This window comes from Natrinema sp. HArc-T2, from assembly GCF_041821085.1.
Classification (GTDB): Archaea; Halobacteriota; Halobacteria; order Halobacteriales; family Natrialbaceae; genus Natrinema.
In genome coordinates, this window is record NZ_JBGUAZ010000005.1 from 1 (window position 1) to 56,599 (window position 56,599).

A 56,599-nucleotide genomic window follows, 5' to 3' on the forward strand; every position below is an offset into this window, starting at 1 on the left:
TTACTTCCCGGACAGCAACTGCTACAGGTAGTCCCTATATCCTACAAGACTTAACGGATAGTAACAGGTCTTGGAACGGATCCAGATCAGACTATTCGAGAAATAGTTTAAAATATTTTAGATGAAACAACCAGATAGCAATCCTTAATCATGGTCGGCAGAGATGGAGAGATAGCGGGATGGGATAGCCAGGAGATTCCGGCGGGCTCATAACCCGCAGATCAGTAGTTCAAATCTACTTCCCGCTATTTCCTGACGTTGAGCAAACTTTTACTGCAACTTGGTCGTTGACGTCCTCCCCACGCTGAAGCGCGAGGATTTCTCTCGCTGGAGTCTCAATCAGCCAGAGTCTTCACGGTGGCAACTTCATCCATATTATGAATTTTAGTTATTGCATATCAAATGTAATGCGACTGCAGGCTTCGACGATCGAACGAATCGGCCTCACAGTCGATTCATACTTGTCGCCGTTTTGCGCGCCCAGTGTCGGTCGGTGAAATCACCGAGGATTCGACCGACGGTTATTGGGGACGCCCCTGTCGCTCATTCGGGTGTGCGACGGTCTGCCGGCCTGTCGGTGAGGATACGTAGAATGGCGAGGATGGAGCGATTGCCCGAGAAAAGTCACGTCGTCGACTGCTGAGTCGATGTAGCCCCATTCGAAGCACCAACTGAATCCCCAGGGTATCTGCCTTTGTACCCGTGTGATACGGACTCCAGTCTCTGTGGGTACCGGCAGGTCCGCGACCCGCCATGCGGGCGCCCGTTGGGACCCAGTGACAGCAGACTGTATGCATCCAGCCAGTGACGGATCTGCGGAGGTTACGTGAATGGCATGGAGAACAGCCGCCCAATGGCAGCAAGTAATTGCAGTCACTCCAGCACCACCTCGACCTCGCAGACAACCGTGGTCTTACCGGATACGCCTGCCCTAGTCGAAATCGAGCGCCTCGACGAACGAGACTTCCTCGAGCAGACCGCAAAAGCCGCCCGGATGGGCGTAGGATGGTGGCCGCCGGGCGAGCTGAGAAAACGTAGGTTCGAGGCTGATTGGATCGGTCTCTGTCGCGCGGGGTAACGCGACAGAAAAGATGCTCGGGAGAATCAGTATCAATTTCGTCCCGATTCTCAGTTGTTCAGAATCGTCTCCGGGACACTCGTTGGAAGTAGATCGTGGTCGGGTAGAGCTGCGCTTAGTAACAACTGAAACGATTCACACATCGATCGCACCGTCCGCAGCTCTCGCTCACGTCGTAGCTCCGACCCGCGCGCCCCTCGTGCGAACGGGTGTGCAGTGACGTCAGTGGGTGCTATAGACGCGTAGCGAGCACGGCTGGCGCGTTCGTGGGACTCGAGATGAGCCATGTGAAGCGCTGAACACCAGTCGATCGAGGCCACCTATGATGCTATTATATGTGTATATATTACATTAATTCCTAATATTTATGCGGCTATCGAACGACCAGTAGTATGTATGTACGACATCAGGGGTAATTCTGATACCACATCAACATACGAGTGTCTGAGCTGTGGCGAGATTGTCACCACCGATACCCGGGACGGGAAATGTGCTCGTTGTGGGCGGACGAACACCTTCCAAAATCGAGCTCTCTCACTCGAATAACTAATCTCTCCTCTAAACAAGAGATGTCCTCTCATACATCGTCAACAACGATCGAACGGACGGTTTCTCAGCCAGACGACGCGGATGTCACGTCAGCAGTTGCAACGGCTCGACGCCAACTCGAGCACGCTGCAACGCACCTCGATATCGATCCGAACATCGTCGAACGGCTCAAACATCCGGCAGCTGTCCACGAGGTAACAGTACCAGTCGAACGCGATGACGGTTCCATCGATGTGTTCACTGGCTATCGCGCACACCACGACAGCGTTCGCGGTCCGTTCAAAGGCGGCCTGCGATACCATCCGGGGGTCACTCGCGAGGAGTGTATCGGCCTCTCGATGTGGATGACCTGGAAGTGTGCCGTGATGGATCTGCCCTTCGGCGGCGCGAAAGGCGGGATCGTCGTCGATCCCAAAGAGCTCAGCGAGGCGGAAAAGGAACGCCTTACGAGGCGGTTCACGGACGAGATTCGGGACATCATCGGGCCGAACAAGGACATTCCTGCACCCGACATGGGGACCGATTCCCAGACGATGTCCTGGATCATGGACGCCTACAGCATGCAAGAGGCAGAGACGCTCCCCGGCGTCGTGACCGGCAAGCCACCCGTCATCGGCGGCAGTTACGGCCGCGAGGAGGCCCCGGGACGGAGCGTCGCCCTCATTGCTCGCGAAGCTTGCGAGTACTACGACTATCCGCTCGAGGAGACGACCGTCGCCGTTCAGGGGTTCGGGAGCGTCGGAGCGAACGCAGCCCGCCTGCTCGATGAGTGGGGCGCAACCGTCGTCGCGGTCAGCGACGTCAACGGAGCAGCTTACGATCCAGCGGGACTCGATCCCCATATGATCCCGTCACACGACGAAGAACCCGAGGCTGTTACCGACTACGCCGACGAGACGATCGAGAACGACGAACTGCTCACGTTGGATGTCGATCTTCTCATTCCGGCAGCCATCGGCGACGTGATTACCGAAGCTAACGCCGACAGTATTCAGGCGGACCTCATCGTCGAAGGTGCAAACGGCCCGACGACGTTCGCGGCGGATGCGATCCTGGCCGAACGCGACATTCCGGTCGTCCCGGACATTCTCGCCAACGCTGGCGGGGTCACCGTCTCCTACTTCGAGTGGCTCCAGGATATCAACCGCCGGTCGTGGTCGCTCGAGGAAGTACAGGAACAACTCGACCAGGAAATGCTGTCCGCGTGGGACGAAGTCCGAGCCGAGGTCGAAACGAGAGATGTAACGTGGCGAGATGCGGCATACATCGTTGCTCTCTCGCGGTTGGTTGACGCCCACGCTAATCGCGGTCTTTGGCCGTAAGTACAGCGGTTCAAGGCGACTGTCTGATCCGGGAGGACCAGGACGATTCCGGCACGCTGCTACGCAGTCGACAGTTAATCGCACGGGCGCCCGGTCGTAATCAGGAGAGAAGGGAGGTGACGAACGCAGCACAGTGAGGTTCCGTGGTCAGAGCTGGGTTCAATATTTTTATCGTTCGACTTGTTCCCGAAGCTGATCCTCCGGTCGTCACTTTTCAGAATCGGCCATACGGACTCCTGGCAGTCAGTTTCGGTGCAACCGCGACCCGAGCTGCGGTTGCACCGGTACATCGTGACAGCAGACCGCATCAGTGCTACAGAAAATACATGGTGTCATAATTGAACGACTGGCGTATACGCCCTCACGGACACGCCGCACGGTCCTCGCCGCCTGCGGACCCCCGTACTTTCCGGTTGCTCGGATGTCTTGAAGACTGGCTTGTCCAGATCGCTTTCGACTGCTCTCCGACAGTCCATCAATGGCCGATGTACGGCCACGATGTTGCTCGCACGAGCCGTGTGTCTTCTCGTGACCTGCCGTCGGTCGGCTATTCTACCTGGGTTGGCATGTCTCGTCTGTTTTCGTCGCCAGTTGCGATCTCCACAGCGCTCTGGCCGTGGAATCTCGATTGTTGGGACAATATGGCCTCCTCTCACAGTCTTAGAAGTTCGGTACGGGAACACGCCGATTACAACGCGTCAAAGATCATCGGGTTGTAGTCTCTCCAGTCGATGACGAAAACGAATCATGTCAACAGTAGCGTGATATCGTGTGATAGTACTATACCGCGTGAATACGCCCGGTAACTCTCTTTTGAATAGCCAGTCGTCTCGAGTGGGAAGCCCGAATAGTCGTGAACAGCTCCGCCGGAGTTCGAGTGGGAGAAACAGTAACCCGAGTGGGAGAAACAGTGGCCTGAGTATTTATTGGGGCGGCTGGACTGGTCGCAATGCCCTACGAGGCGACGCGTTGCCGGATCTCCGACCTCGTAGGATACGATACCGGCAAGAGAACCATGACATACCAACAGCCACCGCAACAGCAACTAGAACAGCCAACTCAACAGCGAGCCGGACACCAGCGACCGCAGCACCAGACCGGACGACAGCAGCACCAACAGCAACCGCAGCACCAGACCGGACAGCAGTCCCAGCAACCGCAGTCGCGCGACCAGGCCGTCCCGCAGCAGGTCTCACAGGCCATCCACCAACTCGAGGAACTCGAATCGGACGCCGAGTGGGCGCACGGACAGGCGATGAAGGCTGGCGACCGGTTCACCTCCGGAATGCTGGCTGATCTCACCCAGATTATCCACCTCCAAAAGACGCTGCTCCTGCGGCAGTCCGACTTCGCACAGACGTTCGGTCAGTGCACCCAGCAAGCACTCCAACAGAGCACCCAGCAACTCCAGCAGTCCCAGGCTCCGGGTGTCCAGCAGGTGATCCAGCAGGCCCAGCAGATCACCCAGACGATCCAACAGGCGAGCCAGCAAGTCACACAGCAGGGCCAGTCACAGCAGATGGGCAGGCAAATGGGTGGCCAAACGCCGTCACCACAGGGCGGTGGCCAACCCTTCTAAGAACAGGGTAGCCCGACACGCCCTCGCAATCCTTGCGAGGGAATTTAATGTACGGTATGTAAAACCGATACCCTCCGCTTCAATCCATCTCTTGACAGTCGTCTCGATCTCCGTTGTGTCGAAAGCGCCACCGGATCCTCCAACCGGAGAGATGACGGGCCTACCGGAGTTTCCAGAGCAACGAGCGCAGCTTATACCCGAGTGAACCGTTCTGATAGCCAGTCCACCCGCTCATTCCACCCAACAGCGTCGCTGCATCGTACCCCTCGTCGACGAGTAGACTCGTTGCTCGTTTGGCAACCATACCCATCTTACACACAACGACGACGTCTCGCTCGTGCGGGATTTCTCCGAGTCGGTCGCGAAGCGCGGACTCGTCGCCTTGGCGCAACTCCTGATAGACCGGCACGTTATGGCTGCCCTCGATTGTGTTCGTCTGATAGTCCGACCGCGGGCGAATGTCGAGGACGAACGGCTCGTCTCCAGACTCGAGGCGGGCTTCCAGTTCGGCTGGACGGATGCGACTCATCACTACTATATTGTATCGAAAGCACAAAACCGTGGTGATTCAGACGGGTTGTCGTCCTGCTGTTCCGGTGGGACCACGACCGTCCTGCGGGTGTACCGGTCACTCGTGACAGCGGCCCGTCTCAGTCGTTGGTCGGCGAGGTGCGGGTGGTGGCTGCGTCAGTTTCGAAGTAGCGGAGTGCCCGCGAGAGCCGTGACGCTTGGTTGCTGAGACGTTCAGCACTCGTCGACACTTCGGTCAGTGCTGTGGTCTGTTCTTCGGCCGCAGCGGCGACGCTTTCGGCACCTGCGGTCGTCTCCTTGGAGATCGACGCGACGTCGTCGACCATCGCGACGACTTCCTGAGTCGAGGCCGCCTGCGCTTCGCTGGCCGCCGAGATTTCCTGGACGCCGACGTTGGTCTCCTGTGCGAGGTCGGTGATCTGTACGAGCGCGTCGACGGCCTCCTGCACCTGCTCGCTGGCGTCTTGAATGCCGGCGTTCGTGCGCTCGACTTCGGCGGCGGATTCCTCGGTCCGGTCACGGATCGCCTCGAGGCGGGCTTCGGCCTCCTCGGCTGCCTCCGCGACGTCTTCGGAGAGGGCTTTGACTTCCGTTGCAACGGCGGAGAACCCGTCGCCGCCGCTGCCGGCGTCGGTCGACCGGGAAACCTCGATGTTGGCGTTCAGCGCCAGCATGTTGGTCTGGCGGGCGATTTCGGCGATCGTATTGAGTAGTTCGTCGATCTGCTGAACCTCCGCCTCGAGCCGGTGTATCTCGGTGACGGCAGCGCTGGCTTCGGTTTCGATCTCGTTCATCGCAGCGATGGCAGCTCGTGCGGACTCCTGTCCATCCTGTCCGGTGTCGACGGTTCGTTCGGCGATGTCGGCGACCTCAGACGAGGACACGGCGATCTCTTCGGTCGTCGTCGACAGCGAGTCGAGTTCCTGGGTGACCGAGCGGAGGTATTCGTGTTGTCGGTCGGCACCGTCGGCGATTTCCTGAATCGACGTGGAGACCTGCTCGGAAGCCGAGTGCACTTCCTCGGAACTGGCCGTCACCGATTCGGATGCGGTGGCCACGTTCTGTGCGAACGATGTGAGATCCTCGGTGGTCGACTCGAGCTTGGCGAGCATGTCGTTGAACTCGCGTGCGATCTCGGCCATCGCCTCGTTTTCGCTGTCAGGGTCCATGCGCTGGGTCAGGTCACCCGCTGCACACGCCTGCATGACAGTCGCGTACTCGTCGGCTTTCCGCTCGAGATGCTCGTTGAGTTGGGTCGTCTCTTCGCGGAGCGTGACTGCTTCCTGTCGCGCCTGCTCGACTTCGTCCATTTTCGTCTGGAGTGACTCGTTTTTATTTTGGAGGTCGTTGACCGTCAGTAGCCCCACGTTGACCACGAGTAAGACGAACACTGCGCCGAACAGGAAGACAAACCCTGTCAGCAGCTGAAAGAGGAGTTCGTGCCCGCTAACGGCGATCCAGAGAGCGGCGACGTAGCCGAGTAAGAACAACACCATCAGTGCAAGCAACCCCCGCCACCGTCGTCGGTAGCTGGCCTCGTTCAATTGTAAGAACAGCCGCCGCGTGTACAGAATCGAGCCGAACATGACGAGCGCCCCGGCAGCGATAAGTCCCAGTACAAGTATCGATACTGCGACCATTACTGTTCACCGAGAGCGCTGATATCTGCGTAGTTGGACGAACGATTCCGAGTCGACGACTTCGACGTGCTGTGTGGGTTCTGTGTCATCGGTTTCTGAAGTGATCCGCTTCGAAAGAACGAACGTGCCTCATCGCTGGGTCAGGTCACCGTCCGCCGTCTTCGACGGGACCTAGGGTTCGCCGTTAGCGTGGGACCGTCGCGGCTGTCATCGGCCCGGCGTCTGAGACGGGCTGCTGTCACGGTGTCCCGGGCGCACCCGCCGGCACCCGCTGACAGGAGTCCGTCTGACCGACCGCCAGCCGAACCTCGTCCCGCTTCGAAACTGGAACTGCGTGTCTGGCAGACCGTCCGTTTTAAAACCATCACTCTCTTTCGAATATAGTGAAGGTCACTGGATACGATTATTTAATCTTACCGCCAGCTTCTCCCGCGTCCTTCTCGAGAATCCGACTGAACCGTGGCGTGATCTGTCGTCGCCACTGACAGTCACTGCATACCCGATCGCACGACGGGCGTGCGGGTCGGAGCGAGTGTCGCGAGCGAGACCCGCGGACGATGCGATCGGTGTGTCACTCGGTTCAGTTGGTACTATCGTACCGCGTTATCCGCCGTGTTTTCGATACCAGACTCGAGTCCCGACGGGCGACGCACCCGCCTCGAGATCCAGTCGCCGCACGACCAACTCCCGAATCGCAGTCGTGACGACGAGCTGGACCGTGTCGCCCGCAGCGGTTTGTACGTCGAAGACGCAGTGGCCGTCCCGTTCGCTGATGCGTTCGATCGTTCCGACGGACCACCGCTCGATGTCGTGGGTCGGTTTCCGGGCGTGGATTCGGTCGTGGGTCACAGGTAACGAGAAGCCAGAGAGGCAGTTGAAGCTAGCGCCCCCGCAGGTGTCGTTCGCTCCGCCGATCCGGAGACTCCGTTCGCCTCGAGAGCGAGGTTATTCGGAGTTGGGGTCGTCCCCGAGCGACCCCTCGTACTTGTCTTGCTCTTCGTCGGGGAGGTACTGCCGTTCCCACTCGACGACCTCGGGAAAGCCCGAGAACTCGTGGAGGCTCCCGACGGGCTGGGCGTTGAACGTATCGTCGATGTCTCGCATCGCCGCCACGGGGTCGTCCGCGAAGGCACTGAGATCCGCGTGGACGTTCGCGATCGTCGACAGTGTCGACGTAATAGGGAACAATACGATGTCGAATCCCCACTCCTCGAGCGACGAGAGGTCGACGTACGGCGAGGAGCCGAGTTCGCCGACGAAGTTGTAGACGATCGGCCCGTCGACCTCCCGGCCGATACGCTCGAGTTCCGACTCGTCGGTTGGGCCCTCGACGAACGCGACGTCAGCGCCGGCCGCGAGGAAGTCGTTGGCGCGGCCGATCGCCTCGTCGAGCGAGCCGTCACCCGTGCCGCGGGCGTCGGTGCGGGCGATAAGAACGAAGTCTTCGGCACGGTCGTCCCGAACGTCGGCTGCGGCTTCGATCTTGCCGACTGCCTCCTCGCGCGGGATGACCTGTCGTCCTTTCGTGTGGCCACAGCGTTTCGGGAACGTCTGGTCTTCGATGTGGATCGCGCCGACGCCGGCTTTGATGTACTCGCGAACGGTCCGGATGACGTTGGTCGCGTTGCCGTAGCCGTTGTCAGAATCGGCGATCAGCGGCACGTCGATTCGCTCCTGAATGTTGCCGGCGTTTTCGATCATCTCGGGCATCGTGATGAAGCCGGCGTCAGGGTAGCCGGTCTTCGACAGCGACGTCCCGTAGCCGGTCATGTAGATCGCGTCGAAGCCGATAGAATCGGCGACTCTGGCGGTAAGTGGGTCGTGAACACCGGGGCAGACCAGGAGTTCGTCGCGCTCGAGGCACGTTCGGAGGGTGGCACCGGAGTCGGTCATGGCAGATTACACGGTGGTCGCGGCGAAGTCGGTGTCGATGCTGGTCGTCCGTCGGTTGGATCGTTAGTCATTGGCAGAGAGGTGATCGAGGACGCTGTCGGTCGTGACGACATCGCCGTACTTCGCGTCGATGTCGAAGAGGTTCGCTCGGTGTGGCCCCTCCGCGCGGTCACCGACCGCGTCGGCGGGGACGATAGTTCGATAGCCGTGCTGGAGGCTATCGACGGTCGTCGCGCGGATACAGCCGCTCGTCGTGACGCCAGCGAGTACGAGCGTATCGACGCGGTGTGTCGTCAGCTCTGTCTGCAGGTCGGTCCCGAAGAAGGCGCTCGCGTACTTTTTCAGGATGACCCGCTCGCCGTCTTCGGGTTCGACCCGGTCGTCGATTTCGACTGCCTCGGTCCCGAGACGCAATTCTCGCAACGCGGGGACCTTCTCGACGAACCGACCGGCGTCGCCGTACGATTCCTCGTAAGCGACGGTCGTGAAATATCGTGGCAGGTCGTGTTCGCGAAACGCGTCGAGCAGCCGCTCGGTCTGCTCGAGCACGCCGGTCACGTCCGACCCGAGACTGGTTTCGGGATCGGTGAAGGCGTTTATCAGGTCGACGACCAGCAGCGCGGGCTGCTCGCCGAGGCCGACGCTCGTCCCGAAATCGGCCTCGTCGTATTCGGCGTCAATGTTGATGTCGTGTGGCCAGTCCATAATGTGCTGGAGTAGTGAGGCTGCCGGTCAGTCGTGTCGGTCCGCGAACTCCCGGCGCTCGGCGGCGATACGTTCTTCCAGCGTCTCGTCGTCCGGTAGCGGCCCGTAATCGAACGGCTCGAGGTCGTCGCGCGTTTCCCGAAGCTCGTCGCGTCGCTCGGCGGTCGCCGCCTCGTCGACGGTGCCGTCGTCGGCGAGGACGACGCCGTACTCCGTGCGCGCGGCCGACTCGGAGACGAGTCCGCGCTCGACTTCCGCGGCGACGGCGTCGGGATCGCGCTCGAGTGGGTCGCCGAGGCCGCCGCCACCAGCAGTGGAAAAGACGAGTTTGTCGCCGGCCTCCACGGCGACGTTTTCGACCTTCGAGGGGAGTTCCTCCTCGGTGCCATCGGTGCGGATCAGTTTCTTCTCGCTCGTCCGGGCGTGGGAGCCGCCGTCGACGCCCCACGGGTACGTGTGCGCGCGGTCGTCCTGGAACGTGATCGCACCCGGTTCCTCGAAAGTGTAGACTTTCGTGATGCCGTGACCGCCGCGGAACTCGCCGGCGCCGCCGGTGTCGGCGCGGGTGCTGTACTCGTCGATGGTCAATGGGTAGTAGGCCTCCTGGTACTCCGCGGGCACGGTGCGAAACAGCGGCCACCAGGAGTGGCCGTCGAGGCCGTCGCCGCCGGGTCGGGCCGGGATGCCGCCGTAGAGGATCTCGAGCATCTGGAAGTCGTTGCCCTCCGAGTCCGTGCCGGCGTAGACGAGGTTCGGCGACGTGCCGTAGCTGCCCGCGACCGAGAAGCCGTCGATGAGCTTCGAGAATGTCGCCTGCAGGACGTCGAACTGGCGGGCCATCATCGGCAGGCGATTGCCGAGCGCCGCCGGGAACTCCGGCTGGACCACGGTGCCTTCGGGCAGGGTCACCTCGAAGAGATCGTAGTAGCCGTCGTTGAACGTCAGCAGCGGGTCGAACGCCATGATGAGGAAGACCCCGGTGAACATTTTGAACATCTGCTCGTTCAACAGGAAGTTTACGGTCCCCGGCACCTGCTCGTCCGTGCCGGTCCAGTCGAGGTAGACCGTCTCTCCCTCCCGGTAGATCTCGAGGTGGAGTTTGATGGGGCCGTTGCCCATGCCGTCGTCGTCGACGTAGTCTTCGAACGTGTAGCGTTCGCCCTCCGGGATGAACTCGTGGATCAGATCGATCATCCCATCGCGGGTGCGATCGAGGATGGCGTCGCAGGCCTCGACGTACGTCTCCTTGCCGAAGCGATCGCAGAGTTCGTGAACCCGCGTTTCGGCGGCTTTCGTCCCCGCCGCCAGCGCCTTGATGTCGGCCTCGGCGTGTTCCGGTAGGCGCGTGTTGTGGGCGAACGTCTCGAGCAGTTCGCTGTCGAACTCGCCTTCCTTGTAGAGTTTGACCGGCGGCAGACGCATTCCCTCCTCGAAGATCGTGCGGGCCTGGACGGGCATACTGCCGGGCGTCTTCCCGCCAACGTCCATCAGGTTCCCCCACTGGCTCGAGAAGCCCACGAGGTCGTCCTCGTAGAAGATCGGACGCAACAGGAGCATGTCCGGGGTGTGCGAGACGGCCCCGGCACACATGTAGGGGTCGTTGGTCGCGATCACGTCGCCGTCCGCCAAGTCTTCGCGGTCGAACGGCGAGTTCTCGAGGATTGTGTCGATCGCCGAGCCGAACTGTCCCATGACCATCCGTCCCTCGGCGTCGGCGATGAGCGGGAACTGGTCGGACTGCTCGCGGATGACGGGACTGATCGCCGTCGTTTCGACGACCCGGTCCATCTCGTGGCGGGTGTTCGAAAGCGTGCTCTCGATGATGTCGAGCGTGGTCTGGTCGATGTCGTGGTCGCCGACGAACTCCGGGGTCGTGTCACTCATTGCGTCTCACCTCTGTTGATTTCGATGTTCGCGTAGCGGTCGATCGTCGCGCTGTGATCCGGCTGGACGACGACCGTCGAGTCGTCGTCGGTGACGATAGCCGGCCCGGCGAGTTCGTTGCCCGGCCGTAGCCCGGCTCGGTCGTAGATCGGCGTCTCGTAGTACTCGCCCTCGAAATAGACGTCGCTGACGTCGACTTCGGCGTCACTCGGATCGGCATCGGCCAGCTCCTGTTCTTCGATGGTTACACCCTGAAGCGTCCCTTTGCCGATGACGCGGAGGTTCGCGATCTCGAGCGGCGCATCGAGCGAGAAGCCGAACTGACGGTCGTGGCGCGCCTCGAAGTCGTCTTTGATCTCCGCGAGTCCGGTTTCGCGGAGGTTTTCGATGTCGATCGGGATCGACATCTGGATGTCCTGGCGGAAGTAGCGACACTCGGCGAAGTACTCGAACGCGTGATCGGCCTCGTCGACGCCCTCGGAGATGAGCCACTCGCTCGCTTCGTCCTCGAGCGCGCGCAGTTCCTCGGCGACGTCTGCGCCGTCGACATCGGTTTCGGTCTCGAGGTAGGTCTCCGAGAACTCGTTTTGGATGTCCGAGGTAAGAAAGCCGAAGGCCGACATCACACCCGGCCCCGGTGGGATGACAAGCGGATAGGCGTCCATCACATCAGCGAGCGCGTTCGCGTGCATCGGGCCGGCCCCGCCGAAGGCGACGAGGCCGAACTCCCGTGGATCGTAGCCGCGCTCGACGGAGACGACGCGAAGCGCGCCGTGCATGTTCTCGTTGACGATATCGAGGATGGCCTGTGCGGCTTCCTCGACCGTGCTGTCGCGCTCGTCGGCGATCGTCGCCACGGCGTCGCGGGCGGCCTCCCGATCGAGTTCCATCCGACCGCCGAGTTGGACTGTCGGCGGGATCCGCCCGAGCACGACGTTGGCGTCCGTGACCGTCGGTGATTCGCCACCCTGTCCGTAACATGCTGGCCCAGGGTCTGCGCCGGCACTTTCGGGGCCAACCTGCAACGAGCCGTTCAACTGCACGCGCGCGATCGAACCGCCCCCGGCCCCGACCGTGTTCACGTCGACCGAGCGGGATTTGAACTCCCGGTAGCCGACCTTCGTCTGGCGAGTCGTCTCGGGCGTCCCACCCTCGACGAGCGAGACGTCGGTCGAGGTCCCGCCCATGTCGAGTGTCAATACGTCCGGGACACCCTTCTTCGAGGCGATGGTCGCCGCACCGACGACGCCACCGCTCGGCCCGGAGAGCGCGAGTTCGACCGGTCGCTCCTTCGCAGCCGTCGAACTCATGAGTCCGCCATCGGACCGAACGACGTTCATCGTCGCCGACGAACCGGCTGCCGCCAGTGACTCGTCTAAATCTTCGAGATATTCGATCACTGTCGGTCGCGCGTAGTCGTTGATGACCGTCGTCAGCGTCCGTTCGTACTCGCCGTACTCCGGAACGATGTCGGCGGATATCGACACCGGAAGGTCTGGCGCCTCTTCGGCGACGATTTCGCGGACGCGCTCCTCGTGGGCAGGGTTGAGATACGAGTTCAATAACGCAACAGTCAGTGACTCGACGCCGGCAGCCTCGAGGTCGCGGACGGCGTCTCTGACCGCCGCCTCGTCGAGCGGCTCGATCTCCTCGCCCGCCGGCGAGCTGATCGTCCCGTCGACGCCACGTGTGTCGACTAGATCGGCCAGCGGGTCTGGCTTTTCCATGTCCATCCACCCGTAGAGCGGGCCGGGCGTCCACGCCCGTGCCAGATGGAGGATGTCCTCGTGACCTGCAGTCGTGATGAGCCCGACGCGAGCTCCCGTCTCCTCTAAGAGCATGTTCGTCACGACCGTCGTGCCGTGAAACAGCAGATCGAGGTCGGATACGACGGTTCCCGCCTTTGCGGTTGCCTCCTCGACACCGTAGATCACTCCTTCTGATGGGTTCGCAGGCGTCGAGAGCACCTTGTCTATCGTGAGTTCGTGCGTCGATTCGTCAAAGACGATGACGTCCGTGAACGTCCCACCGACGTCGACGCCGAGATTATGTGTCATGTGGTACCGTGTACTGTGGTACATCCGCCGTTGGGAGAGTAAGGGTTCCCCCAACAGCTGTTGGCGGTTTATATAGTATGGGCTGGCAGCTGCGCGCCCGGACGCCGTAACAGCAGCCCCACGAATGCTCGAGTGAGCGTCACCACACCACATAAACCGGTTCGGACCCAATCACTGTCCATGCGTGACGTGGCCGGCATCTCGAATGAGCTCTTTCGAACCGAGGAGGGCGAGACTGACTCGCTTCGACGGTGTCTCACGCTCGTCAACGCCATCGATGACGGGATCTACCAACTCGACACCGACGGCCGGTTCGTCGCCATCAACGACGCCCTCGTATCGATAACGGGCTATTCGCGATCGGCCCTCCTCGGCGAGCACGTGTCGACCGTCATCGAAACGCCGGACGCAAAACGGCTCGAGGAAGCGATCCACACGCGCCTCGAGCACGACGCTGATCCCGACACGACGTTCAACCTCGTACTCGAGACCGCGGCTGGCGACAGCGTTCCCTGTGAACTCCGAATGAGCCTGCTCGTAGATGATGGCGAACTCGAGGGGTCGGTCGGTGTCGTTCGAGCCGTTGAAGCTCACGATCGAACGAACGAGCAACTGCCGTCGACCTGGAAGACGTACGATTCGATCGCGTCAGTTATCGACGAAGCCGATGTTGGTGTGTTCGTCCTCGACGACGAGTTCGATGTCGTGTGGGTCGATGAAACGATCGAGGAGTATTTTGGTCTCGCGCGAGCCGAAGTTATCGGTCAGGACAAGGCGACGCTGATTCAGGAGACGATCCGTGATCGACTCGCAGATCCTGAGTCGTTCGCGGAGACAGTGTTGGCCACCTACGAGGATAACACCTACGTCGAACAGTTCGAGTGTCGGGTGACGGACGATGCAGCTCAGAACGAGCGCTGGCTCGAACACCGCAGTAAACCGATCGAGTCGGGTCCATACGCCGGTGGCCGCATCGAACTGTACTACGACATCACCGACCGGAAAGCAGCACAGCGAGCCAGGCAGGCGAGCGAACAGCGATTTCAGTCGCTCGTCGACGCGGTCGACGAGTACGCGATCTTCATGCTCGATCCCGACGGATACGTCGTTAGCTGGAACGAAGGTGCCGAGCGGATCAAAGGCTACCGTTCGGCGGAGATCATCGGCGAGCATTTTTCGACGTTTTACACCGCCGAGGATCGAGCGGACGGCGTCCCTGAATATAATCTTAGGCAAGCACGGGAGACAGGGACGGTCGAAGACGAGGGCTGGCGCGTCCGATCGGACGGCTCGCGGTTCTGGGCGAACGTGACGATTTCGGTCATCTACGACGCGGGCGAGTTGCAGGGCTACGCGAAGATCACTCGTGACATGACCGAACGCCGAGAACAGGAACAACGGCTGCGCCGCGAGTACGAACTCAGCGAGCAGATCCTCGAGACGAGCCCCGTTGGCATCGCAGTCGTAAACCGAGACGGATCGACGAGCCGGGCGAACGAACGGATGGCAGACCTGCTCGATCTCTCGACCGACGACGAGTCCATCTATACCACCGCCCAACGAGACATGTACGACGCGAACGGCGAGTTCATCCCGATAGAGGAACGACCCGTGTCCCGCGTTTTCGAAACGGGTGACCCCGTAACCGACCGAGAGGTCCGTCTGGATCGATCGGACAGACAGCAGTGGCTCTCGATAAACGCCAGACCGATTACTGACGAGCAGGGCAACCCCGTGCAAGTCGTCGAGACGGCGACCGATATCACCGATCTCAAAGAGCTGGCCCAACGGCGCAAACGCGAACTCGAGGAACGGGAGAAAGAACTCGCCGCCGTCCGACTCGCCACCAGCCTGCTCGAGACCGGCGAGCAACCGGCTGCTGCCTCGCTCCAGGAGTTCGTGACCGACCTTCCGCAGTTCTTTCGGTATCCGGACCGAACCGCCGCGCGCGTCTCGGTCGGCGACGACGAGGTGGCCACGGACGACTACGACTCGCTCGAGCCGCGGCTCTCCGCGTCCAGTCGCACGGTCAACGGCACACCGATTACGATAACTATCGTTCTCTACGACGAAGCCGATCTCCCGGCGACCGACACGGCGGCGTTTGTTGCTGAAGAACAGGAACTGCTCGACACGCTCGCAACGCTTCTCACGTTCCACTTCGATCGCCGAGCGTACATCGACGAGTTACAGGCATCGAACGAGCGACTCGAGCAGTTCGCCTACGCTGCCTCACACGACCTGCAAGAACCACTCCGGATGATAACCAGTTACCTGCAACTCATCGAGCGCCGCTACGCCGACGTTCTCGATGACGACGGCGAAGAATTCCTGGCATACGCCGTCGACGGGGCCGAGCGCATGCGCGAGATGATCGATGGCCTGCTCGAGTACTCGCGTATCGAAACTCGCGGTGATCCGTTCGAACAGGTCGATCTCAACGCGGTCGTGTCGGACGTGCTCTCGGATCTCCAGTTCTCGATCGAGGACCACGGCGCCGAGATCACCACCGAGTCGTTGCCGACCGTGATGGGTGACGTCAGCCAGCTCCGGCAGGTGTTTCAAAACCTGCTCGAGAACGCCCTCGAGTACAGCGGTGACGAGCCACCGCGGGTCCATATCACCGCCGAGCGCACGGGTGACGAGTGGACGATCTCGGTCCACGATGACGGGATCGGCATCGAGCCCGACGACAGCGACCGCGTCTTCGAGGTGTTCCAGCGATTACACACGCGCGAGGAACACGCCGGCACCGGGATCGGACTCGCGCTCTGTCGGCGGATCGTCGAGCGCCACGACGGCGAAATCTGGATCGATTCCGAGTCCGGTGAGGGGACGACGGTGTCGTTTACGCTGTCAGCCGCGGATTCGTGACCACCTTACTCGTGGTCGATCCCGATCCGTTCGAACTGCCGTCGGCCCGTCCGTCTGTGGCTGTCGGCCATCGCTGACGACAACACTGCCCGCTCGGCCTTTCGGAGGTGTTCGTGAAGCGTCGCGCGACTGATCTCGAGTTCCGTCGCCAACTCCTCGTTCGTAATTCCTCTCGGCCAGTCGTAGTATCCACGCGCCAGCGCCTCGGCGACCACTTCGCGCTGGCGCTCGGTCAGCGCCGAGTCGGTGCTCGCCCGAAACTCCTCGAGTTTGCCGAGCGTGACCGTTCCAAAGCCCTCGAGATCGTCGATGATGTGTTTGAGATCCTCGCGCTGGAACACGAGAATGTTGTACTCTCGCTGGCGGCCCGAAACCGTATTCGACCGCCGGAGCGTACCGTGATTCTGGTAGATCGCCGAATACGCGCCACACGAGGGTTTGGTGACGAGCAGGTTCCCGTCGTCGAGGCGCTTGACGTGCTCGACGTGATCGGCGGCCTCGAGTTCTGACTGGAACGTATCCGTATGCGGGCCTGCCCGGAGGATGAAGGTCACGAACCCGTTTTGAATCTCCTCGATCTCGACCGGAATCGGCTCGGAGACGTCCGCTGTGAGTCGCCGAAGGATACATTCCCGGTGCTGGGTGAAGTGAACCGTCGCGGTGAACATCGCTGTCTCCTGTGTGAAAAGAACCCACAGTCAAAAAGCTACGCGCGGTGGCGACTGCCGACAGCACTGATCAGTAGACACGAAAGACAGATAAAAGACCCCACGCTGTAAATAGACAAATATGGACGTTCCGTACGACCTCACCTCGTACGTTCGGGTGTTGAAAATGGCGACGACACCCACTAGCGAGGAGTTCCTTCAGGTATCGAAAATCGCCGGTGCAGGGATCTTGCTGGTCGGTCTCGTCGGATTCCTCATCGGTGCAGTCATGGTGCTGCTGACCAGCGGTGGTGGCATCTAATGGGCATCTTCGCTGTCAAAACGACGGCGAGCCAAGAGCGCACCGTCGCGGACATGATCATCAACCGCGAGGAACCAGAGATTCACGCCGCGCTCGCGCCTGACTCACTGACTTCCTACGTGATGGTCGAAGCCGACGGCGACGCCGTTCTCAATCGCGTCCTCGAGGACATCCCCCACGCCCGGAGTATCGTTCCCGGCGAGTCGGACATCTCCGAGGTCGAACACTTCCTCTCGCCCAAGCCGGACGTCGAGGGGATCGCCGAGGGCGACATCGTCGAGCTCATCGCCGGACCGTTCAAAGGCGAGAAGGCACAGGTCCAGCGCATCGACGAGGGCAAAGATCAGGTGACGGTCGAACTGTACGAGGCGACGGTTCCGATTCCGGTGACGGTTCGGGGCGACCAGATTCGCGTCCTCGATTCCGACGAGCGATAGCGAGTCGGGTGTTTTATACTAACTTTTGCAAGGAGTGGTGAGCGAGCGGCGTGAGCGAACCCGACGCAGTAACATTCAGTCCGCGGCCTACCGTTTCAGTTCTCTCGCGATCGCTTGCATATCCGCGACGGATTCGATCTCCTCGAGCAACTCTTCGCGTTCCCGGACGGCTTCGGAACTGGCGCCGTAGGCGCGGACGTATTCGGCGCGGCTGTGTTCGGTAAACGCGTGGCGGATCGCGAGGTAGCCGTCCGGGACGATAGTGCCACAGACCTTGCACTCGCGGCGCTGGTGGGTGGTTGCCTGATGGACGACGGCAGACTCGACGTCGTCGAACACTGCGCCACAGCCGTCGATTCCGCATTCCCAGGCCATTCGATACTCTCACTCGCACGGCCGCCCTAATGATCTTTTCGCAGCGAAAGTAATCGGCCAGAAGGAACGTATCCAGAGCGGCGCTGTCGATGGCCGATGCGCTGCAGGCGTCGACGTGGGCCCGGTCTGCCATCGTCAAATCAGAATTCATAACTCGATTGTACCAGAAGTGACCGTCGTGACCGACGGAGTGACGTTCCGAGTAGACTGTCACGTGAAGGTGCTCAACGATCGCGTGGTCGAGCGAGCCAAACAGGCTGGCCTCGACGCACTCGTCTATGCACCCCACTTCACCCGCCTTCCGGAGATTCGCGAGCGCGCCGCGACTTACTCCGACGATGAGCTGCTGGTCGTCCCCGCCCGCGAGGTGTTTACCGGTACCTGGCGAAACCGCAAGCACGTCCTCGCAGTCGGTCTCGAGGAGCCCGTCCCCGATTTCATCCCTCTCGAGACGGCGATGGCCGAATTCGAGCGCCAGAACGCGACGGTGCTCGTCCCGCATCCGACCTTTGCAAACGTCAGCCTCGAGCAGTCCGATTTCGAAGCGTATGCGGAGACGGTCGACGCCCTCGAGATCTTCAACCCGAAACACTTCCCGATGCACAACCGCCGCGCACGCACTCTCGGGGAGGCGTTTTCGCTCCCGCCGATCACCGCTTCGTATGCACACCTCCCGCGAACGGTCGGCGTCGCCCACACCGCCTTCGAGACGGCGATCGAGAGCGAAGCCGACCTCGTGACAGCGCTACAGGACGGCGTCGCGCGTCGCGTCGTCTACGAAAACGGCCTCAACCGGTGGGCGACGACGGCGATGGAACTCGGCCACCTCGTCTACGAGAACACCTGGGAGAAGATCGATCGGCTGTTTCTGTCGGGCACCGAACCGACCCATCCCGAGCACATCGCCTACGGCGGGCGGTTCGACGACGTAGTCGTCTACTGAATCCTCGCGAGCGTCTCTGCGACGCGGTCCCAGTGACTCCCGCGCCAGAAGTACTGGCCACAGTCGCGACAGACCCAGATTTCGCTCTCGACCGAATCGGGGACGTACTCGGGCATCGACGCCGTCGCGTCGACCCGCTCGAGCGGGCCGTTACACCGGCCACAGAACGCGGGCTCGTCGGCCAGTGAGAGATCGACACCCGCCGCAGCTAGTTCCGCCAGTTGGTCCTCCACGTCACGAGACTCGAGGCAGATCGAGTCGTCGGCCCGGTTCGCGAGCGTCACGTCCCGTGTGACGAGTGTTCGGTCTTCGTCTCGGGCGACGACGAGGAGGTCGTCGTCGGCCTCGAGCCCTCGATCGCCGGCGTAGACGGTGTCGTGGTTGCACATCCGAAGGTAGGAGACGATCCCACCGCACATGACGTCGACGAGCGAGCGCATAGCGTCAGTGGAGAAACTCGCGCAATGCTGCGAGTTCCCAGGTGTTGATCACGTCGGCCGGTTCGGCCCAGCCGCGGCGCGCGGTGTGGACACCCCAGCGCATATACTCGAGGGTCGCGGGCTGGTGGGAGTCGGTGTCGATCGCAATCGTCGCCCCTTCTTCGAGGGCGGCCTGAACGGCACTGCCCCAGAGATCCAGCCGGCGTGGGTCGCTGTTGACTTCGAGAGCGGTGCCGTGCTCTGCGGCGGCCCGTCCGACCGCCCTGACGTCGAACTCGAGCCCCGAGCGTTGATTAAGCAGGCGACCGCTGGGATGGCCCAAAATATCGATCGCCGGATTCTCGACGGCGTGGACGAGCCGCTCCGTGGCGGTCTCTGCGTCTTGATCGAGCGCGCTGTGTGTCGAGGCTACGATCACGTCCAGCGCGTCGATCACCTCGTCGGAGAGGCCGATTTCGCCGTTGGCGTCGACGTTCGCTTCGATCCCTGCGAAGACCTCGATCTCGGCGTCGTCGCCGACTGCGCGGATTGCCTCGACTTGCTCGAGAATGTCGGCGTCGGAGAGGCCCATCCCGCCGACGATGCCGGGGCCCTCGGCGTGGTCGGCGATCCCGAAGTAATCGTAGTCCCGTTTGGCGGCGGCTTCGACCATCGCCTCGATCGTCGTGTTGCCGTCGGACCACTCGGTGTGGGTGTGGAAGTCGCCGCGAATGTCCTCACGGGTGACGAGTTCCGGTAGCTCGCCATTTTCGGCGGCAGTGATCTCGCCGCGGTTCTCACGAAGCTCCGGCGGCATCCAGGGTAATCCGAGCGCGTCGTACATGCTTTCTTCAGTCTCGCCCGCGACGCGTTCGCCGGCGCGCTGTCCGCTGTCGGGATCATCTATCTCGCTCACGTCGAACGCGCCGTACTCGTTCAGCTTCATCCCGCGGTCGATCGCGTAGTTGCGCAGGCTGACGTTGTGGTCCTTGCTGCCCGTGAAATACTGCAGTGCAGAGCCGAATTCCTCGGGGACGACGACGCGAAGATCGACCCGAATCTCGCCGACGCGGACGCTTGCCTTCTCGGGACCGGACTCGATCTCGTCGTCGACCGACTCCCACGCGACGAACTGCTCGACCACGTCCTCGCCGTCTTCCGTCGCCACGAGAGCGTCGACGTCCCCGATCGTTGGACGCCATCGGCGGATCGAGCCGGCTACCTCACACCGCTCGACTTCGTCGATCGACTCAAGAAAGGCGAGCACGTCGTCGGCGAGCGGTCGCGCCTCGCCGAGCAACTGGCGCTGGCCGACGGTGCGGGCGAACTCGAGGTTGTCGAGGATGTTCTGTTCGGTTTTCGGGCCGAAGCCCTTGACCTCCTGAACCTCGCCGGCCTCGGCGGCTGTCTCGAGGTCGTCTAGTGTCTCGACACCGAGTTCACGGTAGAGCTTGCCGGTCGTCTTGGGGCCGACGCCCTCGATACGGGTGATGTCGGCCATGTCGACCGGCAACTCGGTGCGGAGTTCCTCGAGTTCCTCGATCGAGCCGGTCTCGACGTACTCGATAATCTTCGAGGAGATGGCGTCACCGACGCCCTCGATGTTTTCGACTGCCTCGTGGTCGCCAGCGTCGACGCGGTCGGCGATCGGCGATGGATGGGCACGGACGTTTTCCGCCGCCCGGCGGTACGCGCGGGGTTTGTATTCGACGCCGTCGGCCTCGAGCAAGTCGGCGAACTCCTCGAAGCGGGCGGCGAGTTCGGCGTTGGTCGTCATCGACCCCTCCGTGCGCTGGCGTCGTCGTCCTGGCCGAGTGCCTTCTTCAAGAACGACATCCAGCGCTTGCGGTCCTGGGCTTGCTGGACTTTCTGTTCGCGCTCGAGATCCGTCGGCCCCAGACTCTCGAGGGCGTTGAGCGCCCGATCGATGCCGATAATGCTCTGAGCGAGTTCCTCGCCCTCCTCGCGGCTGATCGCGCCCTCCTCGATCTGCTCTAAGCGCTCGAGGCGCTCGCGGCGCAGGTTCTTTTTGGCCTGCTCGACGCGCTCGCGCTCACCCGAGGGAACCGTCTCGCGGCGCTTGATCTCGAAGACGAACGTCCGGAGGTCGATTTCTTCCCCCTGGACCGTGATCGTCTCCGGGATGTCCGCGCCGACGGTCGCACCCTCGCGCTCGACGCGCTCGAGCAGTTGCTTGCGCTCGTACTCTTGCACGCCCGGATATGGGGGATGGAACAGCAAAAATGTCCGCCGTTTGGACCACCACACCTGACGGCGGCAGAATCGAACCGCTCTCCCACCTCACCTAATTTCTCCATATTGGCGCAGAAAAATACATCCGGAACCCCAAATCCCTTAGCTACGCCGCACATACCACCGACCAATGGCCAAGTGCGACGTGTGTGGGAAAGACGAAAACATGCCGTACAACTGTCGGCACTGTGGTGGCACCTACTGTGCCGACCATCGGCTCCCCGAGAACCACAACTGTACGGGGCTCGAAAACTGGAACGACCCACAGGGGGTCTTCGACAGCGGTTTCGACGACAGTGCCAGTGGGAGTGGGAGCACGTCACGCGCCTCGAGTATCACCGACAAGATTCCACTCAATACCGGCACGGGTGGACCGCTAGCGTACTTCCGCGGGAACGCGACCTACACGTTCCTCGCGTTGATGTGGATCACGTTCCTCGCACAGTTGGTCGTGGGTGCGTTTGGAAATTCAGAGCTCTACCGGTCACTGTTCCTGCTCACGTCGTGGAACGTCGAGTACGTCTGGACGTGGGTGACATCGATCTTCGCCCACAGCACGAGTAACTTCATGCACATCGTCGGGAACAGCATCGTGCTGTTCTTCTTCGGGCCGCTCGTCGAACGCTACATCGGCTCGCGGGACTTCGCGATCCTGTTCATCGTCAGCGGCGTTCTCGCCGGACTCGGACAGGTCGTTATTTCGCTCGCCCAGGGGTACCCAACTGCCGTTCTGGGAGCAAGCGGCGCGGCACTCGCCATCATGGGCGTGCTGACGGTCTTAAACCCCGGACTCAAGGTGTACCTCTACTTCATCATCCCAGTCCCGATCTGGCTGCTTACGGCGGGCTATGCGCTCCTCAGCATCACCTTCCTCTCTGGCGTGGCAGGCGGTGGCGGTGGGATCGCACACGGAGCCCACCTCATCGGCCTCATCATTGGCCTCGCTTACGGGCAGTACGTCAAGCGAAATCGCAACCTCCGCGCGCCGAGTCGCCTCGAGTTCGGCGGTGGCGGCCCCGGCGGTCCAGGTGGCCCCGGACGCGGGCGGTTCTGACCGTTCTCGAGTTCCGCGCTCGCACCACGACAGCCCGCAACTGATTTTCGTACGGCCACTCTCACCGCAAACGAATGAGTCAGCCCCGGCCAGATCTCACACCGGATCCGGCGCTCTCGCGCGCTGAGATGGAGGATCTCCAGCGTGAAATCGCTTCGGTCGCCGTCTTCGAGGACGACTTCGCGTTCGACCCCAGCGCGCTCTCGAATCCCCTCGCCGCGACCGCCAGCGGGAGCGAGCCACCGATCGTCGTCGGCGTCGACCAGTCGTTTCTCACGAACGCAGCCGGCGAACAGGATCGTGCCTTGAGCGCCGTCGTCGCCACCCGCGGCGGTGAGGTCATCGAGCGCGTCCACGCCGTTACCAGCCTCGAGATACCCTACATTCCCGGCCTCCTTTCCTTTCGCGAAGGCGGGCCGATCCTCGCGGCGCTCGAGGAACTCGCCGTCGACCCCGATCTCCTCCTCTTCGACGGCAGCGGTCGCATCCACTTCCGGCAGGCCGGCATCGCGACCCACATGGGCGTGGTCCGAGACGTACCAAGCATTGGGGTCGCGAAGAGTCTCCTCTGTGGCCGCCCACGCGAGGACACCGACGGCCTCCCGGCAGGCTCGCGGGTCGCCATCGAATCGAACGACCGCGTCGACGCCCCCGATGGCACCCTCATCGGCTACGCCGTCCAGACCCGTCAGTACGACACCCCGAACCGCCACATCAACCCGCTCTATGTCAGCTCCGGCCACCGCGTCGGCCCCGAAACGGCGGCCGACATCGTTCTCGAGCTAGCCACGTCGTACAAACTCCCCGAGCCGATTCGACTCGCGGACAAATACGCCGACGAAGCCAAGCAGAACTTCAATGAGTCGGCCTGAAGACCAGCCGCTGGCGACAGCTCCCCGACCCGATCGGGGGCTTTCGGTGTGTTTACGGCCCTCTACTGCTCGTTCGATTCGTCTCGACTCCAATCCTCTCTTGAAATTACGAACAGCGCGACAAACCGTCGATACTTAGGTATCGTCTCCCGAACCGGTCACGTATGGCTACCGCTGAGGACGTCGAGGGGACAGCCGATGACGAGCCGGATGGCACCGTCGTCGAGGACGACCGCGAGCACGCGACGGGCGAGACCGACCGCTACACGCGCAAGAAATCGGTGCTAATCACTGGCTGCTCGTCCGGCATCGGCCGCGCGACCGCTCGAGCCTTCCTCGCCAAAGACTGGCAGGTCTTCGCGACGGCACGGGACGTCGACGACATCGAGGAACTCGCGGAGGCAGGCTGTGAGACCCTCGCACTGGACGTCACCGACCCCGAGCAGGTCGCGACGGTCGTCGAGGAGACCGTCGACATCGCCGGATCGATCGACTGTGTCGTCAACAATGCCGGCTACGCCCAGATGGGGCCACTCGAGGACGTCGCCACGGTCGACCTCCACCGGCAGTTCGACGTCAACGTCTACGGCCCCCACCGGCTCACGCGGGCCGCCCTGCCACACATGCGCGCGCAGGGCGAGGGCCGGATCATCAACGTCTCGAGTGTCATCGGTCGGATCTCGCTGCCCGGTGCGGGTGCCTACGCCGGCTCGAAACACGCCCTCGAGGCGATGAGCGACGCCTTACGCGGTGAAGCCGAGGAGTTCGGGATCGACGTCGTCGTGGTCGAACCCGGTCCGGTCGAGACGAACTTCTCGGACCGTGTCGACGACGAACTGCCGGAAGACAAGCGAACGCCGGCCTACGAATCGTTGTACGACCTCTACGACGAGGCACAACTGATCGGTGGCGGCAGCGGCGGCCCCTTCGCCGCCGATCCCGATGACATCGCCGAGGCGATCCTCGAGGCCGCGACCAGCCCCGATCCGCCGGCCCGGTACCCGGTCGGTCCGCTCGCCCAGTACGGCAGCTACGCACGCTATCTCCCGGATCGGCTGCGAGATGCGGTCTACGGTCTCCTGCGAAAACTCGCGTAGCTCGTTCTCGCTCGAGGCGGCGACGTCCTACTCGTCTCGATCGTATCGCGCCGCCGCCGACTCGAAGTCCAGTTCCGACTGCTCGCGGCTGCGTCGCTCCTCGAGGGCTGCGATCGCCTCGGGATCCAGTGCAGCGTCGTCTGTGATCCGCGCCCACGAATCGTGAACTTTGGCGTGACACCACCGGCAGAGGTAGACCGTGATCTCGTGTGAAAGTGTCTCGCCGTCGCGCGAATAGGAGAGGTGATGTTCCTCGAGCAACGGGCGCTCGTCGTCGTGGGCCAGCCGCTTTTCCTCGAGTCCACAACGGACGCACTCGCGGTCGCGATTGCGCGAGCGGAAGTGTGGACAGTCGGCCCACGACCAGTCGGATTCGGGGTCGACGACGGGACATGCGTACTCCGCTTCCGCGCGCTCGCGGGCGAACGCGGGGTCGTGCTCGTAGTGGTCGAAGGCGTATCGACACGTCCCATCGCCGGTGAGATGGTCGCAGACGCCTGCGAACTCGTAGGGATCGTCGACGCCGACCGAGGTTCCCTGCGGCGTTTTCTCCATCGTCGGTGGCGCTATGGCTCGAGGGATGTTGAATCGCCCGGCACACCCGCTCGCGGCGTCGTCCCGCACGGTGGGCGTTGTCGATGGGATTTTGCCGACTGACTGCGTCGGCATCGATCATGCTACCGATCGACGACACCGAGACGCTCCTCTCGGCCGGCGACGTGATCGATGTCATCGACGCGATCGGGGATCGCGATCGACTCGAGGTCGCGTATACGGTGTACGACTATCCCGCTGAGGGCGTCACCGTTCCCGAACTCGCAGCCGAACTCAGTGTGACGGAGTCCGAAATCGACGCCCAAATCGACGCACTCGCCGACGGCGGCGTCGTCGCCGAACGGATGGCGTGTCTGGTGGATTGCTCGATCGACGGTCCCCAGTACGAACTGACGCAGTTCGGTCGCCTGCTCTTCGAAGACGGCGTGCTGTCGCTGTTCGATGCCGCGTCGGCGGTCAGCGAGTTGTAGGCAAGTCACTGCCGGCCTCGCAGGCGGTCGGGACTTTTTTCTCGTCGCCATGCGGACTCGAGGCCGTGCGTCTCGTCCACGAATCGAGCGACAACGGCCAGTCTCTCCATGGTCCCGACCGCACCGTTTTGGCGACGACGGTCGAGTTGGCGGACTCACTCGTCAGCCAGACTCGCGGGTTGATGTTTCGCCGCTCGGTCTCCGACGACTACGCGCTCGTCTTCCGGTTTAACTCGGTCAGAACCCGCGACCTCCACATGCTGTTCGTTTTCGTCCCGATCGACGCCGTCTGGGTCGTCGACGGCGTCGTCCAGCGTGTCGAGCGACTGCGACCGTGGCTCGGGTTCGCCCGCGATCGGGCCGACCTGATCGTCGAACTGCCGGCTGGTGCCGCAGCCGATGTCGAACCCGGCGATCGGCTGGTCCTCGAGGACGAGCGCTAACCGCTCGCCCCGACGAACGCGTGACCGGCGGATTTAAGTCGACAAGATCCGTTAGCTTGCAGTACAATGGCACGCCATTCGCCATCTGACGAGGATAGAGGAAGTCGGGGCAACCCGGCTGGGCGTGAAATTCTCCGACGAACGTAATCGCAGTCCTTCAAACTCACCACTCTTGCCTGTAAGTCATTCACCCGAACAGACGATCGCATCGGACCGCACAGTGCGCCTTCTCGACACGACGCTTCGCGACGGCGAGCAAGCGCCGGGCGTCTCGCTGTCGCCGGACGAAAAAGTCGAAATCGCTCGAGCCCTCGAGCGAGCCGGCGTCTCGACCATCGAGGCCGGCAGCGCCTGTACCGGTGCGGGTGAACGACAGGCCATCTCGCGGGTGACCGACCTCGATCTCGACGCCCGGATCACCAGCTTCTGTCGCGGGCTCAAAGGCGATATCGACCTCGCGCTCGAGTGTGACGTCGACGGCGTTCACATCGTTGTTCCCGCAAGCGACCGCCACGTCGAGGACAAGGTCGGCACCTCCCACGAGGACAACCTCGAGAAAACCGCCGAACTCGTCGCCTACGCGAAAGACAACGATCTCTGGGTCGAAGTCATCGGCGAGGACGGCTCGCGGGCTGACCTCGACTACCTCGAGGACCTCGCAGAAGCGTCCCTCGAGGCGGGCGCGGATCGCTTCTGCTTTGCCGACACCGTCGGCCACACCGGACCGGAACACACCTATGAAGCCGTTGCTCGGCTTGCCGAACTGGGGCCGGTCAGTGCCCACACCCACGACGACCTCGGACTGGGCGTCGCCAACGCGCTTGCGGCCATCTCGGCGGGTGCCGATCTCGTCCACTGTACGGTCAACGGCCTCGGCGAACGCGCCGGCAACGTCGCCCTCGAGGAGGTCGCGATCGCCTTAGCGCACGTCTACGACGTCGAGACCGCCGACCTCGAGGAGCTGTACGACCTCGCACAGGTCGTCTCGCGGGCGACCGGCGTCCAGCTGCCGCCGAACAAGGCCGTCATCGGCGAGAACGCCTTCACCCACGAGAGCGGCATCCACACCGACGGCACGCTCAAAGACGACAAGATGTACGAGCCCTACCCGCCCGAGACCGTCGGGCGCGAACGCCGGCTTGCACTGGGCAAACACACTGGTCGTGCGGGCGTCAAAGCCACGCTCGAGGAACACGATGTCGACGCCGACGACGACGAGATCGCCGAAATCGCCACGCGCGTCACCGAACTCGGCGACCGCGGTCGCCGCGTGACCGACGCCGATCTGCTGGCGATCGCAGAAGACGTCACCGGCGAGGATCGCGATCGCGTCGTCGACCTCCTCGATCTCACCGCCACCAGCGGCGGGGCCGTCCCGACAGCCAGCATCCGACTCGACGTCGACGGCGAGGAACGCGTCGCCAGCGGGACCGGTTCCGGGCCCGTCGATGCTGCCGTCTCGGCGGTCCGCGAGGCGCTTGGCTCGATGGCCGACGCCGAACTCGAGTCCTATCACGTCGACGCGGTCACCGGCGGTACCGACGCCGTCGTCACCGTCGAAGTGACGATGGTCCGCAACGACCGCTCGGTGACCGTCGCCCGCAGCGAGGCTGACATCACCCGCGCCAGCGTCACGGCGATGGTCGACGCGCTCGATCGACTGCTGGCGGCCGACCAGCAGCCACTCGCGCCTGCTGACGACTAACACCGCTGGTCGCCGGTTAGAGAACGAGAGAAATCGATTTCTGCGATTCGGGGCGACGGCGCGGCTGGCGTCCGAACGCCTCCGAGATCAGTCCTGTCGGAAGGGATCACTGACGAGGTTCCACGGATCGAGCAGGTACACGCTCGCGAGAAACAGTGCGAGTACGACGACGAACAGGCGAGCAGCCCCGTTCACCGACGACGGAACTCCGAGGTCGAGGGTCGTCGCCATCACGACCGCGACCGCGATCCAGAGGCCCCCGACGATCAGTCGCTTTCGACGGTTCATAGTCGTCCGTTCGACTCGAGTCGCTTGAATACGTGTGGTTTCGAACAGATCGGATCTGGTATGTCGTCTCGAGGAGGCGGAAGGAGTGGATCACGATTCGAGACGGATCTAGTCGGCGGTTTCTCCGCGAGGGGACGGGATTGTTCCCTCGAGAAATAACAGTTCCTGCTAACCGTCTCCGCGACAGTTGCAGGCAGACAACGGCTTGTCGACTGTTTACAGCGCTGAAATTGTCAGTAGATCACTGATAACAAATCATCGAATTCGTGACTGTCCGCTCGAGATGGAAGGCAACCATCAAGATCCATCGGCAAGTGAGGCAGGGAAGACGACGCGTCGTTCGTACATCAAACGACTCGGTGCGCTGGGTTTCGGTGGCGCACTCGCCAGTGGGGCCGCGTCGAGCTTACAGGGCGTTGGCGTCGCTGCGGCGCAATCCGAAGGCGCGGCGGGTGGGATAGCCGTCAGTGACTCGGGAACGACGATCGACGACGACGTGTTACACCTCGATTTCGGAACGTCGCTTTCCGCGACGCAATCCGATGCGGATACCGTTCGCGTGCAGAGCGATACGAACCCGAACACTGTCGACGTGCGCGACGACCTCGGCGTCGAACCCGAGGACGACGACCTGTGGGCCGCGATCGAAGCCCATTACGGCTCTTTCGAACCGACGAATCGGAATCACTGCTACAAGATCCCTGCCGGAACGTGGTCCGTTGCGACCGACAACGTCCACTTCGACGCCCACGAGTTCCTCGGTATCGTCGGTGACCCGTTCGCCGTCCTCGAGGTCACCGATCAGGACGTCGATCGCCTGATGACCGTCGGTTCGCTGGACGCGTCGCTTCCACACGCCCAGCGGACTGTCATGCGAAACCTGCAGATCGATATCCGCGGCGACTACGACACCGGTATCGCCCGCTGGTACACCTACCGGTACGGACACATCGAAAACGTCTCGATGCGCGGGAGACGGGACAGGCTCAACGACCGGTACGGCGGGGATCGGCATACGATCCTCGTCGACGGGGTCCGGCCCTCGACGACGAACGTCATCAGTTGCTGTCATCTGAACAACGGCGATACCAAATACGACCGATCGACCCACGTCGGCCACGCGATCCCGTTCAGTTCGGACGTCTACAACCACGGGACGAACTACTGGGAGGGGTGTCAGGTGTCCGACTACATCGATAACGGGATCTACGTCTCGGGAGACGACGGCCGAAACATCGTCACCGGCTGCCACGTCCGCAACTGCGCCGGAGCGGGCATCCGAATCGGCCCCAACGACTACGTGCAGGACTGTCAGATCACGATGACCGAACATCCCGGCTATCCGTGGTCCGGCCTCTGGCTCGAGAACGGCGGTGGGCAGCTGGTCTCACAGCTACTGGTGAACAACCGAATGGAAAAAAATACCGAAATCATCCGTCTGACCCAGGACGGGCCGGCCCGACTGACCGACGTCCACATCACCGACGAAGGAACTGACGGCCGGGCGATCCGGGTCGACGACAACGACGACGCGCCGACGGTATTCGAAGGGTGTACGATCACCGATCGCTCGAGTCCGTCGACGTCCGATTACGCCGTCTACGTCAGGTCGTCGAACGTCACGTTCAACGATTGCGAGTTCGATATCGAGACACAGTCCGCCATGGACCGACACGGCGTCTTCGTCACGAACGGCGGCGATGAAATCGACCGGCTCACGCTCGATACGTGTACGATCGATCCTGACGGTGCGAGCCTCCGGTTCGCCGAGAGCGGGGCGGACCATACCGTCGAGAGCTCGTTCTTCGAGGGGCTCGTCATGAGCGACCCCGAAACGACACTTTCGACGGTGCTCTGGGTCGGCAATCGCCATCGCGGTGAGACGATTTTCCGCGGCGAGCGGTCGCAGTGGCAGGGAGATTTCAACTTCGGATTCGAGATCTAATCCAGTGTCAGTGGTGGTAACGAGTTGCCGAGACGGTTACGACGAGTCGATCACGCCGAGCCCGACAGTTTCCTCTTCGAGGGCGTCCTGGCGTCTATCGAGCATGCCGACGTCTTCGTAGGAGGTCGGCCCGGGGACCTGGTGGGCGTTCGGTCCCGGTTCCTGGCCGAGATAGGTGACGTTCGGGTTCGTTCCGATATCTGCGAGGAGTTCGAACTCGTTGCCCGAGGGCGGGATGAACGCTTCGAGTCGCTGCTGGGCGACGTCTTCCCGATCGTTCACCACGATGTCTGGGCTATCCTCGCCCGACCCCGCAGGCGGTCCCTGGAACTGGTCGACCGTGAGGCCGAGTTCGCTGAGTACGTCTTCGCTCTGGAGGGCAAGTCCGTGGTCCTCGAGGATCGAGACGACCTCGAGGATCGTCGCTTCCTGATTGACGAGCGTATCGCCCGGCGGTGCCTCCTGTTCGTACTCGACGTTGGTGATCTGGACCGCCGCCGCGAGGGCGATCGATTGCTCGTCGAGGCCATCGACGGCATCAGTGATCGACGCCAGATCGGTGCCGACGCCCTCGAGCATCGACGGGAGGTCGTTGGGCGAGGGCAACATTGTACTCAGCCGAATGAGGGTTCGCGCTCTGGCCGGGTTCTCCTGATATCGCGACGGGTCGCTGTTGGGGTTGTTCTTGTCGCCGAACTGGATGACGTTCGGTGGGCAGGCCGCTTCGCAGGCCGTGGTACCGACCAGATCTTCGCCGAAGTTGCCGTCCTGACGAGGCGGGTCGAAAACGCACTTCGACATGACGCCGCGGGGGGCCCGACTGCTGACGCGTCGCTCGCGCTGGTCGTAGACCATGTCTGGACCGAGTTCCTCTTCATCGACGTTCGGTTCCTCCCACTGGAAGTAGTTGACGCCGTACGGACAGGCAACCTGACAGTACCGACAGCCGATACAGACGTCGTAATCGGTCAGCACCAGCCCGCCCTCGTCGCGAGTATGTCGTGCTGTCGTCGGACACACCTTCTCGCAGGGGGCGTCGGTACAGTGTTGACACGGGCGGACGAGGAAGTTGAACTGGCGGTGGCTCTCGAAGTTGTCGGGGTCGGGTGACTCGACGTCGCCGTCCTCGAACGCGAGGACGTACATCCAGTTGGCCCCCAGATCCCAGTTGTGCTCTGCGTTGCAGGCAGTCACACAGGAGAGACAGCCGTCGCAGTACTCGAGGTCGATCGTCATTCCCCACTGCGTCGCGTCCTCGTCGGGGTGGACCTCACCGGGGTCTTCGACGGCCTCCTGTTCGGGCTCTTGCTGGTCGACCGCCCCCCAGCCGAGACTGGCGAAGCCGACGCCGGCACCCGCCTTCTTGAGCATCTCCCGGCGGGACTCCTCGCCGGTGGCGAACTTCGAGAGCATCGCGCCGATCCCACCCTCGTCGTCCCCGTCGTCCGGGCTGGCGATCGGCCGCTCGTCCTCGCCGAATTCCTCCATCACGTCGTCGTGATACCGCTCGTGGAACTCCTCTTCCGAGAGCTCCCCCTTCGTGACCCGCATCGCGTCTTTCCCCATCTCCATCCCGAGTTCGGTGTCGTACTCGGTCTCGTCGAGCAGGTCCTCGAGTTCGTCCTGCCACGACTCGCCGAGCGGATGAAACGGTTCGTCTGTTCCGTCGGGCCCCTCCCCAGGTGCCGGGTCGTCAGAACTCATCGTTTCCTCCCTGTCGGAGCTCGCAGCTCACGTGGCGTCCCCGCCGGTCGCTGTCGGTTCCACCCTGCAGGAACTGATCGGGAAGATACTGGCGTCGGATACATAGGTACCTCGTGACAATGAAACTACGTCAAGGATTAGCATAGTGGCCGGCCTTGCGAGTGACGGGGCACCGGCAGGTGACCGGCAATTCGACGCCCACTACAGACAGCAACTGCGAACCGTTCTACCGAGACTGCAATCACGACGCGTCGCTTACGGCGTCACCGTTCGCTTTTCGTGGTGCAAGAGTGATCGGGGTTTGGTTTGAATACTCGTTTCGGAAGCGTTCGCTCGAGTCGCCGGATTCGAAGAGCGTACCGGTGTAGCCAAGATTCAGAAGTGACGCAGACCACTCACGCACCACGCATCGCTCGTCGGTTGTGGTCGATGGAAAAGCGCCGAGAGGGAGATTTGAACTCCCGAGTCCGTGAGGACAGCAGATTTCGAATCTGCCGCCTTGGCCGGGCTAGGCTATCTCGGCTCACTCACTTCTACTCGAGAGACGTTTTTACCCGTTTCGATTTTCTCGCTCTCTGTGAGAGAGTGCCGTCCAACAGCCGATGTCGGTCCCGGTCGACCTGCCATCCAGCAACGCAGGCCGCGTATCGACCGGGAGACAGCCCGATTATCCCGTGTTCTTCATACCAGCCGCAATACCCTTGACCGTCAGTCTGAGCGATCGTTCTTCGATGTCGGTCCGATCAGTCTGGGCAAGCAGGTAGACCTGCAGCATGTTCAGCGGATCGACGTATGGGTTTCGCCGCTCTAAGTTCTCGCCGAGCCAGTCGCGGGTATGGAGCTGGTCACGCTGGCCGATCTCGGTAATCAGGTCGGTTGCCCGCTCGTACTCGCCGCTCACGCGTGGGAAGAACCGCTCGCGCAGGTCCGGCTCGGCCAGGTCGGCGTACCGGTCGGCAATCTCGAGTTCGGTCCGCGACAGCGAGAGCGCGGCGTTGTCGAGCGTCGTCCGGAAGAACGGCCATTCCTCGTACATCGTCTGTAAGGTCTCTATCGACCCACCATCCTCGAGATACGCCTCAACGCCAGTCGCGAGGGCGTACCACCCCGGCAGGATACACCGTGACTGGGTCCACGAGAACACCCACGGGATCGCCCGCAGGTCTTCGACGGTGCGCTCGCCAGATCGGGAGGCCGGTCGCGACCCCAGATCGAGGTCTTCGATGACGGTGATCGGCGTCGCCTGCTCGAAGTACTGGACGAAGCCGTCGCTCTCCAAGAGGTCGCGGTACTCCGTGCGGGCGGCGTCAGCCATCGTCTCCATAGCCTCGAACCACTCCTCGCGGACCTCCTCTTCGGGCTGGTCCAGCGCCTGCTTGCGCGCCCGGAGCTGGGCGTTGAGCATCTGTTCGATGTTGCGCTCGGCGATCCGCGGATTGGCGTACTTTTCGGCGATGGCTTCGCCCTGTTCGGTGAACTTGACCTGCCCCGTGACCGTCGAGTTCGGCAGCGCCAGCAGCGCCTCGTTCATCGGCCCGCCGCCCCGCGAAATCGAGCCGCCACGACCGTGGAACAGCCGCATCGTCACGTCGTGGTCGTCGCAGATCTCCCCCAGCCGGCGCTGGTTCTTGTACAGCGACCAGTTCGCCGCCAGGAAGCCGTTTTCCTTGTTCGAGTCGGAGTAGCCCAGCATGATCTCCTGGGTGCGCCCGCGGGCCTCGAGCGCCTGCGCGTAGGCCTCGTTTTCGAACAGCGTGCCCATGATCCGCCGGGCCCCCGAGAGGGCGTACTCGGTCTCGAGCAGCGGAACGATGTCGACGCCCGAATGTTCGGGCAGGGAAATAACGCCGGCCTGATCGGCCAAGAACAACACCTCGAGGACGTGACTCGGTTCCTCGGTCATCGAGATGCAGTAGGTGTCGATGGCGTGGACACCGTACTCGGCCTGCCAGTCGGCGAGGCTGTCGAACAACTCGAGGACGCGCGCCGAGTCGTCCGAGAGATCGGCGGTCTCGCCGAGGTCGATCACTGGCTCGTCCTGCAAGACGGCGTCGGTCAGCAACTCGACACGTTCATCCTCCGAGAGGGCGCGGTAGTCGATCCCCTCGTGCTCGAGTGCGTCAGCGATGGCGTCGGTGTGCTTCTGTTGGTGGTCGCGCAGGTCGAGACTCGCCAGCGAGAAGCCGAAGGTGGCGACCTGCCGGCGGATCGGATCGACGTGGGCGTCGGCGACGCTGTCTGCGTTGTTGTTGCGCAGGCTCTCGGCGATAACTTTGAGATCGCCACGGAGTTCGTCGACGTCGTCGTAGCCACCCGGTCGCACGTCGCCGACGCGGCGGAGTCGCTCGCGCATGAGTTTGAGTTTCTGCCGGTAGGGCTCGTCGGGGTAGCGCTGCTCGGCTGTACGTGCGCTGCCGGGCAGGCGCTCGCGGTCGCGCTCGAGGGAGGCCTGAAACGCGGAGCCGGCGTCGATCCGGCTGCCGTCCTGGCTCAGGACACCGGAGAGGCGTTTGAGCTGGTCGCGGTAGCGATCGAGGATGACCGAGCGCTGGCGCTCGAGCGTGTTCGCCGTGACTTCGGGGGTGACGTAGGGGTTGCCGTCGCGGTCGCTGCCAGCCCACGAGCGGAACTCGAAGAGTTTCGGAATATCGAGGGTGCCGGGAACTTCCGCGTCGATCGCGTCGTGGAGTTCGTCGTAGACGTCGCCGACGACGTCGAACAGCGTGTTCTCCAAGTACCACTGGACGTTCCGCGCTTCGTCTTCGGGTTCCGGCTGGCGGTTGCGAACCTGTGGCGTCTGCCAGAGGCTCGTCACTTCGGCGTCGATATCCTGCCAGAGTTGGCGTTCCTCCTTGTCGGTCAGGAGTCGCTCGTCCAAGGTCTCGAGCGACGTGGAAATCTCCCGCAGTTTGGACTTAACCGTCTTGCGGCGGGCCTCGGTCGGATGTGCAGTGAAGGTCGGTTCGATCAGGACATCGTCGAGAATCTGCCGAACGGTCTCGACGTCGCCTTCGCCGAGTTCTTCGGCCGCAGCCTCGAGACTGTCCTCGAGGGTGCCCGCCTGAGAGTCCGTGCGGATGGTTCGGACCCGCTCGCGCTCTTCGGCGAGGTTGATCAACTCGAAGTAGGTCGTAAACGCACGCGCAACGGTCCGCTGTCGGTGTGGCGACAGTCCCTCGAGTTCCGTCACGAGCGGCTCGCGTGACTCGAGGTCGCCGGCGCGGTAGTCGATCGCCGCCCGCCGACACGACTCGACCGTCTCGAACGCCCCACGAGAGGTCTGACCCTCGAGGACGTCGCCGAGTAACGCACCGAGTTCGCGGACGTCCTGTCTGACGCCTCTGTTATGGAGTTGCATACCGTGTGGATGTGCGTGCCGTGTTAAAAAGCCCTCGCCGGAAGACCCCGATTACGTCCATCGTTTTTCCTGATAGTTACTGGTGGTGAAACGCGTCGATCGGACGCGGTGACGACGTGCCCGGACATCGACCTGTTCGGTCTCGGAACGGCAACCAGTACAGAATTATTCACTACATATGTTAATAGTATACTCGACTGTGTGCAGTTCACACACCTTCGGCATTCACTTTCGATCGGCGAACAACAGACGATTTCGATTATCTCACCTGCAATTCGATCGCACGGAAGTCGGCGGCAGTGCGGAGCGCAGTACTACTCGTCCGTATATCACGTACAGACTCGCCGAATCCACTCCTCGAAGTCGATCCGTGGCTCCCCCGCGGATCTTCGAGGCACTCTGTAAGGCCGACTACGGCGCATCGTATCCACGAACCATGTCGGTCAGGCCGGCTGCGTGTCCAGGATAGTCACCCAGTGAGTCGGATTGTCTTCCTCATGATTGCTAGCTGCCCAGTTCGCATCGGCCCACTCCGTGAACGTTTGACCGAAGTCGCACTTATCACACCGTAACTCGTATGTCATATGTGCACATACGCTGCTCGACTGCTTAATAGTACCCCGACACCGCCGCAGGCTGGTCTCGGCCACCCTCTCATCTGATCCGTAACGGGGTTAAACCCGTACTGGGCCGTGAGGAACTCCCACGTCGACTCCGTCACTGTCGTGTTCGAAGTGGGCAGGATCGGATTTCGATGCTACGTTTATCTCTCCGGATAGTGAAGCGCTGGGTAGTGCCGGTGGGCGCTCACCGGCACAGTAGAGAGGTGACCACCTGTGCCAGAAATCAAGACAATCGTCCGCGAAGAGGTCGTAAGCGCGTCCCCAACGACCGCCCTCACGGAGCTGGCAGAGTTGATGGACGACGAGAACGTCGGCAGCATCGTGATCGTTGAAGACGGCCACCCGCGCGGGATCGTGACGGACCGCGATCTTGCGCTCCAGGCAGTCGCCCATGGGGCGGATCCCACGACGGCGACCGCTGCCGACGTGATGAGCGACGACCCCGTCACGGTGGAACTGGACAGCGGTATCCTCGACGTGATCCGTGTGATGACGGACTCGAACGTCCGCCGGATCCCAGCCACTGATGAAGATGGACAGCTCGCCGGAATCGTCACGTTCGACGACTTCGTCGTGCTCCTCAGTCGAGAACTCAAATTGCTCGGCGAGCTCGTCGAAGCTGAAGTCCCGCCATACGAGCACACCTAACTCCGCGACCGGAAACGAGCGAGGGCGGTAACGCTGGCTGTCGGGCCGTCGCCCTGGCAACCACGTTTTGCCGGCGGCTCTGAGCGCTATTCTTCGGTGCTGATCACCGGTGGCTTCCTCGACGCACATCGCGTACGATTCGAGAATGCGTCGTTCGCGCTTGCTCGAGGGAGACCCGATTAGACCACAGCGGTGACCCAGTCTGCGGTGACGAATTTGTAGCGACAGCCCTCACAGAGCGGAAGTTCAACGACCTCGTCCGTCGTCAAATAGACGTGGTACTGCCGAACCGGGACCGCCTCGCCACAGTTGGCACACGTCATGGCGGTCCCTCGTCCTCACCGCCCGGGATGGCGTCTCGAGGGTTGCGTGTTCTCGTCGGTCTAACCGGGCCACTGCCAGTGGCGCGGTGGCGCTGTCGCTGGCTCATCGGTTATTTCTCGCTGACCGCGAGGTCCTTGCCGGCGGCGACGGTCTGGTCCATATCGCGGATGGCGAAGCTCCTGAGTTCGGGGATCTCGCCCGAGGGTTGGATGCTAAGCGGTTTCTGCGGACGGACGGTGACCACAGCAGCGTCACTCGCCTCGATATAGTCGAGGTTCTCTTCGGCGACCTCGCCGCTCGAGGGACCCATCTTCTTGTCGGGGGCGTGGTCGCCATCGATTGGCTCCTCTCACGCGTAGCAGTACCGTCGGGTGTGAGGGTCACTTCAGGGTGAAGACGTGCTCGCGGCTGGCCCCGCAGCTGGGACAGACGTGACGGTAAACGATCCGGCGCCCGTCCGTCCGGCTCTCCCAGTTTCCCTCCTCGTCGACGTACCCGCAGTCCGGACACTTCTTGTCCGTGTGTTCATAACGCTGGCGAGCCCACTCGAGCGGCGTGCTGGCATCTGCGTTAAATGGCACCATACTACATACTAATATCACCACCGGTAAAACGTCTATTGTCACCTATAGTAGCCACTGACAGTCAGTGCACACTGGATCACACGATGACTGTGCGATCGGTGTGTAACTCGTTTCAGTTGTTGCTATAGCTGTGGCGGCAGTAGTCACCGGTGACGTTCCCTGATGGACGTCCCGACGTTCCCCCCTTCCCCCCGGACCACTCCCAATGAGAATCGCACAGACCGGAATGTCCGCTATGAGGTGAAGGAACGTGCCCCGAGGCTTCAGCACCGAGCTGAACCCGACAGGTGCGGTCAATCGTCGGTATACTGCGCACAGACCCGCCGAATGCCTTCCTCGAAGTCAATCTGTGGCACCCAGCCGGTTTCCTCACGGATCTTCGAGGCGTCGGCGCAGGTATCGTGGACGTACACCGACTCGGGAATGGGGTTCTCGACGTACTCCGGTTCGATGGCGGTGTCGAGTTCGTCGTTGATCATCTCGACGACGGTGTTGAAATCGTAGGCCTCGCCGGTTCCCAGGTTGTAGATGCCATCGAGCTCGTTCGTTGCAGCCTGCTCGAGCCCGCGGACGATGTCGGAGACGTGCGTGAAATCGCGCGTCTGGGTGCCGTCGCCGTACAGCACCGGTGCCTCGCCGTTGGCGATGTCGTCGGCGAACTGCGCGATCACGTTGGCGTACTCGCCTTTGTGTTCTTCGGCCCCACCGTAGCCCTGATACACCGAAAAAAAGCGCATCCCGGCCATCGACATGTCGTAGTGATTTGAAAAGTACTCGCCGTAGCGCTCGCGTGCAAGTTTCGAGGCCTCGTAGCCGGTGTTGACACTGACGTCCATGTCTTCCGGCGATGGCTCCGTTCGGCTACCGTAGATCGACGACGTCGAGGCGTAGACGACCGTCTCGCAGCCGTCCTGGCGGGCCTGTTCGACCACGTTGACGAAGCCTTCGACGTTGACTCTGGCACCCGTCGTCGGGTCGTCCTCGTGCATCGCGTACGACGACAACGCCGCAAGGTGGAACACGACGTCGACATCCGTTGGCAGGTCATCGTCCAAGACGCTCGCGTCGACGAACTCGACGTCGTCTGTGAGGTTTTCCGGCGTGCCCAGATAACAGTCGTCGGCGACAGTGACGTCGTTGTCCTCGGCGAGGTGGTTCGCCAGGTTCGATCCGATAAAGCCCGCCCCACCGGTAACGAGGACGGCGTGTCCCTCGAGTGTCATACCGAAACGACCACGCCGGCATCGCATAGATGTTTGGAAGTCCCAGCAGCGCCTCCTGCCTCGGTCCACAGGCTCTTGCCGATACGACCCAGATGGCATCATAATGCGCTACTACGAGGACATCGAAATCGGCGACACCGACGAATTCGGCGAGTACCACCTGACGAAAGACGAACTCCTCGAGTTCGCCGAGCAGTACGACCCCCAACCGTTTCACACCGACGAGGCAACCGCCGAGGACTCGGCGTTCGGCCAACTGATCGCATCAGGCTGGCACACCGCATCGATCTGCATGCGGCTGCTCGTCGACGGTCCACTGCAGGATCGAGCCGGGATGGGGGCTCGCGGCGTCGACGAACTCCGGTGGCACCAGCCCGTGACACCGGGCGATACGCTCTCGATTCGGACCGAAGTCCTCGAGAAACGCGTCTCCGAGAGCGACCCCACCCGTGGCTACGTCGATACCAAACTCGAGGGGATCAACCAAAACGACGAGGTCGTCATCTCCTGGATCGGCCTGGAGATGGTCGCGCGCAGGGATTCGGGAGACGACGAGAGCAGTCAGTGAATAGTGTGGTGGGTAAACGTCAGCGTGCCTCTGATTGCGAGCGCGATCGTCGGCGCTTACTGTTCCGGCGCCATCGCCGGCGCGGTCTCTTCGTGCTCGAGCGTCTCGAGGTAGTCCTCGGCGTCGAGAGCCGCCATGCTGCCGGTGCCGGCGGCGGTGATCGCCTGCCGGTAGCGCGAGTCGGCCACGTCACCGGCGGCGAAGACGCCGTCGACGGCTGTGTGGGTCGTTGCCCGACCTTCGTCGTCCGATTCGGTCTGGATATACCCACTGTCGTCGCGTTCGACGTCGGTTCCCTCGAGGAACTCGGTGTTGGGCGTGTGGCCGATCCCGTAGAAGACGCCGCCGATGTCGACGGTCTCCCGGTCGACGTCGATCCCGTTGTCGGCCTTCTCCGTGGGGTGGCCGTCAGGGTGGGAAATCAGCGTCGCGCCGGTGACGCCTTCTTCTTGCGAGCCGTGGAGGGCCTCGAGTTCCGTGTTCCAGCGGAATTCGATGTCCTCGTGTTCGCGGGCACGGTCGGCCATGATCTCGGAGGCGCGGAGTTCGTCGCGGCGGTGGACGATGGTGACGCTCTCGGCGAACTTCGCGAGGAAGAGCGCCTCTTCCATCGCGCTGTCGCCGCCGCCGATCACGAGGACGTCGTCGCCGCGGTGGAACGCGCCGTCACAGGTGGCACACGTCGAGAGGCCATAGCCCATGAGGTCGTCCTCGTTTTCCGCGCCGACCCAGCGGGCGCTCGCGCCACTGGCGACGATCAGCGCGCGCGTCCGGAGGACGTCGCCGTTCGAGAGTTCGAGTTCGAACGGGCGCTCCTCGAGCGTCGCGCGCTCGACGGTGCCGTGGGTGAACTCAGCACCGAAGCGTTTGGCCTGCTCTTTGCCGTTCTGGATCAGTTCCATGCCGCCGATTCCTTCGGGAAAGCCCAGGTAGTTCTCGACGTCGGTCGTCAGCGTCAGCTGGCCGCCCGGCTCGGGGCCTTCGAGGACCAGCGGCTCGAGGTCGGCTCGTGCGGCGTAGACGGCCGCCGAGAGGCCGGAAACGCCGGAGCCGACAACGATTACGTCGTGGACGGTGTCAGTCATGGCCTCGCTCATTCAGTATAGCCTTCGATCATGCTGCGGAGTCGCTCAGCCGGCAAGACGCCGGTTTGCTGTTCGACCTGTTCGCCGTCCGAGAAGAACACGAGCGTCGGGACACCGCGGACGCCGAACGAGCCGGCGAGTTGCTGGTGCTGATCGACGTCGACCTTCGCGATTACGGCGTCGGTCTCGCTGGCCAGTCCTTCGAGGACCGGCTCGAGCATCTTACAGGGCCCACACCAGTCGGCGTAAAAGTCGACGAGCACGACGTCGTAGGCGCTGGTGACCTCTTCGAAGTGGTCTTCGCTTTCGACGTGGAGTGGTTCGTCGAGGGACTGTCCGGAGCCGCTAGGTGCATCAGTTGCCATCACGACTTCGTACGCACTGGCTATGTTTAAAGGTTTTGCATATCTTGTGCAATACAGGAATTGTGGCTGTTGTTCCGGTAGAGCGAATATAGAGCTTCAAGGAGTATAGAGTGGTTTTAGCGCCGTTTAAGTCACACAATCCGAAGAGGACCTTGTTCGATTGTGCACGAATTGCCAACGACCGAGCGCGCCGATCACGGGATCGAGGCGCAGTCAGACGGACTTCTGTCGGTGCGTGCCGGCAAACTCGCGATCGCCCGGCAGTCCTACCGGGACAGCGTGATAGCGAGCCGTCTCAGTCGGCAGTTGTCGACGGCGGGACGGACGCCCGTGCGAAGTAGCTGCCACACATCCCGACATCGTCTTCGAATCGGAATCCTGCTCGCTCGAGACGCGCCCGAAGCGTCTCGCGCGTGACGAAATGCGGATCCGGAAGCGACTCGCCGACGACGAGCCGACCGCCGGGTTTCAGCACCCGCTCGAGTTCGGCGAGCGTCCGCTCCTGATCAGGGATTTCGCCGAGTACGAGGACCAGATAGGCGGCATCGAAGCTGTCATCCGGGTACGGAAGCGCCTGACCGTCGCCACGAACCGGCGCGACGGCGTCGTGACCGCGCTCGCGCAGGCGCGATCGGAGATCCGTAACCATTGGCCGCTGGACGTCGACGGCATGGACCGCTCCGCTCGGCGCGACCGCCCCCGCGACTGCGCCCGTGTAGTAGCCGGTTCCCGGCCCGAGTTCGAGGATCCGTTCCCCGGGCTGTGGCTCGAGGACCTCGCACAACCTCGAGCGAGAGATGACTGGTCGGGGAAGATCGATCCAGACGCGCTGGGAGTACGGACACGGCGACGGGTTTCGCCGCCAGCGGAGCGCGTACGCGACGCCGGCGAGAGCGGCGAGGACACCCGCGAGGGCGAGCGATCGGACCGTTCGACGCGTGACCATCGCGCTGCCGTTTGTCACGCCCGGACAAAGGCTTGGTGTCTGGCAGTTCGTCCCTCGCAGAGGCAGTATTGAACAAAACCTGAAATATAACGAGTTCGTTCGGACCCGACATCGTGAGTGCGACGTTCGTGCTCTCGAGCGCGCGTGTCAGTATAGGCGGCTACGCCGCATCGCGTGTTGCGCCGCGCCGTTTCGCGCCCTCGCTCGTCGGTGATGCGATCGACCGCCAGAGTGAGACCATGAACAGCGCCCACGCGACGGCGATCAGCGCGAACCCCGCGAGCGTCGTGCTCGCTGTGAGTCCGCCGAGGAAGGGAACCGGCGTCAGCCAGAGTGCGAGCATGCCGAGGTTCACGCTTCCCACCTGAATCCAGGACGGCTGCGGGTGCTCGGCAGCGACTGCCGTCACCGCTTCGACGACGCCGCGGTCCGCAACGGGTCGCGCGAACGCTGCCGCCACAACGGGGAGAAACGCCATCGCGAGCTGAAGCATCCAGCCGAAGATCAGGCCGTTGATGGCTGCAATCTCGATCGCGCCGGCAGGGACGGCATCCGGAAACAGCAAGACGAACGGTGCCCAGGGCACGGGGAAGGCGAGCCACAGGTACGCTCCGAGAACGAGCGCGATGCGCCGGGTGTGGCTGCGATCACTGCTGCGGTACGTGCCGACGACGTTCGCCAGCAGTGCGCCTGTCCCGACAACGTAGCTACCGAGTCCGAGAATCGTCAACTCGTGGCGTCCGAGCCACGGGCCCGCGACGAGGCCGACGACGCCGATCGTCAGCCCCCAGAACGTGACCGAGACAAGTCGGGGATACCGAAGCTCCTCCTCGAGCAGTGCTGGCAGGAGCGTAAACAAGGCCCCGGCGACGATCAGCGCCAGAAAGCCCCAGACGTTCGCATGAACGTGGGCCTCGAGCGAGCCGAAGTAGCCGCCGGGCCCGTGGATTCCGAGTAACATCCCGAACGCCGCGAGAATCCCGACGACGAGAAACCACGGTGCGAGTCGGTAGTATCGACTGATTCTGCGATCAGTAGTCCGTCCAGTCGTCTGAAAGACGGTCGAGAGCAGGAGTCCGAGCGCACCGAGGACGATCGTCCCACCGGTGACTGCGACGACCGTCGCGCCGGTCGCCATCCCGAAGAGGAGCAACGGATAGCCGGCGTTCAACGCGAGCCACTGCAGCCACCGGCGGCTGCCGGCCGGTCGTCGCGCCGACGCGTCGGTCGCGGTCACCAGCGACGGCAACACGCCGAAAACGGCCTGGGTCAGCCCGCCGATCGTCACGAGGTGGATCAGCACCCACCGAAGGCGGGGCAGCGATTCGATGAGGCCGGACTCGACGGCGAGGGTCCCCACGACAGCGGCCAAGCCGACCGTCAGGTACAGTCCGGCCATGACGATGAACGGATTCGTGCGCGTTTGCATCGATGACACTGTGTCTCTCCGTGATCGTAGCCACGCAATGCAGGTATCGGTTGAGCCGAACACACGAGGAGTACCCGAACAAATCAGGCGTAACCGAACATATTAGGGGTCAAAGGAACGGTACTGTCCCACAGAGTCAGTCACGTGCCTCGAGCGAAGCTCGCGATCTCGATCCCCGAAACGATGTGGATCAACGACGTGTCCCAGTCCCATCCCCAGACGACGTTCAAGGTCGTCTCGGCACTGGCCGGCGAACGGACGGGAATCGCGCTCATCGAGTTACAGATGGCGGATCCGCTCCCGGTGATCACCGACATGGCCGATCGAGCGGACGTCGTCGACTTCGATCTCCTCTGGAAAGGGGAGTCGAGTGCGTTGCTCCACGTCGAAACGACCAGTCCCTCGATCCTCCAGCCGGTCTTACAGTCCGGCATCCCCATCGAGATGCCGTTTACCGTCAGAAACGGCGAGGCGACGTGGACGGTAACCGCAGCATCGTCCCGGTTTTCCGAGTTCGGTCGATTGCTCGACGAGCTCGGCATCGAGTACACCCTCGAGTACGTTCACGAGATCGGCCACACCCGTGCCGACGACATCTTGACCGAGCGACAACGGGAAGTACTGCTGGCGGCGCTCGAGCGCGGCTACTACGCGACGCCGCGTGAAGCGACGCTCACCGACGTCGCGAGCGACCTCGACATCTCGAAAGCGACGTGTAGCGAAACCCTTCACCGTGCGGAGGGGAGCGTTATCAGGTGGTTCGCCGACGAACACACCGGCGACGCTCGAGCGCAGCTGGCGACAGACACTGACACGAGGTGAGCGTGGGACCCGAGGCCAGAGCGACCGATGCACTCGCAGACACGTCGTCGACGCCGTCCCCATCGGAGTGATTTCGGCTACCGGTATCGATTTCGACCCGGTTCAGGGAAGGCCGTTCTGGACGGAATCAGCCGAGTCTCACAGTTCCCCTCGCCGTCGTGTATTCCGTGTCGATGTGCATGTGGGTCGCGTGCCGGTACGAGACTGTGAGGGGAGTGCTCATCCCTGCATCATTCGTACGGCAGATAACTGGATTTGGAGACTCAACGACCCTGATGCCTTTCACCTCTCTTTTTTGTTCGTGGCCGTGGGAGAGGCCATGATGGTCAGTCCCAAACGAAATGTCGGACGACGCGATATGTTACGCGTCGGCGGTGCCACGATGCTGCTGGCACTCACAGGGAGTCGGAGCGGAACCGCGATCGAAGAGTCGATCGCGCAGGCCCGACAGGACGGCGATGCAGGCATCCGGGACGTTACCCTCGTCGCCGCGGAGGGGCAGCTCGAGGGAGCGCTGGACGAGGGCGGCGAGGCCTGGCTGTACGACGACCAGTTTCCCGGCCCGGAACTCCGCGTAAGCGAAGGGGAGACGCTGCGCGTTTCGGTCGAGAACCAGTTGCCCGAGGGGACGACCGTGCACTGGCACGGCGTTCCCGTCCCGAACCCGATGGACGGCGTCCCGAACGTCACGCAGGATCCTATCCCGTCGGGCGAGACGTTTACCTACGAGTTCGAGGCATCGCCGGCAGGCACGTACGTCTATCACAGTCACGTCGGGTTGCAACTCGACAGGGCACTCAACGGGCCACTGATCGTCGAGGAGGAGTCTCCCCACGTCGAGTACGACCGGGAGTACACGCTGCTGATCGACGACTACCTCTCGGGGAGTCCCACGCTCGATTCGATCGAAGCACCGCCCGGAGGAGGGACTGACGACGGTGGTGGCCCCGGCGACGGAGGTCTCGGTGATGGTCCTGGCGGCGATAGTGAGCCCAGCGGTCCTAACGACGGAGGTGTCCCGGGTGGCGGTGGACCCGGCGATGGCGGCCCTGGTAGTGGAGGAGGTGGATCAGGTGGCGGTCCCGGCGGCGGACCAGGTGATGGTCCTGGAGGCAGTCCCGGTGGTGGACCGGGTGGCGGGCCCAGCAGTGGACCGGGTGGCGGTCCCAGCAGACGGAACGAAATCAGAAGGCTGGGCGGTCGCAGCCCACTGCAAGGGCAACAAGTGCAACGTCCCCCGTACGAGGGACTCGTCATCAACGGACGCCTTCCCTCTGATCCACCAGTGTTCGACGTCGAAGCTGGCGAGCGCGTCCGATTGCGGCTTATCAACCCCAGCGGCGCCACGACGTACCGCGTCGCCGTTGGCGGGCACTCGCTGACCGTCACGCACGCCGACGGACGACCGGTCGAACCGGTCACAGTCGATTCCCTCGACATCAGTATGGGCGAACGCTACGACGTACTCGTCGAGGCAGACTCACCTGGCGAGTGGGCCATCGTCGCGACCCCCGTCGTCGGGGACGAGCAACCCGCGGAAGCGATACTGCGGTCCGATGGCGCGACTGACACCGATTCGATCGACCGCCCGCAATTCGACGGGCAGCGACTGGGGTACAGCGATCTCGAGGCGCTCGAGCCACTCGACCTCGGCGGCACGCCGGATCGAACGATCGACGTCACTCTTTCGGGTGGGATGATGCAAGCGCCCGGCGCGTGGACCATCGATGGGCAGGCGTATCCGGACGCTGATCCGATCGCGATCAGTGAGGGGGAGCACGTCCGGGTACGGATGCTGAACCGCAGCCCAGCGATCCACCCGATGCACCTTCACGGCCACTTCTTTCAGGTCGGCGACGCCGTCAAGGACACCGTCCTCGTGCCGCCCCACGGTGGAGCGGTTACGTTCGAGTTCCTGGCTGACAACCCTGGCGACTGGCTGTTTCACTGCCACAACGTCTATCACTTGGAGCGTGGAATGGCACGCGTTTTCGAATACGAGTGAGATACATCCACCCCTTGACGTTCCCACCTCGACCGTTCCGCTCACTGCGAGTGGGCGACTGTCCTCGGGGATGCCCTGCTCGAGTGGAAAAACGCGGTCCGCTCGACGACACGGCTCAGACGGACCCACTGACAGGGGTCCGTATCACTCGTTTTGAACCCGCTCGATCGCCTCGTCGAACCGCGTTTTCGGCTGGGCACCGACGAGCGTTTCGGTCGCGCCAGCCTCGCGATTGACGATAGCGAACGTCGGCGTTCCCGAAACTCCGAGTGATCGCGCTTTCTCGGCATCCGCGTTGACCTGGGTTTCGAGCGTCGATCGACGCTCGTCGAGACAGGTCTCGAGCGCATCGGCATCGACGCCGTCGACCGAACGGGTGTACTCGAGGAGGTTCTCGCTCGAGGCCCATCCCGAATTCTTCTCGCCTTGTTCCTCGAAGATCGCCGTGTGCCAGTTCCAGTACGCCGACGGCTCGGCGTCGCGGACCTGGTCCCACACGCACTTGCTGGCGACCGCGGCGGTCATCGAGTCCTCGCCGAAGTACGGCAGCGAAATGAACACGATGCGAACGTCGCCGGACTCGACGTATTCGGGCACGAGCTCGGGAAGCGTCTCCCGTTCGAACTGCTCACAGAACGGACACTGGAAGTCCGTCCAGTAGTAGATCTGGATCGGGGCGTCGGGCGAGCCCATGATCGGCTTCCCGGTGAGGTCGATGCCGAACGCCGACGTCTCGTCGCTCGAGTGAAACGACGAGACCTGTTCCTGCGTCGCGGTGTCACCGGAGCGGGTGAGAAAATAGGCACCCCCGCCGAGAGCGCCCACGAGACCGGTCACGAGAGCGCGACGGGACGGCTGATCGAGCGACATGGATTGTACTCGCGTCCGTTCTCACCGTCGAACCCTAATGGAATCGGCGATTTGCTGAGCCAGCAAATCGGGCGTCGTCCGCGGTCGCGATCAGAGCCACGGCGACGGCGGACGGGCGATGGTGGTGGCCCTCGAGTCGGCGCTAACGGGTTACGAGTCGACGATCTCGAGCGTCCAATCGCCGTCTGCCTCGACGTTGAGCCAGACGGGGCCGCCGGCCTTGTACGACCGCGAGTTCGAGAACTCACCGGTACGATGGACGAGGACCTCACGACTGCCGTCTGCACCGTAGCCGTCGACGATGAACGTCCCGTCGCCGTCGTGTGTCGCGACGACTCTGACGTCACGATCCGTCCACAGCGGGCCGACGAACGCCGCGCCCGTGCCGGACGCCTCGACGGGGAGGTCCTCGAGGTCGTCCGCATCGACCGCGGGCTGAGAGAGGTCGATCGACCACGCGCCGTCGGCGTCGACCTCGAGCCTGTAGGTGTCGTCGTCGACGGCCATGATCGATTCGCCGGTCGCGTTCCCGGACGTGGTCAGCAGATTCTCGTTCCGTCCGAGACTGCCGGGTTTCGTCACGTCGACAGCGATCTCTCCACCGTCGTGGGAGACGGTCGCGACGACGACGCCGTCGTCGAGCTCGAACGTCGGCGACTCGCCCGAGCCGGTTCCCTCGAACGTGTGAGACTGACCCGCCTTGAGAACGGTCCCGCTCGGTCGCGTTCCGACTGGCGGTTCGTCGCTGTCGAGGTCCAGCGTCCCGTCGACGAGATCGGAGGGTGTGACGACGTCGAGGCCGCGGTGTTCGATGTGATCGAGCAACAGGCCGAAGTCGTCGAGCGACATCCTGTTCTCGTTGACGCCTACGTCTTCCGCGTCGACGAGTCGCGGAATCCGCAACACGGTGAGCAGATCGTACTGGTCGGAGATGTTGAGGTGGCGGCGAACGCCGGTGTGAAGCGCGGGCCCCCAGATGAACGGAATCATGTGCATCTCGGTCGGTGGCACGCTGGTCGTCCCGGCGCTGTAGAGGAACGTCGACTCGTGGACGTCCCTGGCGACGTCGTAGGTCGTCGAATCCATTCGCCCGTCGGGAACGAACAGGTGGCGCGCCCCGTCCTCGAAGCCGTCGCTCGCGAGCGCGTCGCGAGCGGTCTCGAGGACCGATCGCTGCCGGTCTGCGGGCTGGTCCGGAAGGGGCGTCGACACTGACGGGAGCGAACAGATGTCCCACCCGCGCTCGCTGAGGTCGCGGAGTTCATCGAGACCCATGCGACCGCTGTCACCGATCTGGTCGGGGGTGACCGGAACCGCCGCGTTCCAGTCGCGCTCCGCGAGCATCTCGGCGGCGATCTCGTAGTGCGAGTCGTGGCCGCCGTGGAACGCGAGGACCACCGCGCCGTTGCTTGCCGATTCGGTTCGCCGAAGGTCGTCGACCAGCAGTTTGCTCGGCCCACCCTCGGGCCCGTCCGCGATGATGTTGATACCGGTGACGTTCGAGAGATCCGGATCGTCACCGGGTTTTTGCTGATAGCCACAGTCCATTCGGAACCAGCCGTCGTACCCATCCGGCACCACGCGAATGCTCGAGAGGCGCTCGCGCCGCGTCGGTGCGAGGAACTCGACGATGATACGATTGGCGGACTCCGGCTTGACCGCCACCGAGACGTCCCAGCCTTCGAGATCGAGTCCGTCCGGGAAGCGGAGCTCCATGCCGGCCGTTCCCTCGTCGCTCTCGACGACCGCCGCCTGTGATCCGAGCCGCGCCTCGTCGGGGTCGGCCGAGAGTTCGCCGGTTCGGGCGGTCCACTCCTCGAGCGTCTCGAAGTCGGAGAGGACCTCGCCGGTCTCGATGGCAGGCCAGTTCGTGGGACCGGTGGCCATGTCGCCCTTGACGGAACTAGTTTCGTCCCCGCCGGCGACGCCGTCTGGAAGTACATCCGCACAGCCCGCGAGCGTCGTCGAGACAGCGCCAGCACCGAGTGAGGCCAGTAGTCGTCGGCGAGACGAGCCGTCGTCCGAATCGCGTTCGGATACCATTACCCAGGCGGTGCCGCGTCGGGACCGTCATTATTGTGTGGATAAACGGGGACAGAGATTTGCTGACTCAGCAAATCGGAGTCGGACATTTCAACCATCACTGCATCGGTTCATCTAAATGTTACCGCGCGATTCGATCAGGGGATACCTGACGAACCTCTCCGAAGCGGTCTCGTACCCCTTCGAGACGTGGCGGGGAACGATCGGGCTGGTACTCGTGACGGTCGCGACGTACGTGTTGTTGATCCTGAGCACGATGCCCGAATTCTCGCTTCAGATGCTCGGCGACGGCCTCCACTGGTTCGAGTACGTCGTCGTCTCGCTTACGGAGACGGTCTACCGGACCGACGGCTGGACCGGGCTCGGGGTTATCGTCCTCTATGCCCTGCTCTCGGGCGTCGCAGTCGTCAACGCCGTCGCGCAACTGCGGCTCGTCGGCCTCTCGAGTCTCACCGATCTCTCCGCCGTGGTGCCGGGACTCCTCGCGTCGGGCTGTGCGAGTTGCGGCGCTGGGCTTCTCGGCTTTCTCGGATTTGCCGGCGGGTTGGCAGCGCTCCCGTACGACGGCGCACTGCTTCGCGTCGGCGGCCTCGCGCTGTTGCTGTTCTTCCTGGGACGGGCAGGCCATCCCGAACGATGTACGTTCACCACGGAGGCGACGCAATGACGGGACGCCGGTTCGTCCGATCGATCCGCTCGGATCGGCGAGCGATCGCCTGGGGGATCGCAGCCGGGATCGGCGTCTTCGCGCTGTTCGGACTCGTCACCGGCCACATCCCGAACCCGCTGTACGTCCGGATGGTCCCGCGGACGCCAATCGATTACCTGTTTCTGACGCTGACCGCGCTACTGGCGGGCGTCTACACCGCACAGCGGGTGGCGACCGACGTTCCCCAGTCTGGACTCGAGGGCGAAGACGGGGACACGAGCAGCGAGGATCGGTGGGCGATGGGTGGGCTGGTCGGTGGCTTTCTGGCCGTCGGCTGTCCGATCTGTAACGTCTTCCTGCTCGCGCTGTTCAGTTCGTCCGCGCTCATGACCTACTTCGATCCGCTTCGGCCGCTGCTCGGCGCCGTCTCCGTGGCGCTGCTGGCGGGGCTGATCTACACCCGACACAAACGCACGTGTCCGACCTGCGCCACGTGATCGCCGGCGCTCACTCGGACTCCTTCCAGTCGCCGGCTTCGGTCTCGCGAAACTCCTCTTTCGCCTCGCGCTCGCGTGGCCAGAACGCGAGCACGAGAACGCCGGCGTAAAACGTTCCGACGAGCCCTACGACGACGGCGCCAGGGACGGACGCGATGGCCGCGGCATCGGGAAGGCTCTCGCCCGGCGCGAAGGCGGTGACGCGAAAGAGCCACGCGAGACAGAGCACGGTCAACAGTGCGAAGTAGATGCGCCGCAGCCGGTTCGCGATCGCCTCGAGTAGCGTGATCTTCAGCGTCGGTCGCCGGTAGTCGTCGCCGAGTTCGGTTCGCCAGTCGCCGTGTTCGCCGCGTTGGGACGGGTCCAGCGTCGTCGCGAGGAAGTTCTGCTGGAGGAGTCGCACGCGAGCCCGGTAGACGTCGTAGTCACGATACCGCCGCGCCTCGATCAGGAGGAACATACCGATGGCAAGTACGCCAATGAGGACGATGTAGTGAGGGTTGTCGGGACTCGAGAACGCCCACGTAAGAATCGCGGCCATCACCGTGACGCTCCACGTCGTCGTCTGGTCGAGCCGCGAACGCCAGGTCGTCTCCCGGGAGATTTCACCGCGATAGGCGTGGCCGAGAACCGTGTTCAACTCCGAGAGATCCTGACCGGCCTCTCGTCCCGGTTCGGCCTGCGTGGACTCGTCGTCGGTGGTATCGGTCATCAGTCTCTCACTCGTTCAACGGCCGACGAGAAATAACGCCGGTCGGACGCGGCCACACACAGATATCGAGCGAACCTAGCACGGACAACCCGAACGATGACCACGGTTTGGCCACTCCAATATTGTATGGAGTGTACAAAACACTCAAGTGCTGGTGACCCGTTGTTTCGGTAATGACTGAAACAGCGCCTTCGGATCCGATCGGCGATGGAAGCGGCCCCCAGAAACCCGTCCAGCTGGACAGTGCTGCCGACTACGACGAGTTGCTCGCGGCACACGACCTCGTGTTGCTCGAGTTCGTCACGTCCGGCTGTGGGATCTGTGCGTCGATGGAACCGGTGCTCGGCGCGGTCGCTCGCAGCGCGCCGGGTGCCGTCGCGACGGTAAACGCCGGCCTCGTTCCGGAGGTCGCCGACGAATACAGTATTCGGAGCGTGCCGACGCTCGTCGTCCTGCGAGACGGCGAGGAGGTCGCGCGTCTCGACGATGGGTTCCAGAGCGCGGAGACGGTCGTCGAGCTGCTCGAGACGCACGCGGCGGAGTAAACGGAGTTATGTTGGCTTTCGTTGTTCTCATCTAGCACAATACTGGGGGCGTCATAGAATGGCTCGCACACCCACCCTGTGACTACCCATCAACGGTAAGTACAGGCGGAGTAGATAACGGAGCGACGAGCGATCTATCGGAGAGATTGCAGAAACTGCGTGCTGAATATAGAGAATCCACGAAAAACCCCTCACCTACATCAAATGTCTAGTCTCCGAATCTCGATTTCACATAAGTGAAAACGAGATAGATTGTGGCGAGTATCACGCCAGGTGCCCCTAGAAGAAATGGAGCAAACTCAAAATTCAGTAGCATCGAGATGTACGGCCACATGAGAAGGACTGATCCTAGTGCTGTGAAAGCAAATACTGCTCGGGGATGAGACTCTCTTCGAGTGAACGTTATCCACAGGAGAAGGAGACTATATATGATAAAGGATAATATTGTCAGCCCAGCTGCGAAAGCTAGTCCCATTGCACTTCCATAGAATGTTGTCTGCTGTGCAGCGTAATACTCTCCGTTGTATTCTAGGGTACTGGTTCTGACTGTTTCGTGTGGGTGCCGATCTGGTGTCCCTGGAAACTCGGGTTCCTCTCTATATGTATCGCAAACCAGCATATAATCCGCACAGATTCTGATATCCTGCGACTGCCAGCCATTCGGGTCCCACTCGGATGTCCTTCGTGGCTGCTTGAGTAAGTCCTGAAACACTTGTTGTGCTTCAGGAGACAACTCATCCACAGAAGTAGCGTTATCGGGGTTAGTTGGCATCTCCGCGTATGCGTCTGTAGATTCGTGTGCGATTCTATATTCTCTGTCCTCTGGCTCGTAGGGTTGATGTGTTGCACTAGAGCCTAACAGACTTACAGGCAGAAGGAACGCGACAATAATACCGACAATTACGATGGTACGATACTTCACCCCAGTGTAGTGACACGTGTTTTATAAGTGCTTTCTGGTATTGTAGTTTCCTGTATCCGACACCGCTCTGCTAACATCACCGATAGCTGATGGAAGTACCAGCGTTGGATTCGCAGATGTAGTGAACGGATAGTTCAACCCGATTGGGACGAAAGAAATGACATGCTAATCGTTCGACGACACCCACCAACACTGGCTGTAGCGTCGACTCGAGTCAGGGCCGACGCGATCAGCGCAGTTTAATCCGTCCGGTCAGCGACACACTCGCTCGAGATTACCTCGTGACCGCGAGCCGTTCGTCAGGTCGCTTTTCGGACGAAACACCTTTTTCGACGACGAGGTCCTCGAGGACGAGGACGTCCAGCCCCATCCCGTAGAAGTCCTTGATCGCCTGCGTTGGCGTCCGGACGATCGGCTCGGCATGGTCGTTGAACGAGGTGTTGAGGACCACCGGCACGCCAGTGATGTCGGCGAACTCCGAGATGAGTCGGTGATAGCGCGGGTGCTGGTCCTCGCGGACGGTCTGAGGCCGCGTCGAGTCGTCGGCCGGGTGCAGGACGGCCTCGAGCTCGTCGGTCTTTGCTGGGCGGATGTCGTCGGCATCGATCATGAACGGTGCCGGCCTGCCGTCAACGAGATACTCCTCGGCGACCGACTCGAGCATCGACGGCGCGAACGGGCGCCACTCTTCGCGGTGTTTGACGAAGCGGTTAACCCGATCGCGGGACGCGGCAGTCCGTGGATCGGCGAGGATACTTCTGGCGCCGAGCGCCCGGGGTCCCATCTCCATCCGGCCCTGGAACCAGCCGACGAGGTCGCCGTCCGCGAGCCGTTCGGCGACGTACCGCTCGAGGTCATCCGGTTCCGCGTACTCGATTTTGTTTGTCTCGAGGGTCGCCCGGATCTCGTTGGTCTCGTACTCGGGGCCGAGGTAGACGTCGGTCTGGCGGTCGATGTCCGCCGGCCGCTGTCGCGACCAGCCCGCTCCGAGGGCGAGGCCGGCGTCGTGAGCGACGGGTTGAACGAAGACGTCGTCGACGACCGGCGATTCTCGGACGCGTTGGTTCAGTTTGCAGTTGAGCGCGACCCCGCCTGCGAGCGCGACGTTGGCGGTGCCGAAGCGCTCGACCGCCGACTCCGCGATGTCGACGACCGTCTCCTCGAGCAGTTTCTGAGCCGTGTACGCGAGGTCTTTCTCCCACTGGTCGAACGACTCGGGTGACTCCTTTCGGGATCGACCGAAGGCGTTCTCGAGCGTCTCGACGCCGTGGCCGGTCCCCCATCGTTTCGTCAGGTCGGTGACGTCGTAGTCGACGCCCGTGTCGATCAGACTCCGGAGGGCGGATTCGATCTCGGGGTTGTCGTTTCCGTACGGTGCGAGTCCCATCACCTTCCCTTCGCCGTTGAACATGCGATAGCCGAGGTACTCCGTCACGGCTGCGAAGAAGAGACCGAGGCTGTTCGGGTGTTCGTACGTGCGCACGCGCTGTAACCCGGTGCTGTCGGCGTACCAGACGACCGTCGCGTCGTACTCGCCCTTTGCGTCGACGGTAAGGACGATCCCCTCGTCGAAGCCCGAGGGGTGGAACGCACTCGCGGCGTGACAGCGGTGATGGGGGATCGTTTCGATCGGTGGCAGCGGCGTTCCGAACGACTCGAGACGGGATTCGATCTGTCGCGTCGGCATGAATCGGCTCCGAATCTGGGTGACGAGCGTTTGTTCCAGTGCGGAGAGTTTCCGTCCGAGCCCGGGCACTCGAATCGCGTCGGTCAGGTAGTGGGAGGCGATCTCACTGCGGAGTGGCGGATCGTAGGGGAGCAGGATGCGATCGAGATCCGTTATCACCAGCTCGCGATGGTCGAGGCAGGCTTGAATCGCACGGTCGGGGAACGTCTCAGTGGCGTGTTTGTCCCGCGTGTATCGTTCCTCTTCGACGCCGAACACGGGCGTCCCGTCTTCGAAGAGGACGGCGCTCGGATCGTGTTGGCCGTACAGTCCGATCGCGGGTTTAAATGCAAGGAGGTAATCCGTCATGGTTCCGTGATTGTGACGCTATCCTACATCGACACCGAGTGGCTTCAAGACAGCCGCGGCGATTTGCTGAACCAGCAAATCGTGGCCTATTTGGCATAGAACGTCGGGGTGTGTCCTGTGCAGCACGGTGGCTCCCCGAACTCGTCGGAGATATTCCAGATCCTCGCGGACGAATACGCGCGGAAGATACTCGTCGCGGCCGATCAAGGTCCGATGACCGCGAAGGCCCTAAGCGAGGAGTGTGATGCCTCTCTCACGACGGTCTATCGACGCGTCTCGACGCTTCAGGACCTCGAGCTCATCGAAGAACGAAACACAGTCGACTCGAACGGAGCCCACCGAAGCGAGTTCGAAACGGCGCTCGAGGGGCTCCGCGTCGATCTCACCGATGGCGAACTGTCGCTGACGCTCGAGACGCGCGATGAGCTCGCTGACAATTTTACGTCGCTCTGGGACGATCTCCGGGGTGACGATTGATGGAGGCCTCGTTCGTCATCGCCAAACTGATTACGCTCGTGTTGAGCCTCGTCGTCGCGTATCTGGCGTATCACGGCTACCGGCGAAACGGCCAAACGCCGATGCTATACGTCGCCGCAGGCTTCGTGTTTATCGGTGCGGGGGCGATCTGTGAGGGCCTGATCTACCTCGTGTTTCGGACGACGATCGCCTCCGCCGCCCTCGTACAGGCGGCCATCGTCTCGAGCGGGATGCTGCTCATCCTCGCGTCGCTGACGAAGTAGGGGCCGCTAGAAGAACAGCGCCGGCACGGAGTTCCGGAAGATGTTGAGCGCGATGACGAACAGGAGTCCGACGACGAACCAGTTGAACCGCTGTTCGTCGATCTCGAGGCGCCGGAGGTAGGTTCCGACCAGCAGGCCGACGATGGTGACGACCGCGATCACCGAGCCGAGCCAGAGCCGGTAGGTCGTCATGAGATCGGTAAACAAGGACATCTGGATGATGCGGACGGTGAAGATCGTTCCCAGCACCATCGAGAGACCGCCGATGTAGCGTTCAGTGTCACGCTCGAAGGTATGGAAGTACGCCGGCAGCAGCGGGCCGAGGTTCGCGATCGCGAGCAGAAAGCCCTCGAGGAAGCCGGCGGAGCCGAGCGCGATCGGGTGGTGGGCCTCCTCGACCGTGACGAAGTTCTGGACGACCTGAAAGGCGACGTAGCCGAGGATGACGAGGCCGATGACGAAAGGCACGATCGGCCCGGCACTGAACGTTGCCAGCGCCGCGACGCCGATGATGCTCCCGACGACGGCAAGCGAAAGCAGCGGCCACTCCTCGCGAACGAATTCTCGTCCGGTATCCGTTTCACCGATCTGGAACATGTTGAGCATCCAGGGCGGGATCGCGAGGACGACGACGGCGAACGTCGGGTCGATAACCGACGCGAAGACCGGCGTCGTGATCAGCGAGTAGCCAAAGCCGATCATCCCTTTGACGACACCGGCGACGATCGCGACTGCGACGAACAGGGCAAGTAATTCGACCGAGAGGTCGGACTGAACGCCTTTGTCGATGTGCTCGAGGCCCGGGAAGAAGACGATCGACGCGACGATGACAGCGAGCGTCGCGGCGACCATCATCACCTCCCGATACCGAAACGCGGAGACGTTCGTGAGAAACTGTTCGACGTCGCTGGTAGGTTCTGGTGTGCTCATAGCGAGAGGCTGGCGAAGACGATGCAGTCGCCTTACGACCCGATACACACGGGAACAGTATCCCCCTGTGCGATTCGGCGAGATCTACGGAGTTCCGAGTCGACGAAAGCACACCGAAATGGCGGCTCACAGCCGCTTAAACACAGTTACACGCGATTGAGCGGAAACGGACCGTCATAGCTCGAGGAGAGATTTTCCGCTAGCGGTCGAAACGGGGGAGAAGAGACGAGATAGCGGCTCGAGAAAGATCAGCGAGTGGCCCCAAGCCAGCACCGCAGTGTCGAATCCGAATACGAGCCTCGGTACGACGCGTCATCGCCGCCCGATGTGGTACTCGATCGGACCCGCGGAACCACGCCGCGGGACTAGCTTTCGATCTGGGTCTGGGCCACGTCGGCCTGTGCCTGCTCGTATTTGTTCTCGAACTCCTGGATGAGCTGGCCCATCTTCGCGTACCAGTCGTTCAACATCCGCTGCATGCTGTCAGCGATCTTCGACGGGTCGGTCGGGAAGTACACGTGGTAGTACCCGCCCTGATCGTAGTTGACCTGGTCTTTCTGGATGAATCCCGTCTGCAGCAGCCGCTGGACGGCCCGGTAGGCGGTCGAACGCTCGCGGTCGACGGCGTCGGCGATTTCGTCGACGGTCATCGGCTCATCGGCAGCGACGAGCGCCCGGAAGCACTCCTTATCGAGTTGCTTGAGGCCGTGGAAGCACTCGAGGAGTCCTTCACACTGCATATCTTGCTGGAGTTGTTCGGACATCGAATCCGGCATTGGAATCACACCTAGATAGACGCCGCGCCGTTAAAAGACTTGTGTAGAGATCGTACAATGCTGCGTCAACCTAGTCAGCGGTCGACGGCGGCGCGCTCGCGTCCTCGCGGAGCACGGTGACGCCGCTGTAGACGACGGCCCCGCTGACGAGCAGCGCGGCCCCGAGGATGATCGCCAGGCTCACCACGTCGAGGACGGGCATCTCGAGGAGCCCGCCGATCTCTCGCACCGCGACGGCGATCGCGCCGAGCAACAGCAT

At 62.6% G+C, this 56,599-nt stretch carries 53 protein-coding genes, 2 tRNA genes and 1 pseudogene (1 of these 56 cut by a window edge); 24 read left to right on the plus strand and 32 right to left on the minus strand.

Annotation, left to right across the window (positions count from 1 at the left end; all coding sequences use genetic code 11):
* Nucleotides 1-173 precede the first annotated feature (173 nt).
* From ACERI1_RS12700 to ACERI1_RS12715, 4 genes are all read left to right on the plus strand, one after another.
* Nucleotides 174-248 (plus strand) — tRNA-Met (locus ACERI1_RS12700).
* 1,226 nt (nt 249-1,474) lie between these two features.
* A complete protein-coding gene (locus ACERI1_RS12705) occupies nt 1,475-1,624 on the plus strand; it encodes a rubrerythrin-like domain-containing protein (RefSeq protein ID WP_373618560.1) in 150 nt (49 codons plus the stop codon).
* 23 nt (nt 1,625-1,647) lie between these two features.
* The gene (gdhB, locus tag ACERI1_RS12710; protein WP_373618561.1) at nt 1,648-2,949 is read left to right on the plus strand and encodes a glutamate dehydrogenase GdhB; all 1,302 of its coding nucleotides are present in this window, start codon (nt 1,648-1,650) and stop codon (nt 2,947-2,949) included.
* Between the two features lie 1,015 nt (nt 2,950-3,964).
* A complete protein-coding gene (locus ACERI1_RS12715) occupies nt 3,965-4,528 on the plus strand; it encodes a hypothetical protein (RefSeq protein WP_373618563.1) in 564 nt (187 codons plus the stop codon).
* 160 nt (nt 4,529-4,688) lie between these two features.
* Here the strand turns inward: ACERI1_RS12715 and ACERI1_RS12720 are convergent, their stop codons facing one another.
* From ACERI1_RS12720 to ACERI1_RS12750, 7 genes are all read right to left on the minus strand, one after another.
* A complete protein-coding gene (locus tag ACERI1_RS12720; protein WP_373618564.1) occupies nt 4,689-5,057 on the minus strand; it encodes a rhodanese-like domain-containing protein in 369 nt (122 codons plus the stop codon).
* A 121-nt stretch (nt 5,058-5,178) separates the two neighbouring features.
* Entirely contained in the window at nt 5,179-6,699 is a 1,521-nt protein-coding gene (locus tag ACERI1_RS12725) for a methyl-accepting chemotaxis protein (RefSeq protein ID WP_373618565.1), read from the minus strand.
* Between the two features lie 603 nt (nt 6,700-7,302).
* Nucleotides 7,303-7,548 (minus strand): hypothetical protein, encoded by a 246-nt coding sequence (locus ACERI1_RS12730; RefSeq protein ID WP_373618566.1) that lies wholly within the window; start codon nt 7,546-7,548, stop codon nt 7,303-7,305.
* Nucleotides 7,549-7,644: 96 nt separating this feature from the next.
* On the minus strand, nt 7,645-8,592 hold the full coding sequence (locus tag ACERI1_RS12735; protein WP_373618567.1) for an oxaloacetate decarboxylase: 948 nt from the start codon (nt 8,590-8,592) through the stop codon (nt 7,645-7,647).
* Between the two features lie 63 nt (nt 8,593-8,655).
* Nucleotides 8,656-9,297, minus strand: coding sequence for an isochorismatase family protein (locus tag ACERI1_RS12740; protein ID WP_373618568.1), 642 nt, complete (start codon nt 9,295-9,297; stop codon nt 8,656-8,658).
* A gap of 27 nt (nt 9,298-9,324) precedes the next feature.
* Nucleotides 9,325-11,181: a hydantoinase B/oxoprolinase family protein gene (locus tag ACERI1_RS12745; RefSeq protein WP_373618569.1), complete on the minus strand. Its 1,857-nt coding sequence runs from the start codon at nt 11,179-11,181 to the stop codon at nt 9,325-9,327.
* A complete protein-coding gene (locus tag ACERI1_RS12750) occupies nt 11,178-13,238 on the minus strand; it encodes a hydantoinase/oxoprolinase family protein (protein ID WP_373618570.1) in 2,061 nt (686 codons plus the stop codon). Before ACERI1_RS12750 ends, ACERI1_RS12745 begins: the two co-directional genes overlap by 4 nt.
* A gap of 180 nt (nt 13,239-13,418) precedes the next feature.
* Here ACERI1_RS12750 and ACERI1_RS12755 point away from each other — a divergent pair, with 180 nt between their 5' ends.
* On the plus strand, nt 13,419-16,112 hold the full coding sequence (locus ACERI1_RS12755; protein ID WP_373618571.1) for a PAS domain S-box protein: 2,694 nt from the start codon (nt 13,419-13,421) through the stop codon (nt 16,110-16,112).
* 5 nt (nt 16,113-16,117) lie between these two features.
* Here the strand turns inward: ACERI1_RS12755 and ACERI1_RS12760 are convergent, their stop codons facing one another.
* Complete coding sequence (locus ACERI1_RS12760) at nt 16,118-16,780, minus strand: helix-turn-helix domain-containing protein (protein WP_373618572.1); 663 nt, start codon at nt 16,778-16,780, stop codon at nt 16,118-16,120.
* A gap of 121 nt (nt 16,781-16,901) precedes the next feature.
* On the opposite strand from ACERI1_RS12760, the gene ACERI1_RS12765 reads away from it, so the two are divergent.
* Nucleotides 16,902-17,081: a protein translocase SEC61 complex subunit gamma gene (locus tag ACERI1_RS12765; protein ID WP_008012488.1), complete on the plus strand. Its 180-nt coding sequence runs from the start codon at nt 16,902-16,904 to the stop codon at nt 17,079-17,081.
* Nucleotides 17,081-17,518, plus strand: a complete 438-nt coding sequence (locus ACERI1_RS12770) for a transcription elongation factor Spt5 (protein ID WP_008012489.1) — start codon at nt 17,081-17,083, stop codon at nt 17,516-17,518. Before ACERI1_RS12765 ends, ACERI1_RS12770 begins: the two co-directional genes overlap by 1 nt.
* Nucleotides 17,519-17,605: 87 nt before the next feature.
* Here the strand turns inward: ACERI1_RS12770 and ACERI1_RS12775 are convergent, their stop codons facing one another.
* Nucleotides 17,606-17,893 carry a hypothetical protein gene (locus ACERI1_RS12775; protein ID WP_373618573.1) on the minus strand — a complete coding sequence of 96 codons (288 nt, stop codon included), beginning with the start codon at nt 17,891-17,893 and terminating at the stop codon, nt 17,606-17,608.
* 190 nt (nt 17,894-18,083) lie between these two features.
* On the opposite strand from ACERI1_RS12775, the gene ACERI1_RS12780 reads away from it, so the two are divergent.
* Entirely contained in the window at nt 18,084-18,836 is a 753-nt protein-coding gene (locus ACERI1_RS12780; RefSeq protein WP_373619010.1) for a PHP-associated domain-containing protein, read from the plus strand.
* Here ACERI1_RS12780 and ACERI1_RS12785 read toward each other — a convergent pair.
* The 3 genes from ACERI1_RS12785 to ACERI1_RS12795 are packed head-to-tail and all read right to left on the minus strand — an operon-like array spanning nt 18,830 to nt 21,469.
* Entirely contained in the window at nt 18,830-19,276 is a 447-nt protein-coding gene (locus ACERI1_RS12785; protein ID WP_373618574.1) for a Mut7-C RNAse domain-containing protein, read from the minus strand. The genes ACERI1_RS12780 and ACERI1_RS12785 overlap by 7 nt on opposite strands.
* A gap of 4 nt (nt 19,277-19,280) precedes the next feature.
* The gene (gene polX / locus ACERI1_RS12790; protein WP_373618576.1) at nt 19,281-21,032 is read right to left on the minus strand and encodes a DNA polymerase/3'-5' exonuclease PolX; all 1,752 of its coding nucleotides are present in this window, start codon (nt 21,030-21,032) and stop codon (nt 19,281-19,283) included.
* Nucleotides 21,029-21,469 (minus strand): DUF5788 family protein, encoded by a 441-nt coding sequence (locus ACERI1_RS12795; RefSeq protein WP_373618577.1) that lies wholly within the window; start codon nt 21,467-21,469, stop codon nt 21,029-21,031. Before ACERI1_RS12795 ends, polX begins: the two co-directional genes overlap by 4 nt.
* A 169-nt stretch (nt 21,470-21,638) precedes the next feature.
* On the opposite strand from ACERI1_RS12795, the gene ACERI1_RS12800 reads away from it, so the two are divergent.
* The 3 genes from ACERI1_RS12800 (at nt 21,639) to ACERI1_RS12810 (ending at nt 24,531) form a co-directional block, all read left to right on the plus strand.
* Nucleotides 21,639-22,562, plus strand: a complete 924-nt coding sequence (locus ACERI1_RS12800; protein WP_373618578.1) for a rhomboid family intramembrane serine protease — start codon at nt 21,639-21,641, stop codon at nt 22,560-22,562.
* 74 nt (nt 22,563-22,636) lie between these two features.
* A complete protein-coding gene (locus ACERI1_RS12805; protein ID WP_373618579.1) occupies nt 22,637-23,434 on the plus strand; it encodes an endonuclease V in 798 nt (265 codons plus the stop codon).
* A 164-nt stretch (nt 23,435-23,598) separates the two neighbouring features.
* Entirely contained in the window at nt 23,599-24,531 is a 933-nt protein-coding gene (locus ACERI1_RS12810) for an SDR family oxidoreductase (protein ID WP_373618580.1), read from the plus strand.
* A 27-nt stretch (nt 24,532-24,558) separates the two neighbouring features.
* Here ACERI1_RS12810 and ACERI1_RS12815 read toward each other — a convergent pair whose 3' ends face one another.
* Nucleotides 24,559-25,086 (minus strand): hypothetical protein, encoded by a 528-nt coding sequence (locus ACERI1_RS12815; protein WP_373618581.1) that lies wholly within the window; start codon nt 25,084-25,086, stop codon nt 24,559-24,561.
* A gap of 119 nt (nt 25,087-25,205) precedes the next feature.
* Between ACERI1_RS12815 and ACERI1_RS12820 the strand changes: the two genes are divergently transcribed.
* From ACERI1_RS12820 to ACERI1_RS12830, 3 genes are all read left to right on the plus strand, one after another.
* Entirely contained in the window at nt 25,206-25,556 is a 351-nt protein-coding gene (locus tag ACERI1_RS12820; RefSeq protein ID WP_373618582.1) for an ArsR family transcriptional regulator, read from the plus strand.
* A gap of 65 nt (nt 25,557-25,621) precedes the next feature.
* A complete protein-coding gene (locus ACERI1_RS12825; protein WP_373618583.1) occupies nt 25,622-25,999 on the plus strand; it encodes a DUF192 domain-containing protein in 378 nt (125 codons plus the stop codon).
* 172 nt (nt 26,000-26,171) lie between these two features.
* Nucleotides 26,172-27,704: a (R)-citramalate synthase gene (locus tag ACERI1_RS12830; RefSeq protein WP_373618584.1), complete on the plus strand. Its 1,533-nt coding sequence runs from the start codon at nt 26,172-26,174 to the stop codon at nt 27,702-27,704.
* 87 nt (nt 27,705-27,791) lie between these two features.
* Here the strand turns inward: ACERI1_RS12830 and ACERI1_RS12835 are convergent, their stop codons facing one another.
* On the minus strand, nt 27,792-27,992 hold the full coding sequence (locus ACERI1_RS12835; RefSeq protein WP_373618585.1) for a hypothetical protein: 201 nt from the start codon (nt 27,990-27,992) through the stop codon (nt 27,792-27,794).
* 283 nt (nt 27,993-28,275) lie between these two features.
* On the opposite strand from ACERI1_RS12835, the gene ACERI1_RS12840 reads away from it, so the two are divergent.
* Nucleotides 28,276-29,937, plus strand: a complete 1,662-nt coding sequence (locus ACERI1_RS12840) for a right-handed parallel beta-helix repeat-containing protein (RefSeq protein WP_373618587.1) — start codon at nt 28,276-28,278, stop codon at nt 29,935-29,937.
* 36 nt (nt 29,938-29,973) lie between these two features.
* Here the strand turns inward: ACERI1_RS12840 and ACERI1_RS12845 are convergent, their stop codons facing one another.
* From ACERI1_RS12845 to ppc, 3 genes are all read right to left on the minus strand, one after another.
* Nucleotides 29,974-31,641 (minus strand): 4Fe-4S ferredoxin N-terminal domain-containing protein, encoded by a 1,668-nt coding sequence (locus ACERI1_RS12845; protein WP_373618588.1) that lies wholly within the window; start codon nt 31,639-31,641, stop codon nt 29,974-29,976.
* Between the two features lie 438 nt (nt 31,642-32,079).
* Nucleotides 32,080-32,164 (minus strand) — tRNA-Ser (locus ACERI1_RS12850).
* 144 nt (nt 32,165-32,308) lie between these two features.
* Complete coding sequence (gene ppc / locus ACERI1_RS12855) at nt 32,309-34,999, minus strand: phosphoenolpyruvate carboxylase (RefSeq protein ID WP_373618590.1); 2,691 nt, start codon at nt 34,997-34,999, stop codon at nt 32,309-32,311.
* Between the two features lie 836 nt (nt 35,000-35,835).
* Between ppc and ACERI1_RS12860 the strand changes: the two genes are divergently transcribed.
* Entirely contained in the window at nt 35,836-36,270 is a 435-nt protein-coding gene (locus ACERI1_RS12860) for a CBS domain-containing protein (protein WP_373618591.1), read from the plus strand.
* Between the two features lie 179 nt (nt 36,271-36,449).
* Here ACERI1_RS12860 and ACERI1_RS12865 read toward each other — a convergent pair whose 3' ends face one another.
* The 4 genes and pseudogenes from ACERI1_RS12865 to ACERI1_RS12880 form a co-directional block, all read right to left on the minus strand.
* Nucleotides 36,450-36,593: a hypothetical protein gene (locus ACERI1_RS12865; protein WP_373618592.1), complete on the minus strand. Its 144-nt coding sequence runs from the start codon at nt 36,591-36,593 to the stop codon at nt 36,450-36,452.
* Nucleotides 36,594-36,703: 110 nt separating this feature from the next.
* Nucleotides 36,704-36,913: pseudogene (locus ACERI1_RS12870) on the minus strand (elongation factor 1-alpha); the annotation flags it as partial.
* Between the two features lie 61 nt (nt 36,914-36,974).
* Entirely contained in the window at nt 36,975-37,178 is a 204-nt protein-coding gene (locus tag ACERI1_RS12875; RefSeq protein WP_373618593.1) for an HVO_0649 family zinc finger protein, read from the minus strand.
* A 293-nt stretch (nt 37,179-37,471) separates the two neighbouring features.
* Nucleotides 37,472-38,401 (minus strand): NAD-dependent epimerase/dehydratase family protein, encoded by a 930-nt coding sequence (locus ACERI1_RS12880; RefSeq protein WP_373618594.1) that lies wholly within the window; start codon nt 38,399-38,401, stop codon nt 37,472-37,474.
* 103 nt (nt 38,402-38,504) lie between these two features.
* Here ACERI1_RS12880 and ACERI1_RS12885 point away from each other — a divergent pair, with 103 nt between their 5' ends.
* Nucleotides 38,505-38,969, plus strand: coding sequence for a MaoC family dehydratase (locus tag ACERI1_RS12885; protein ID WP_373618595.1), 465 nt, complete (start codon nt 38,505-38,507; stop codon nt 38,967-38,969).
* Nucleotides 38,970-39,025: 56 nt separating this feature from the next.
* On the opposite strand, the gene ACERI1_RS12890 is transcribed toward ACERI1_RS12885, so the two are convergent.
* The 4 genes from ACERI1_RS12890 to ACERI1_RS12905 all read right to left on the minus strand — a co-directional run bounded on the left by ACERI1_RS12890 (nt 39,026) and on the right by ACERI1_RS12905 (nt 42,794).
* Nucleotides 39,026-40,066, minus strand: coding sequence for an NAD(P)/FAD-dependent oxidoreductase (locus tag ACERI1_RS12890; RefSeq protein ID WP_373618596.1), 1,041 nt, complete (start codon nt 40,064-40,066; stop codon nt 39,026-39,028).
* The gene (trxA, locus tag ACERI1_RS12895; RefSeq protein WP_373618597.1) at nt 40,063-40,419 is read right to left on the minus strand and encodes a thioredoxin; all 357 of its coding nucleotides are present in this window, start codon (nt 40,417-40,419) and stop codon (nt 40,063-40,065) included. The genes ACERI1_RS12890 and trxA overlap by 4 nt, the downstream gene beginning before the upstream one ends.
* A gap of 295 nt (nt 40,420-40,714) precedes the next feature.
* Nucleotides 40,715-41,365: a class I SAM-dependent methyltransferase gene (locus ACERI1_RS12900; protein WP_373618598.1), complete on the minus strand. Its 651-nt coding sequence runs from the start codon at nt 41,363-41,365 to the stop codon at nt 40,715-40,717.
* A 160-nt stretch (nt 41,366-41,525) separates the two neighbouring features.
* A complete protein-coding gene (locus ACERI1_RS12905) occupies nt 41,526-42,794 on the minus strand; it encodes a hypothetical protein (RefSeq protein ID WP_373618600.1) in 1,269 nt (422 codons plus the stop codon).
* Nucleotides 42,795-42,938: 144 nt separating this feature from the next.
* Between ACERI1_RS12905 and ACERI1_RS12910 the strand changes: the two genes are divergently transcribed.
* Nucleotides 42,939-43,616, plus strand: coding sequence for a helix-turn-helix domain-containing protein (locus ACERI1_RS12910; protein WP_373618601.1), 678 nt, complete (start codon nt 42,939-42,941; stop codon nt 43,614-43,616).
* A gap of 322 nt (nt 43,617-43,938) precedes the next feature.
* Complete coding sequence (locus ACERI1_RS12915) at nt 43,939-45,621, plus strand: multicopper oxidase family protein (RefSeq protein ID WP_373618602.1); 1,683 nt, start codon at nt 43,939-43,941, stop codon at nt 45,619-45,621.
* 144 nt (nt 45,622-45,765) lie between these two features.
* Here ACERI1_RS12915 and ACERI1_RS12920 read toward each other — a convergent pair whose 3' ends face one another.
* Both ACERI1_RS12920 and ACERI1_RS12925 read right to left on the minus strand, forming a co-directional pair.
* On the minus strand, nt 45,766-46,491 hold the full coding sequence (locus ACERI1_RS12920) for a DsbA family protein (protein WP_373618604.1): 726 nt from the start codon (nt 46,489-46,491) through the stop codon (nt 45,766-45,768).
* A gap of 150 nt (nt 46,492-46,641) precedes the next feature.
* The gene (locus tag ACERI1_RS12925) at nt 46,642-48,534 is read right to left on the minus strand and encodes a polysaccharide deacetylase (protein WP_373618605.1); all 1,893 of its coding nucleotides are present in this window, start codon (nt 48,532-48,534) and stop codon (nt 46,642-46,644) included.
* A gap of 118 nt (nt 48,535-48,652) precedes the next feature.
* Between ACERI1_RS12925 and ACERI1_RS12930 the strand changes: the two genes are divergently transcribed.
* Both ACERI1_RS12930 and ACERI1_RS12935 read left to right on the plus strand, forming a co-directional pair.
* The gene (locus ACERI1_RS12930) at nt 48,653-49,201 is read left to right on the plus strand and encodes a hypothetical protein (RefSeq protein ID WP_373618606.1); all 549 of its coding nucleotides are present in this window, start codon (nt 48,653-48,655) and stop codon (nt 49,199-49,201) included.
* Nucleotides 49,198-49,680, plus strand: a complete 483-nt coding sequence (locus tag ACERI1_RS12935) for a hypothetical protein (RefSeq protein WP_373618608.1) — start codon at nt 49,198-49,200, stop codon at nt 49,678-49,680. Before ACERI1_RS12930 ends, ACERI1_RS12935 begins: the two co-directional genes overlap by 4 nt.
* Nucleotides 49,681-49,690: 10 nt before the next feature.
* Here the strand turns inward: ACERI1_RS12935 and ACERI1_RS12940 are convergent, their stop codons facing one another.
* The gene (locus ACERI1_RS12940) at nt 49,691-50,392 is read right to left on the minus strand and encodes a DUF2270 domain-containing protein (protein ID WP_373618609.1); all 702 of its coding nucleotides are present in this window, start codon (nt 50,390-50,392) and stop codon (nt 49,691-49,693) included.
* Between the two features lie 173 nt (nt 50,393-50,565).
* On the opposite strand from ACERI1_RS12940, the gene ACERI1_RS12945 reads away from it, so the two are divergent.
* Nucleotides 50,566-50,937 (plus strand): thioredoxin family protein, encoded by a 372-nt coding sequence (locus ACERI1_RS12945; protein ID WP_373618610.1) that lies wholly within the window; start codon nt 50,566-50,568, stop codon nt 50,935-50,937.
* 1,196 nt (nt 50,938-52,133) lie between these two features.
* Here ACERI1_RS12945 and ACERI1_RS12950 read toward each other — a convergent pair.
* On the minus strand, nt 52,134-53,894 hold the full coding sequence (locus tag ACERI1_RS12950) for a carbamoyltransferase (RefSeq protein ID WP_373618612.1): 1,761 nt from the start codon (nt 53,892-53,894) through the stop codon (nt 52,134-52,136).
* Nucleotides 53,895-54,011: 117 nt separating this feature from the next.
* Between ACERI1_RS12950 and ACERI1_RS12955 the strand changes: the two genes are divergently transcribed.
* Together ACERI1_RS12955 and ACERI1_RS12960 are read left to right on the plus strand one after the other, a co-directional pair.
* Complete coding sequence (locus ACERI1_RS12955) at nt 54,012-54,371, plus strand: ArsR/SmtB family transcription factor (protein WP_373618613.1); 360 nt, start codon at nt 54,012-54,014, stop codon at nt 54,369-54,371.
* Nucleotides 54,371-54,634, plus strand: coding sequence for a hypothetical protein (locus ACERI1_RS12960; protein ID WP_373618614.1), 264 nt, complete (start codon nt 54,371-54,373; stop codon nt 54,632-54,634). Before ACERI1_RS12955 ends, ACERI1_RS12960 begins: the two co-directional genes overlap by 1 nt.
* 6 nt (nt 54,635-54,640) lie before the next feature.
* Here the strand turns inward: ACERI1_RS12960 and ACERI1_RS12965 are convergent, their stop codons facing one another.
* The 3 genes from ACERI1_RS12965 to ACERI1_RS12975 form a co-directional block, all read right to left on the minus strand.
* Nucleotides 54,641-55,564, minus strand: coding sequence for a sulfite exporter TauE/SafE family protein (locus ACERI1_RS12965; protein ID WP_373618615.1), 924 nt, complete (start codon nt 55,562-55,564; stop codon nt 54,641-54,643).
* Nucleotides 55,565-55,929: 365 nt separating this feature from the next.
* Complete coding sequence (locus ACERI1_RS12970; RefSeq protein WP_373618616.1) at nt 55,930-56,340, minus strand: helix-turn-helix domain-containing protein; 411 nt, start codon at nt 56,338-56,340, stop codon at nt 55,930-55,932.
* 70 nt (nt 56,341-56,410) lie between these two features.
* Nucleotides 56,411-56,599 carry the end of a sulfite exporter TauE/SafE family protein gene (locus ACERI1_RS12975; RefSeq protein WP_373618618.1) on the minus strand. It continues 843 nt past the right edge of the window, so the window shows 189 of its 1,032 coding nt (coding positions 844-1,032); the start codon falls outside the window, past its right edge; the stop codon is at nt 56,411-56,413.

Coding starts and splice junctions, on each gene's coding strand:
- ACERI1_RS12735 (WP_373618567.1), bottom strand. CDS start 8,592: ATGACCGACTCCGGTGCCACCCTCCGAACGTGCCTCGAGCGCGACGAA.
- ACERI1_RS12760 (WP_373618572.1), bottom strand. CDS start 16,780: ATGTTCACCGCGACGGTTCACTTCACCCAGCACCGGGAATGTATCCTT.
- ACERI1_RS12765 (WP_008012488.1), top strand. CDS start 16,902: ATGGACGTTCCGTACGACCTCACCTCGTACGTTCGGGTGTTGAAAATG.
- ACERI1_RS12835 (WP_373618585.1), bottom strand. CDS start 27,992: ATGAACCGTCGAAAGCGACTGATCGTCGGGGGCCTCTGGATCGCGGTC.
- gdhB (WP_373618561.1), top strand. CDS start 1,648: ATGTCCTCTCATACATCGTCAACAACGATCGAACGGACGGTTTCTCAG.
- ACERI1_RS12925 (WP_373618605.1), bottom strand. CDS start 48,534: ATGGTATCCGAACGCGATTCGGACGACGGCTCGTCTCGCCGACGACTA.
- ACERI1_RS12740 (WP_373618568.1), bottom strand. CDS start 9,297: ATGGACTGGCCACACGACATCAACATTGACGCCGAATACGACGAGGCC.
- ACERI1_RS12970 (WP_373618616.1), bottom strand. CDS start 56,340: ATGCCGGATTCGATGTCCGAACAACTCCAGCAAGATATGCAGTGTGAA.
- ACERI1_RS12770 (WP_008012489.1), top strand. CDS start 17,081: ATGGGCATCTTCGCTGTCAAAACGACGGCGAGCCAAGAGCGCACCGTC.
- ACERI1_RS12885 (WP_373618595.1), top strand. CDS start 38,505: ATGCGCTACTACGAGGACATCGAAATCGGCGACACCGACGAATTCGGC.
- ACERI1_RS12875 (WP_373618593.1), bottom strand. CDS start 37,178: ATGGTGCCATTTAACGCAGATGCCAGCACGCCGCTCGAGTGGGCTCGC.
- ACERI1_RS12800 (WP_373618578.1), top strand. CDS start 21,639: ATGGCCAAGTGCGACGTGTGTGGGAAAGACGAAAACATGCCGTACAAC.
- ACERI1_RS12920 (WP_373618604.1), bottom strand. CDS start 46,491: ATGTCGCTCGATCAGCCGTCCCGTCGCGCTCTCGTGACCGGTCTCGTG.
- ACERI1_RS12960 (WP_373618614.1), top strand. CDS start 54,371: ATGGAGGCCTCGTTCGTCATCGCCAAACTGATTACGCTCGTGTTGAGC.
- ACERI1_RS12945 (WP_373618610.1), top strand. CDS start 50,566: ATGACTGAAACAGCGCCTTCGGATCCGATCGGCGATGGAAGCGGCCCC.
- ACERI1_RS12815 (WP_373618581.1), bottom strand. CDS start 25,086: ATGGAGAAAACGCCGCAGGGAACCTCGGTCGGCGTCGACGATCCCTAC.
- ppc (WP_373618590.1), bottom strand. CDS start 34,999: ATGCAACTCCATAACAGAGGCGTCAGACAGGACGTCCGCGAACTCGGT.
- ACERI1_RS12950 (WP_373618612.1), bottom strand. CDS start 53,894: ATGACGGATTACCTCCTTGCATTTAAACCCGCGATCGGACTGTACGGC.
- ACERI1_RS12965 (WP_373618615.1), bottom strand. CDS start 55,564: ATGAGCACACCAGAACCTACCAGCGACGTCGAACAGTTTCTCACGAAC.
- polX (WP_373618576.1), bottom strand. CDS start 21,032: ATGACGACCAACGCCGAACTCGCCGCCCGCTTCGAGGAGTTCGCCGAC.
- ACERI1_RS12845 (WP_373618588.1), bottom strand. CDS start 31,641: ATGAGTTCTGACGACCCGGCACCTGGGGAGGGGCCCGACGGAACAGAC.
- ACERI1_RS12890 (WP_373618596.1), bottom strand. CDS start 40,066: ATGAGCGAGGCCATGACTGACACCGTCCACGACGTAATCGTTGTCGGC.
- ACERI1_RS12900 (WP_373618598.1), bottom strand. CDS start 41,365: ATGGTCACGCGTCGAACGGTCCGATCGCTCGCCCTCGCGGGTGTCCTC.
- ACERI1_RS12785 (WP_373618574.1), bottom strand. CDS start 19,276: ATGCGCTCGCTCGTCGACGTCATGTGCGGTGGGATCGTCTCCTACCTT.
- ACERI1_RS12805 (WP_373618579.1), top strand. CDS start 22,637: ATGAGTCAGCCCCGGCCAGATCTCACACCGGATCCGGCGCTCTCGCGC.
- ACERI1_RS12720 (WP_373618564.1), bottom strand. CDS start 5,057: ATGAGTCGCATCCGTCCAGCCGAACTGGAAGCCCGCCTCGAGTCTGGA.
- ACERI1_RS12820 (WP_373618582.1), top strand. CDS start 25,206: ATGCTACCGATCGACGACACCGAGACGCTCCTCTCGGCCGGCGACGTG.
- ACERI1_RS12775 (WP_373618573.1), bottom strand. CDS start 17,893: ATGGCCTGGGAATGCGGAATCGACGGCTGTGGCGCAGTGTTCGACGAC.
- ACERI1_RS12940 (WP_373618609.1), bottom strand. CDS start 50,392: ATGACCGATACCACCGACGACGAGTCCACGCAGGCCGAACCGGGACGA.
- ACERI1_RS12705 (WP_373618560.1), top strand. CDS start 1,475: ATGTACGACATCAGGGGTAATTCTGATACCACATCAACATACGAGTGT.
- ACERI1_RS12840 (WP_373618587.1), top strand. CDS start 28,276: ATGGAAGGCAACCATCAAGATCCATCGGCAAGTGAGGCAGGGAAGACG.
- ACERI1_RS12905 (WP_373618600.1), bottom strand. CDS start 42,794: ATGCAAACGCGCACGAATCCGTTCATCGTCATGGCCGGACTGTACCTG.
- trxA (WP_373618597.1), bottom strand. CDS start 40,419: ATGGCAACTGATGCACCTAGCGGCTCCGGACAGTCCCTCGACGAACCA.
- ACERI1_RS12715 (WP_373618563.1), top strand. CDS start 3,965: ATGACATACCAACAGCCACCGCAACAGCAACTAGAACAGCCAACTCAA.
- ACERI1_RS12915 (WP_373618602.1), top strand. CDS start 43,939: ATGGTCAGTCCCAAACGAAATGTCGGACGACGCGATATGTTACGCGTC.
- ACERI1_RS12725 (WP_373618565.1), bottom strand. CDS start 6,699: ATGGTCGCAGTATCGATACTTGTACTGGGACTTATCGCTGCCGGGGCG.
- ACERI1_RS12935 (WP_373618608.1), top strand. CDS start 49,198: ATGACGGGACGCCGGTTCGTCCGATCGATCCGCTCGGATCGGCGAGCG.
- ACERI1_RS12810 (WP_373618580.1), top strand. CDS start 23,599: ATGGCTACCGCTGAGGACGTCGAGGGGACAGCCGATGACGAGCCGGAT.
- ACERI1_RS12745 (WP_373618569.1), bottom strand. CDS start 11,181: ATGAGTGACACGACCCCGGAGTTCGTCGGCGACCACGACATCGACCAG.
- ACERI1_RS12930 (WP_373618606.1), top strand. CDS start 48,653: ATGTTACCGCGCGATTCGATCAGGGGATACCTGACGAACCTCTCCGAA.
- ACERI1_RS12865 (WP_373618592.1), bottom strand. CDS start 36,593: ATGACGTGTGCCAACTGTGGCGAGGCGGTCCCGGTTCGGCAGTACCAC.
- ACERI1_RS12750 (WP_373618570.1), bottom strand. CDS start 13,238: ATGACACATAATCTCGGCGTCGACGTCGGTGGGACGTTCACGGACGTC.
- ACERI1_RS12880 (WP_373618594.1), bottom strand. CDS start 38,401: ATGACACTCGAGGGACACGCCGTCCTCGTTACCGGTGGGGCGGGCTTT.
- ACERI1_RS12755 (WP_373618571.1), top strand. CDS start 13,419: ATGCGTGACGTGGCCGGCATCTCGAATGAGCTCTTTCGAACCGAGGAG.